A 57,671-nucleotide genomic window follows, 5' to 3' on the forward strand; every position below is an offset into this window, starting at 1 on the left:
CGCTGATGGTAGTGTGGCGTTAGCCATGTGAGAGTAAGTCATCGCCAGCTTTTAAATACGAAAGCCCCCTTAACATACGTTAAGGGGGCTTTTTTATGCCTAAATGAAAGGAAAATAGAATAGAAATAGAAAAATAAAACAAGAAATCAATCAATTCCACATTCAATAAGACATAAAAAAAGGGCATCTGCCCTTTTTTAACACTTAAATTTTAACAGCAAATTTAACCCACCAAATGTCCATATTGCACATAAAGAAAGATTAAAACAGCTAAAGCAACAAGTGGTGCTACGATTTTTGACCACGTTGGCACAACATCATGCACGACTTCGTTTACATCATGTCTGTCCGTGTCGTGGTGAGCAGTATGAACCATTTGATTGAATTCCTTCATTGTTTCGTCTAATGATACATCTTCTTCAATACTAGGTTTAGAGCCTATCAATTCTGTTAGTTGGTTTGTTGACCAAACCCAATCATCGGCTTGCCCAGAAAGATGGTCAATTTGTCCGATCATCAGCTCATTTAAGCCTGTTTTACCTAAATGACCCGTTTGCTCTAACTGTTTAAGCTCTGAAAGCTGTAATGCTAGAATTTCGCTGAGACTACTTTCAAGCTGTTGTTTAGACAATGTCGATTGGTTTTTAGGAGATGTTGTAAGATGCCTTGCAATCTCTTGAATATAAAGCGGGTTTTGATCCTGTATTTCAGTATAGAGCTTGTCACTATCCTTGCGCCACAATTGAATTAGCTTACCCAGTACCAATGCGTTCAATTCAAAAACTTGTTGTTGACGCGTTTGAACTGTACTGCCATTAAGTAAATTTGGGGATTGAAGCAAACTTTGTTCAGCAAAATAATGCACTAAATCAAACGCCATCTTACACTCCGTGATGATCTAATCTAAAAGTCTTAAATTTGGTTTCTTCTTGCTTGTTTCAGGTTCAGTTTTTTCTTGCTCTTCCGATTCTAGAGCATTTTCTGGCATCTGGATATTTGAATATTCACTAGGATCAAAGAAAAGTCCTTGTCCATTTTCACGTGCATATATGCCAACGATCGCGTAGATCGGTACATAGATGTCACGTGAAACGCCACCAAAACGTGCCGAAAAGGTGATGGCATCATTGGTCATCTGAAACTGATGCACGGCATGTGGTGCAATATTTAATACGATTTGTCCATCTTGAATGAATTGTTCTGGAACAGAGGTGTAAGGCTGTGTCGCATCGACCAAAAGATAGGGTGTCAGCTGGTTATCGCAGATCCATTCATAAATTGCACGAGCCATATATGGGCGAGTTGGACTTAACGGTATTTCAGTTTCAGACATTGTGTACTCATCTATAGGTTAATTAAATTACTATAACGACTTTTTTCCTGCGCAGTCATCGATTTAACAAAAGCAGGACGACTAAAAACACGATTACAATACAACGTAATCGGGCGACTGCTGGTTTTAGGCAGCTCTACCCCCATGAGAGATAAGCGTATAAACATTGGGGCAAGCATGCAATCAAGAATGCTAAATGTTTCAGACATAAAGTAGGGGAAATGTTGAAAGAGTGGCACTAGCGATAGCAGCGTATTGCGTAATTCTTTTTGTGCCTTCTGCTGTTGTTCAGGCTGCAATGTATCTGAATGGCGTAGCATGATGTCTGCGAGCTTAAACCAGTCATTTTCAAAACGCCAGATATATTGTCTTTGTTCTGCCCGTGCCGCTGGAGAATCGGCATAGAGCTTGTTTTGACGATATCGATCGTCGATGTATTCTGCAATAATCGAAGCTGAAAACAACTTTAAGTTATTTTCTAGCAGCATTGGCAGTTGGTTGTAGGGGTTTAGACTGGCCAGATCTTCATCTTCATAATCAACGAAAACCGGATGATATTTGATTTGTTTCTCGGCCAATAAGAAGCGGATCCAGTGTGACCTGAAATCATCTGCATGACTGTACAATGTGATTCCTTGGACAGATGGATTTTCAACTGGCATAGCTTAAGATACTAAAAATTCTAAAGGTTGTAGGATACTAAACTTGGGTCTAAAAAGATAATGGCACGCGTATTAGTTATTTATTTTATAGCATAAAGCCTTCATTATTTTAACCCAAACTGTAATGATGGATGCTGCAAATAATCATAAAAAAACCTCGGAAATCCGAGGTTTTTTGTCCAATTCGTAAACGAATTAACGTTTAGAGAATTGAGGACGTTTACGAGCTTTACGTAAACCAAGTTTCTTACGTTCAACTTCACGAGCATCACGAGTAACGAAACCAGCTTGACGTAGAACAGGTTTTAAAGTTTCGTCAGCAGCGATAAGCGCACGAGTAATACCGTGACGGATCGCGCCAGCTTGACCACCAATACCACCACCTTTAACAGTGATGTAAAGGTCAAACTTTTCAGTAACTTCTAAAAGTTCTAAAGGTTGACGAACAACCATACGAGCAGTTTCACGACCGAAATATTGCTCTAAAGTACGGTTGTTAATAACGAGTTTGCCTGTACCAGCTGACAAGAAAACACGTGCAGTTGCGGTCTTACGGCGACCTGTACCATAATTAGTAGCCATGTGCTGTATCCCTTAGATGTCCAAAACTTGTGGCTGTTGAGCAGCATGCGGATGCTCAGTACCAGCGTACACTTTCATTTTTTTGATCATTGCATAACCAAGAGGACCTTTTGGTAACATGCCTTTAACTGCTTTTTCAAGAACAGCTTCAGGCTTGTGAGCGATTAACTTTTCGAAGTTAGTCTCACGGATACCACCAGGGAAACCAGTATGGCGATAGTATTTCTTATCAAGTGATTTTTTACCAGTCACTTGAACTTGTTCAGCATTAATCACAACGATGTAATCGCCAGTGTCAACGTGAGGAGTATAAGAAGTTTTATGCTTACCGCGTAAACGACGAGCGATTTCAGTCGCAAGGCGACCTAAAGTTTTGCCAGAAGCATCAACAACATACCAGTCGTGTTGAACTTCAGCTGGCTTAGCGCTGAGAGTTTTCATTAAACCACTACCTATTATAGTTGGTTTGGACTATGGAATCTGTCCAAACAAAAGGAGTGCAAATTCTATATGAATTTGGGTGGAATCACAATCAAAAAGTTCGCCAAAACCGAGAATTTCAGACTGTTTGCATACAAAATTGATCAAATGGCAGTTTAAGAAAAGTGATGTTGATGTAATCTTTCGCTTTCATTTTTTTAATTACACAGCCATGCATTGATATTTAATACAAATCCACTCAAATGGCTGTGTTGTCTGAGGTATCCATAGGTATACTCAGAGCTTAGCGGAGGATAAATACCATGATGCCCTTATATGTAACCTCAGGAGAGCCGGCAGGCATTGGCCCAGATATTTGCTTGAGTTTGAGTCGCCATCGGTTTGAACGACCTGTTGTGGTCTTGGCAGATCGATCGCTATTACAATCTCGCGCAACACAGCTCGGATATGAGGTTGAGTTACTAGATTATACAGGTCAGCCTGATGCTGCGATGTCTGGACAGCTTTATGTGGAACATGTTCCGTTATTTAAACCTGTTCAAGCCGGACAGCTTGACTCTGCTAATGCAGCGTATGTGATTGAACAATTGACGCGCTCAGCCCACTACGCAATCGAGCAAAAGAGTGTCGGCGTTGCAACAGCTCCCGTACAAAAATCGGTCATTAACGATGCTGGAATTGCATTTAGTGGTCATACTGAGTTTTATCAAGAAATGGCAGGGGTTCCACGCGTGGTCATGATGCTGGCAACGCATAGTTTGCGTGTTGCGCTGGCGACTACACATCTGGCTTTACGAGATGTTCCCGATGCCATTACTCAAACGCGCTTGATTCAGGTGATTGATATCTTGCTGCACGATCTTCGTCGTAAATTTAAAATTGCCACACCACGAATTTTAGTCTGTGGTTTGAACCCTCATGCGGGCGAAGATGGCTATTTAGGCCGTGAAGAGATTGAAATTATCAATCCGGTTTTACAAGCCTACCGAGATCGAGGGATCGATTTAAGTTTGAGTCTGCCTGCCGATACTTTATTTACACCCGAACATTTAAAAGATGCAGATGCCGTGCTGGCGATGTATCACGATCAGGGATTGCCTGTGTTAAAATCACAAGGCTTTGGTGAAGCAGTGAACATTACACTCGGTTTGCCTTTTATTCGCACATCGGTTGATCATGGAACCGCGCTGTCTCTGGCCGGAACCGGATTGGCAAAAAGTACAAGTTTACATGTGGCGGTTGAGCTGGCTTTGGCGCTGGCACGTCAATAATCGAATTACGTTGGAAGTCTTTATGTATCAAATTAATGCCCTAAACCCCAAAGAAGAAGGGCATAAAGCTCGGAAACGTTTTGGTCAGAACTTCTTACATGACCAACGGGTTATTGCAAAAATCGTCCGTTCAGTCAATCCGCGCCCAGGTGATAATGTTGTCGAGATTGGGCCTGGTCTGGCAGCACTGACTTCACCTTTGATCGGTGAGTGTGACGCTTTGACAGTAGTCGAACTTGACCGCGACTTGGCGGCAGGCTTGCCTGAGCGTGTTCCACATCCAGAACGCTTAACAATCGTTGAAGCCGATGCACTCAAATATGATTTTAGTCAGTTAGCGACGCAAGAACGTCCACTTCGTGTGGTGGGTAACTTGCCGTATAACATCTCGACGCCTTTGTTGTTTCATCTGTTGGAATTCGGCGACAAAGTCAAAGATATGCATTTTATGCTACAAAAAGAAGTCGTTGATCGTATCACTGCTGAGCCTAATACCAAAGAATATGGTCGTTTATCGGTCATGATTCAGTATTTCTGTCAGCCTACGTTTTTATTTGAAGTGCCTGCTGGCGCATTTAACCCACCTCCAAAAGTCACCAGTGCGGTATTTCGTTTAGTGCCGTATAAAGAAAAACCGATTGTGGCCAAAGATGAAAAAGCATTGTCTCGTCTGGTTTCTCATGTGTTTACGCAGCGTCGTAAAACCTTGCGAAATAGCCTGAAGGGTATGCTTGCAGACGACGCTTTTGATAAGGCGGGTATCGATCCGATGGCACGCCCGGAAACTTTAACGCTGGCACAATTTGTGGCATTGTCTGATCAAATGGTGTCGTAAGTATGACCACGCGCTACAACTATGTGATTGGTGATGTTCAGGGATGCTTTGAAGCGCTCAAAGCATTGCTCAAAGAAATTCAATTTGACCCAGATTTAGATAAACTTTGGTTTGCAGGCGACTTGGTAGCGCGTGGGGAAAACTCAGTCGGTGTACTGCGTTTTGTTAAGAAACTGGCCGAGCGTGGATGTGCCGAAACGGTTTTGGGAAATCATGATTTAACCTTGATTGCCTGCGCTCGTGGACACAAAAAAGTAAAAGCCAGAGACAATACCCAGCAAGTGCTTGATGCGATTGATGGCGATGAGCTCATAGATTGGTTACGTCGCCAGCCACTGTGTCTGTTTCCCGATCGGCAGACAGTGATTACCCATGCTGGAATTCCGTGTATCTGGACGGCTGAACAGGCATTTGACCTTGCATGTGAACTGGAAACCTATATCGGACATGATGATCTGACTCAACTCGATGCCTTTTTATCTGAAATGTATGGTGAAGCGCCTACATTATGGTCAGATCAATTGACAGGTATGGACAGACTGCGTGCGATTACCAACTACTTAACCCGTATGCGTTTGACCGATGTGCATGGGCGTCTGGAATTTAGTTTTAAAGATGAACTGACAGAACCTATGCCAAAAGGCTTTTTGCCGTGGTTTGATTTTGACTGTCCAGCGGCACATACACACCAGATCTTTTTTGGTCATTGGGCGGCCTTGCAAGGCATGACCATTAACGAACGTATTCAAAACGTAGATGGTGGCTGTGTATGGGGGCGTCGACTCATCGCATACCGATTGGAAGATCAACGGGCTTTTAGCGTTCAAAACCCGCTTGCAGAAGATTGGTAATCAAGTATTGAACCGCAGTAATCACTGCGGTCATTAATATAGTTAAGATGAATGTATTTAAGACTGTAGCGAGAGGACCAAGGTTGGTAACCAAAGGGCAGTAAATACGCCATTGAGTGCCATGCCAAAAGCGGCATAGCGCCCAGCAACAGGGCCTCGCTGCCATGCTTGAGCGGTGCCAATGGCATGTGCTGCAAGACCAAGTGCCAGCCCAGAAGCACGTTCATCATGAATATGTTTTAAAATCCATGGCGAGAAAGCAGCTCCAATCACCCCCGATAAAATCACAATTAAGGTAACCAGTGTCAGTGGTGCATGTAGAAGCGTCGCAATGTTCAGTGCAATCGGTGTCGTTACGGCACGGGTCATAAAGGCCAAAATCGTCGGATGCGACATATGTAGTAAATAAGCCAGACTCACAGGCAGGGCTACAGCACTAAAGCTGGCAAAGCATAAAATACCGATCAGTGATTTGAGTGGCAGATCATCGTAGCGCATGGCCGCCAACGGGATGGCCAATGCAACGGTGACATAGCCAAGCAAATGACTAAATAGTCCGTTTACGCTGTTCATATATTGCTCATAGGGCAGTCCAACCAATGCCAATAATGCAACCACAATAAACATTCCAAATACCAAGACCGGAATTTGAGGTACGCGCTTATTTAAGGGCTTGGCACATACATAGGCAATCAAGGTAATGATAAAGCCGTAAAGAATGGTGAACATGTATTGACGATCTCCTTACAGCCAATGTTTAGCCATTTTGGCATAAACCCAGAGCGGTAATAATGTACTGACGACTAACACAGCTAAAAATAACGGAATTTCACTGCCCATGTGGACCAGCATCATGAGAGAGCCGGCACAGATGGGTAAAAAAGCGAATCCGCTTTCTTTCATAATTTTATTGTTGGTATCGACCAGCCGCGGAGGTACTTTTTTGAATTTACGCCAGATCAGTAAAACAGCAAGTAGCCCGATTAGTCCCACTAAATTGCCTAGCTCGGGATGACCGAAATGTCCCATTCCCCATACCGAGCCTTCTCGAAACAAGATAATTAAGCCGAGCGTGCCGAACCATGCCAGCCAGTCAATCTGTTTTACCCAATCCATGTCACTGTTCTTTTTTGTCTTAATAACCCAAGTTTTAACCGATCTAGCGTTTGATTTCAAACTCTTCGAGTGGTCGTTTGAAGCGCGTTGCCTGTTCACCCAGCACATCGTCTAGTGAAATATGCGCTTGGCGAATCAACTGTTCGAGTTTTTGCGGAGCAATCATGACCTGTAAATGTAAATGTCCTTCGTCATCGAAGGCTTCCGATCGAATCACATTCAGATTGTACAGTTGCGTTCGTAACTTGCCATGCGTGGGTTTGAGTGTAAGCTCAAACATCTGATGTTGACCCATCAGGCATTCTTTGACTGCATTGTGTAGTAAATCGATGCCTTGACCGGAATGCGCAGAGACATAAACCCGCTCTGGCTCATGCGGACGCGCATAAATCAGTTTAGGTTCCTCACCGCTGACATCAATTTTATTATAAACACGTAACACAGGAGACTGTGCACCTATTTCTTTGAGTACACCTTCAACGGCTTCAATTTGTTCGAGCATGTCAGGGCTGCTACTATCGATCACATGCAGCAATAGCGTTGCCTCTAAAGTTTCTTCAAGTGTGGCTTTGAAGGATTCAATCAGATCGTGCTGCAAATTCCGCACAAAGCCCACGGTATCTGCCAACACTACGGTACCGATTCCATCCCAATCTAACCGTCGGAGCGTCGGATCGAGCGTGGCAAATAATTGATCGGCTGCATATACGTCGCTACTGGCCAAATGATTAAACAGGGTAGATTTGCCCGCATTGGTGTAGCCCACCAAAGAGACCGTCGGAATGGCTGCTTTTTGACGCGCGGCACGGCCTTGCAACCGTGTTTGCTGTACTTTTTCCAGTTTGTCTTTGAGCTGGGTAATTCGAATACGGATCAGGCGACGGTCTGTTTCGAGCTGCGTTTCGCCGGGACCACGTAAGCCGATACCACCTTTTTGTTGTTCAAAACCAGCAGACCAGCCACGTACTAAACGGGTCGAGAGATGTTTAAGCTGAGCCAATTCAACTTGCAGCTTACCTTCATGCGTACGTGCACGCTGTGCAAAAATATCTAAAATCAGCCCAGTGCGATCGATCACTCGGCATTTCATGATTTTTTCTAAATTTCGTTCTTGCGCAGGCGTGAGCGCGTGATCAAAAATCACCAGATTGGCCTCTAGCTCGTGTACTCGCTCGGCAATCTCTTCGGCTTTTCCGGAGCCAATAAACAGCTTTGGATCGGGTTTGACGCGCTGCGCAAAAACATGATCTAGTTGTTCTGCACCTGCAGACGATGCGAGTAACGCAAACTCATCGGCATCGAGATCGTCGAGGATATTGACGCTCACACTGACCAAGATGACGCGTTCTTTTTGATGCAGCTCCACAGATTCCACAGGCGCTTTAACTCATGTAAATGGAAAAGGACTATTCTAGAATAATCCTTGAGATGTGGCGAATGAAATCGCATTTAGGCCTTTTAAACAGAGCATTTAAATCAGGCTATGAAATGCTTTTACCGCTAAAATAATCGCACCCGCATATAAAATGGTCCATCCAGCAATCATCTGTAAGATTGGGCCAGCATGAGTGTTGTGGTGATGCTGTTGCTGTTGAAGAGTATTCATATTGCTCTCCTTGTAATCTTAATTATCGATAAAAATATAATAGTTAATTGCTAAAAAGAATTGAAATTGAATTTATTTATGCTGACGTTCGGTTTTTATCATCAATACAAAATTTACCAGATCGGTATAGAATGTACCCAACCTGAATGCATCATGATCTTTATGACAGAACACACTGCTGACACACAATCATCATTAAACCCACTGACTCGCCTAGCGTTATATAGCAAAAAATTTGCGCTGGGTTTGGGCGTTGTTGGAGAAGGATTTTATCTGGTATACCGCCATGGTTTGTACAAGCATCCAAATGATCCTGCCAATACACGCTATGTGCAATATTTTTGTCGGCGCTTGTGTAAGGTCTTTAATCTCGATGTGCGCGTGCATGGTGAAATCCCGCGTGAGCCGGCCTTATGGGTCAGTAATCATATCTCGTGGCTAGATATTGCAGTCTTGGGCTCTGGTGCGCGCGTCTTTTTTCTGTCTAAAGCAGAAGTGGAAAAGTGGCCGATACTCGGTCAACTCGCCAAAGGCGGTGGCACTTTGTTTATCAAACGTGGTTCGGGAGATTCGATTCGAATTCGCGAGCAAATTAGCGCATTTTTGAAAAAAGATATTCCGGTGCTGTTTTTTCCCGAGGCAACCACCACCGATGGTAAAACCATTAAACGCGTGCATGGCCGTATATTAGGTGCTGCACTTGAAGCACAAAAGCCAGTACAGATTTGCCTGATTTGCTATGTTAATCAGCACGGCGAGCTCGATACGGTGGCACCATTTATTGGTGATATGTCTTTTGTTGAACATGTGAAACGTGTATTGGAAATGCCAAAAGTCGTAGCACATTTGATGGCACTGCCTGCCATTTCAGTAGAAGGGCATACACTTAAAAGCCTGACCGATGAAGTTCAGCACAAAATGCACGAAGGCCTTGAAGAATTACATCGGCTAACATTGAAGCAGACGCCACTGACTACATAAAGCCTTCGATCGGTAACCAAGAGACCAGCTTAACCCCTGCCTTTTGCCACCATTTCATACGCGGTTCCTTGGTATATACCTTGGTACCCGTCGGAGTTTGGCGATACCAATTGATTTTATGGTTGGCATCGAGCACCAATTTATATGCATATTTGGTCAGTTGCTGATCCATGGTTTGATGTACTGCTTGTGCCAGTGGCGGGCTATTGAGTACAACACCAATTTCAGTGTTTAAGTACGATGAGCGTGGATCAAAATTAAATGAGCCAATAAACACCTGTTTTTGATCGACTTCCATCAATTTGGCGTGCAGGCTTGAGCGGCTCAAACCTTTCATGCTGACTTTGGCCTTCTTCACCAATTCATCGGTGTATTTGTCCATGTCTTCTTTTTCAAGCGATGGCAAAAACTCGTATAATTGCACGCCGTTTTCTAATAGCTGCTGACGGTACTTGGCATAAAAAGCATGCACTACGGGCACATCATTGGCTTTAAATGAATTGGTCAGTACCCGAATTTTGATGCCTTCATTGGCCAGGTTGGTCAAACGCTTGGCGCCTTCTTTTTCAGGTACAAAGTACGCCGAAATCAAATCTAAATTTTCTTGCGGCTTTTCAATGTTCTTGATCAATTGAAAGTTGAGATGCTGTTCTTTCTTGGCCTTGGCCCGAATTTTATCTGGAGAGTCTTTCACAACAGTCGCTTTAACCCAGTCTAACTGGATATTGTTGTTGAGCCACTGGTCAAAAGCATGCGAACGAGTCGTGAGATCCAGATAGTTTTGTACACTGACCTTGCTAAAGTACTGATCGAGTTGCTGCTTTAAATCTGGATAGCGTAAACGGTGCTGATCTGAGTTGACAATATTTTGTACCGAGTAGGCGTATTTATCGTTCCAGTATTCGTCAAACGACGAGACAATATCATCCACGGCAGCGCCTACGAGCAATACGTCGACATCAGAAAACTGGTAGTTGTCGCTCACGTTATAATACTGATTGGTCATGTTGCGCCCGCCAATCAGTGCCACCTGATTATCGGCGATAAAGCTCTTGTTATGCATGCGTCGATTGATACGCTTTAAATCTAGCACCATATCCATGGCGCGGTATTGACGAAAGCGGTAGGGATTAAACAGTTTTACGTTGATATTTTGGTGCTGCGACAGCGCCAGTAATACGCCTTCCATTTTTTTAGCATTGTTATCATCAATGAGTAAGCGTACTTTGACGCCACGATCGGCAGCACGAATTAAGGCATGTAGCGCCAGTGCACCAATTTTATCGTTATCCCAAATATAGTATTGTAGATCGAGAGACTTTTCAGCCTTGTCAATGAGCCTTAAGCGCGCAGCCAATGCCTCTAAGGGCTCGTACAGTACATGATAGCCTGTCAGATCTGGATTCTGCTGCTTAAGCGGCGTAATAATTTTTGAGAGTGTGGTGTCTGACGTATCTACTTGATTGGCATACTGAGCCACTTCTGGGCCTGGTTTGGGCAGTGTGCTACATCCACTCACTCCAACCACACCAATGAAGGCGCAGGCAACCATAGCACGCGGTATTGCGTAACCGTGTGTCATGGATTTGAAACCTTGTACAGGAGTTTTAGATGATTTCGCCATAATACGTACAAACAAAAATCTGGGCTAGAGTATAATTATTCCATATCTAAAGATAAATAAATGAAATAAAGATGTCTGAGCACGATCTTATTTCCTTTGAGAGCAGGTATGTCGAATTCTAGTTCAATCATTTTTTACTTCTATATATGTTTTGTGCTGTTAGCAGTTTGGGCCATTGCACAGGCTTGGTTGAGTCAATCACGTACCGAGACCATTCATCCCTTTAAAGCATTCGTTCATTTATTGGTGTTTTATCTGTCTTATCTCTTATATCCCTTGGCACTGTTTAGTGCTTACGCGGGATGGACTGGATACTACAGTTCTCAGCAGGCAATTTTTATATGTGTCTTGAGCCTTGTGTTGATTTACGCCCGTTTTATCGAGCCGCATTTTATTCATGTACATCACCATCAATATCGTCTTAATCCCGAGCAACCTTTTCATACACCCGTTAAGGTGGCACTGATTGCCGATTTGCATATTGGACTATTTTCTGGGCATGAACGTCAGCTGCGTACACTGGTGAAAAAGCTCAATCAGTTACAGCCAGACTTGGTGGTGGTCGCTGGCGACTGGACTTACGAACCTGAAAACACATTGGTAGAGGAGCTGAAAATACTCAGTGAAATTCAGGCACCCGTTTATTCGGTACCGGGCAATCATGATGAACAGTATCCTGGTCCTCCGATTCAGCAATTACTGAAAAATGCGCTTGAAAGTAATAATGTGATAGATATTGAAGGAAAAATTATCGATTTTGACGAGTTTCGTTTGATTGGGATCGGTGATTTATGGGCCGGCAAAACCGATATGCGTGCCATGCCTGATTTGCCACAGGATAAACCGTGGTTAATTCTTTCGCATAATCCGGATACCGTCGATATGGTGCCAGCCTTGCCTACACGTCCTTTAATGCTTTCTGGGCATACCCACGGCGGTCAAATTGAATTGCCTTGGGTTACCAGCTACATTATGAAAAAAGTTTCGATTTTAGGCCACAAAAAGGGCCTATATACACACGAACATGCCGATGTTTTTGTGACAGTTGGCACCGGGATGGTGGGGATTCCGTTTCGTTTTCGGGTACCTCCAACCATCGATATGATTGAGTTAATTTAATGACTAAACACTCCTCAATTAAGTGATCCAGAACAGAATGGCGATAATAATCAGTCCAATGCAAAATAGCAAAACAAGCTTAGACATGTCTTTTTTCTTGGTCTGATCTTCAATGCCATGCATCTGATTGGGCATGACAGGTTGAGATGCGAATGTATTGGGATGACGACTGGTATTGTTGCTTTCTAACGAAGAAGATGAACCTTCCACCTCATTTCGACGTTTGATCAAATCAATAAAACATGCATCTAGACTCGGGTAGGTGCGCCTATAAAATTGCTGCATGATTTGATTCCAATGAGGGTGCTGTTCATCAATCCGCTGTTTTTGACCATTTGAATCAATAACATGCATGGTGCGTTTAGCATAGTCGACCTGTATTCTTTCATAGCTTAACGGTGAAGATGATGGTGGAAAATCTGACTCTAGCCACGTATCTGTATGATCTGGATCTTGTTCGATCAGATCCACTGCTTGTTTGGCATCTTGCAAGGAGTAACCACCGTGATCAACCAGATATTTGATGGCTTTGATCTTGTCGCCGTTTTCAATGAGTCCGATCAGTTCATCTAACTGGGTTTCATTGAGCCTAGAGTCCAAGGCGATACGGGATGTTGTTGTTGAGGGCGAAGAGAATAAAATTTCAGGCTGCTGCTCGATTTGATCTGCCAGCATTTTTGCTTGCTGCAAGGAGCAGTGTGTGTGATCCACTATGTATTTCACGGCAGCAACTTTCTGGCCGTGCTGGATCAACTTTGAAACATCTTGGCGTTGTTTTGGAGTAAGGGTTTGCATATTATTCTGATCATTATTGATGCGTTGATCTTATTGTTTAAAAGAATCATTTGGGAAAACAGTGGCTTTTTGTAGCGGTATAAAAAAACCAGCCTAAGCTGGTTTCTTAGAACGATAAACACTTAAATCTGATTATTGACATCTTGGTCTTTGGTTTCACGAATCAGTAAAAAGGCAAGCAGAGACAGCAAAGAAGCGGCAGACATATACCAACCAACTGCCTGTAAGCCATAACCTTCTGCAAGTTTTGTTGCAATGAGTGGCGCAAACGATGCACCAAAGATACCTGCAAGGTTAAAGGTGAGGGCAGAACCGGTATAACGAACGGATGTTGGGAATAATTCTGACAATACTGTACCAATCGGCCCGTAGGTCAGCCCCATAATTGAAAGACCTATGCACAAAAACAGGAACACAAAAAAAGTACTGCCCGATTCAAGCAACGGCGCAAACAATAGACCAAACACTGCTGCTGCCAAACAAATGCCAACCGATGTTTTTTTACGGCCAAATTTTTCGGCCATAACAGCAGAAATTGGAATAAACGCAGCAAAGCAAAGTGTTGCAATCAGTTGAAGCTCTAAAAATTCGCCTCGTGCATAGCCAAGTTTATTGGTGCCCCAATTCAAAGCAAATACGGTGGTTAAGTAAAACACCACAAAGGTACAAATGGCTGCAATAGTACCTAAAACCAGCTTAGAGAAATGTTTGGTAATCACTTCTTTAAATGGAATGTTGACTTCTTTTTGCTTGTCGAGCACTTTTTGGAATGCGGGTGTTTCGTGTAGTTTCAAACGAATATACAAACCCACAAGCACCAAGACTGCACTGGCAATAAAGGGAATACGCCAGCCCCACTGCATAAAAGCAGCGTCCGACATAAAGGCACCCAAGGCCAAAAATGAGCCGGTGGCCAGAATAAAGCCGATTGGTGCGCCAAGCTGCGGGAACATGCCATACCATGCCCGCTTGCCTTCTGGTGCATTTTCGGTTGCCAGTAAGACTGCGCCACTCCACTCACCACCTAAACCCAGCCCTTGGCCTAAACGACACAGTGCCAGCAATAACGGTGCCACAATCCCAATTTGGGTATAGGTTGGCAGCAGGCCGATACAGACCGTAGAAATCCCCATCGTTAAGAGTGCAGCCACGAGCGTTGCCTTACGTCCAATTCGGTCGCCCAAATGACCGAACAAAGCCGCACCGATTGGGCGGGCAATAAAGGCAATTGCAAAGGTGGCCAGCGACTGCACGATGGCTGCACTGCCACTACTTGCTGGAAAAAACAAATGCGGAAAAATGATCACCGCGGCGGTGGCGTAAATATAGAAATCAAAAAATTCGATGGTGGTGCCCACAAGACTGGCGAATAAAACGCGAGTTTTAGAATTTGTGGCAATTTCAGGATTTGCTGTAGTTGTGGTTGACGACATAAATAACCTTACACTTCTTAAAATAAATTCGTTTTTTTGGAAGCGTAATTTTTTAAAAAAGCGATAATTTCTTAAAAAAGTAGCGACAGTTTGCTGCTGATAACGCAAGAAATCAGGGTCACTGAAATTTCAGGCTTTATCGGCTAAATCACGTACCAGTAGATCGCAAAGAAGTGTGATCCTGCACCTAACAGTACAAAAAGATGCCAGATGGCATGGGTATATCTTACCTTTTTTAAGGCATAAAACAATGCTCCAATCGTATAAGCCGCGCCACCAAAAATCAGTAAATTCAAGGCATCTGAACCAAGAAACTCGCGCATATCATCGACGACCAGTACAGCCAGCCAGCCCATCACCAAATAGGCTGCCAGCGAGATCTTTTGAAAACGATGAATAAACACCAGCTTAAACAAAGTACCGATCAAGGCAATGATCCAAAGTGCAATTAGAAGATAGGTGGCTTTGGCTGTTGGAATCGCAATACTCAAAAAGGGAGTGTAAGTGCCCGCGATCAGGTAATAAATGGCTGTATGATCGAGTTTTTTGTACCAATGACGTTTTTCTTGGGTTTTAGCAAAGTGATACAGCGTGGAGCTACTAAACAGCAACACCAAGCTTAAGGCATAGACCAGCAGCCCGATCCATTGCGCTAAGGGTAAGCTGCTACCTTTGATCAGTAAAAAAATTGCTCCGATCACCGCGAGGCCTGCACCGAGTGCATGACTCCATGCATTGAGCTGTTCTTCAAGCGGATCGTAATCTTGCACAGGAGATTGAGCCATTCATTATTCTTTCTATTAAAAATACACTTGTATAGTAATTCAATTTTGTTTTTAAAGTAAGTCGATTTAAACTATGTTGCTTAACACACAAGGTTTTTGATTATGTCCGTTCAGGCTTCCGAAATATCATCGCAACAACAGTTCCTTGAACTCATTCAAGAATCGATTGAAAATCAAGAATTTGATCGTTTGATCTTGAGTCAGTATAAAGGTGATGAGCCTGAGCTGGAAAAAATTACGTGTCGTGTTGTGGAATTGCAACAACAAGTTAAACTCAATGTGCTTTACCATTACACCACCAAAGATGTGACCAAAAACTACCCGCTAGATGAAGCACTTGATTGTATCGAATCTTATTTGGCAGCGTGTAAGCAGGCGAATCTGTTTAGCTCGCGCTTAGATGCACAACTGAAAAAAAATAAAAAGAAAGCCATGCTCACCGTACAACAGCGTCAGCCAAACCGTACTCAACCTGCCACGACACTACAGCATAATCGAGAAAAACAGCGTTATATCGATGCCAGTGCACCGTTTTTACAGGGGCTCGGTATTAGTGACAGTCATGGCAAAATCATTCCGGCGATGGCCAGAAAATGGAAACAGATTAATAAATTTATTGAAATTTTTTCTCATGCCTATGAGCAAATTTCGCTGAAAGACAACACCATCAAAATTGTCGATTTTGGTTCAGGCAAGGGCTATCTAACGTTTGCTTTATATGATTATTTACAACAGCAAACCCAGACTCAGCCACAGATTACAGGCGTTGAGTTACGTTCGGCTTTGGTCGAGTTTTGTGAACAGCTTGCACTAAAATCAGGATTTGATCATCTTGATTTTTTTGAAGGTGATGTACGAACCTATCAACCTGAACGCTTAGATGTCATGATCGCGCTGCATGCCTGTGACATTGCCACAGATTTTGCCATTCATACCGGTATTCGGCTCAATGCCTCGATGATCATGTGCGCACCTTGCTGTCATAAGGAAATCCGACCGCAATTACAAAGCCCGAAAGTGCTTAAGCCGATGCTGCAATTTGGTATCCATGCGGGTCAGCAGGCCGAAATGCTCACCGATACCTTACGTGCCTTGTTGCTCAAGGCGCATGGCTATGACGTTAAGGTCTTTGAATTTGTTTCACTTGAGCATACCAGTAAAAACAAAATGATTTTGGCCACCAAGCGTGAACAGAATGAACAGCCAGATGCACACATCTTGGAACAGATTCAGGCATTAAAACAGATGTATGGTATAGAGAAACAAACCTTAGAATTGCTATTAAACGATCAGATCGCGATTGAAAATGTAGGATGTAAATGTTAAATGACTGAAAACGTTACATCAAACTTGCAACTTGATCTTCAAATCGGAGATTGGCGCAGCCTCAAACAGGATGCCAAATATGTTCGGACACTGGTATTTATTGAGGAGCAACACATTCCTGAACAAGAGGAATGGGATGATCAAGATCAGGTTTCGCAACATTTTGTGATGTATCACGATGGTCAGCCAATTGCCACAGCGCGCTTGCTTCCAAATCGTAGTATTGGGCGCGTGGCGGTTTTAAAAGCGTATCGCAGTATGAAGATTGGACAGCAGCTTATGCGGGCCATGATTGATTATGCAAGGCAGCACGATTTGCCTGATTTAAAACTTTCTGCGCAAGTCTATGCAACAGGTTTTTACACACGTTTGGGCTTCATTCAACGCGGTGAAACCTATGACGATTGCGGAATCGAACATATTGAGATGTTTTTATCTTTAACTACATAGACATTAAGTAGCGCTTGGGTGTGATGATTCTTTGGAGAAATCAGGAATTAAGCATCCATGATCTATTGTCCAATCGGTTAGTCGGTTAGTACTTTGGAAAGATCAGAACGAATTGATCTGATCTCAATCGAGTTAAGCCATCCCTTTATTAAAGCGATTGCCATGCTTCCATGGCGGCGTAGCCAGTTTCTTGACCCACCCGATAAGTATATTCGAGTTTTTTACGATCTTTACAGAGTCGACTGGCCAAGCCTTTTTTGTCGGGAACACACACCTCCAAAATACGCTGCTCATTTGGCTGACGTAAAAAGTTCACTGAGTCGTTATAGCGTAAACAGCGCGCTTGGAGACTTGAGGCAAAACCATGGTGGTGTTTGAGCATGTACTTGGCCAAGAACTGATCGCCCTTACTGCTGGTTTTGGCATAATGTTGCGGCCGTGTACGAATCACCATGAGTGCATTGACATCGTGTTGTTGCGCGGCCCATTGAACTGGTAGGGCATCGGCCACACCGCCATCAAAATACGGTTCACCCATAATGTCGACAGGCTGTCGGGTGAGCACAGGAATGGTACTTGAGGCACGAAGGGCGCTGAGCAGATTGTCCTTTCCTGCACGTAGATATTCGGCACGACCACTTCGTGCATGCGTCAGCACCATATAAAAGTCGGGATTTTGGGCAAAGAGTGCCTGCTGATCGAGTGGGCGTTCTGCTTCACCCACCTGCCACATCCATTCAAGATCGATTAAATCGCCGCCCTTTAAAAAGCGTTTATAGCTGATAAATTCTGGACGCAAAGAATGATCGATATAAAACTGAAGCGTGCGACCGTGTTGACCAGCCAAATAGTTGGCCAGATTGGTCGAGCCTGATGACACCCCGACATACAGATCAAAGGGATTAAACTGTTTTTCTAAAAAGGCATCGAGTACACCTGCGGTAAAGGCACCGCGCATACCGCCGCCTTCAACGATAAGTGCTTGACGTTGGGGAGTAGACACAATAAAAACTCAAAAATTAGGGTTGTTGCGAAGCGGGCGCATGGGTGTTTTGGGGTGCAACAGGCGCAACTGACGCATGGGAAGTATCGTGCTTTTGGCGTTGCTGACTAGGCATGTAATCGGGTTCGCTGCTCATGGCGAAATATAAAAAAGTGAAAAAAATGGTGGTAATTACTCCCACAATCATGACGAATTTCCAGCCTAATCCGGTAGATTCCGCATCATTAGAATGATTTGTTCGGTTCATACTTAGCCGTCCACATGCAGAGCATAATGAAAACAGCGTTATAGCATATTTTGCTGATGTGAACTGTGTTAAATCATCATACTTCAGCCATACAAGTACGCCTTGTCTATACAGACAAGGCGTACTGCGCATAACCGATCATTACTGAATGGGCTGATTGGTAGCCGCTTTTTCTTTCAACAGCGCAGGTGGTGTGAAGCGTGCTCCATAATGCGCCTCTAATTGTTGCGCACGCTCTAAAGCCTGTGCGGTTCCGTGCTGATTTAAAAACTGAATAGCACCGCCTGTCCATGCAGCAAAGCCAATACCAAAAATTGACCCCACATTGGCATCGATCACCGATTCAAGGACGCCTTCTTCGTAGCAACGTAAGGTGTCGAGTGCCTGAACAAACAAGAAACGATCAATCATGTCTTGTTCAGAAAGGGAATGCGGTTTTTGCCAGCGGGAAAGTCCCGGCCACAAAAACTTTTTATCATTTTCAGGATATTCATAAAATCCTGCACCGGCCGCCTTACCTTTGCGGTCAAGCTCATGAATCATGCAATGAATCAGACCATCGACTGGAGATTCAGGTAAGGTTTTTCCTTCTGCTTGCAAGGCACGACGGGTTTCTTGGGTAATGTGCTCTGTCAGCGTAAGTGATACTTCGTCTTGTATGGCCAGCGGGCCAACAGGCATACCAGCTTTGAGGGCTGCCATTTCAATCTGTGCTGGATGTACGCCCTCGGCCAGTAAACGCATTCCTTCATTGATAAATGTGCCAAAAACCCGACTGGTAAAAAAGCCACGACTGTCGTTGACCACAATTGGAATTTTACCAATCTGCTGGACAAAATCGTAGGCTTTGGCCAGCGTTTCAGCAGATGTGCGTTGGCCTTTGATAATTTCGACCAATTGCATTTTATCGACCGGGCTAAAAAAATGTAGGCCGATAAATTTTTCTGGATCTTGACTGGCTTGGGCCAAGCCACTAATTGGCAGTGTAGAGGTGTTCGATGCAAAGATACCCTCTTGAGCCAAATAAGGTTCTGCCTCTTGAGTCACTTGTGCCTTAAGTGTTTGGTTTTCAAAGACTGCTTCAATGATCAGATCACAGTCGTGTAAATCTGCCACAGTTGCGGTTGGCACAATTAAGGCAAGAATCTGATCGCGTTTTTCTGCGGTCAGGCGTCCTTGTTGAACGCGCTTATCTAAAAGCTTGTGCGAGTAAGCTTTGCCTTTTTCAGCATTTTCAAGAGAGATGTCTTTAAGGACAACAGCAATGCCTTTTGTGGCTGTAGCGTATGCAATGCCGGCTCCCATCATGCCTGCACCTAAGACGCCTACTTTTTTGGCCTGCCACTTGGCGATGTCTGCGGGCCGACTTGCACCAGATTTGATGGCATTTAACCCATGCCAGAAAGTACCAATCATGTTTTTGGATATTTGCCCGGTGGCCAGTTGAGTGAAGTAGCGTGACTCAATGCGAAGGGCGGTATCGACATCGACCTGAGCACCTTCAACTGCTGCTGCCATAATCGCTTCCGGTGCTGGATAGCATCCCTTGGTTTTGTCACGGAGCATGGCAGGGGCAATCGCTAAGATCTGAGCCACAGCAGGGGTTTTGGGGTCTCCGCCGGGAATCTTGTAGCCTTTTACATCAAACGGTTGCTGACTTTTCGTGTTGGCTTTGACCCACGTCATGGCTTTTTCTAACAGCGCTGATTCATTTTCAGCAGTATCGTGTACGAGGCCAAGAGATTTTGCTTGCTCGACACCAAATTGTTTGCCTTCCATCAAGTAAGGAAATGCAGTTTGTAAGCCCAACAGCCTCACCATGCGAACAATCCCTCCACCACCGGGAAGTAAACCCAAGGTCACTTCAGGCAAACCAAATTTGGTTTTTGGGTCGCTGAGCGCAATTCGGTAGTGACAGCCGAGTGCTATTTCCCAGCCGCCGCCGAGTGCGGTGCCATTTAACGCCGCTACAACGGGCACGCCTAGCGTTTCAATGGTGCGTAAATTCGCTTTCAGTGCTTCAATCATTTGAAAAAAGTCGCTGGCCTGTTCGGGCTGAACCTGAATCAGTTCGTCTAGATCACCGCCAGCAAAAAAGGTTTTCTTGGCCGAGCGAAAGATGATGCCTTTCAGATCCGTTTCGGCTTTGAGCTTTTGAGTGATTTCATCGAGTGAATCACGAAATTCTGCATTCATGGTGTTGGCAGATTGCCCTGTAGAATCGAGTGTGAGAATCACAATCTGATCTGCATTTTTTTCGTAGTGAATTGCGCTCATGAGATTCTCCTTACACTCGTTCAATGATCGTCGCGATACCCATCCCACCGCCAACACACAAGGTGGCCAGCCCGCGTTTTTTATCTTGACGCTCCAGTTCGTCTAGCAGTGTGCCCAAAATCATGGCACCCGTTGCACCCAGTGGGTGACCCATGGCAATTGCACCACCATTCACATTCACTTTATCTTCTGGCACCTGTAGTTCATTGATAAAACGCATTACCACAGCCGCAAAGGCTTCATTAACTTCAAATAGGTCGATATCGTCAATAGTTAAGCCGGCTTTTTGTAAGGCTTTGCGGGCTGCAGGCGCAGGCCCAGTCAGCATAATGGTTGGATCTGTACCGACCAGCGCGGTTGCCAGTACTTTAGCGCGTGGTTTTAACCCTTGTTCTTTGACTGCTTTTTCAGAGGCAATAAGTACAACGGCTGCACCGTCTACAATGCCGGATGAATTTCCCGCATGATGGACATGATGAATTTTTTGCGCTTCTGGATATTTTTGTAGGGCTACGGCATCGAAACCCATTTGCCCCATCATTTCAAAGCTGGCATTGAGTTTGGCTAAACCTTCTAGCGTGGTTTGACCTTTGATAAATTCATCTTTTTCTAAAATCATGACGCCTGAATGATCTTTTACAGGCACGACAGATTTATCGAAATAACCTTGCGCTTGCGCCGCAGCGGCCTTTTGTTGTGAACCGACTGCAAACGCATCGACATCTGCACGAGTATATCCATCGAGAGTTGCAATCAAGTCTGCGCCAATGCCTTGTGGCACAAAAGACGATTTTAAGTTGGTTTCTGGATCGAGCGCCCACGGGCCGCCATCTGATCCCATTGGAATCCGTGACATCGACTCTACACCGCCAGCCACCACAACATCCTCCCAGCCCGAGCGGACTTTTTGTGCTGCCAGATTCACAGCCTCCAAGCCTGAAGCGCAAAAGCGGTTAATTTGCACTCCAGCCACATCATCGCTCCAACCAGCGGCAATTGCAGCGGTCTTGGCAATATCGCTACCCTGATCACCCACTGGCGTCACACAGCCCAAAACAATATCATCCACTTTGGCTGTATCGAGCTGATGGCGTTGTTTAAGTTCATTGAGTAAGGTTGTGAGCAAGGTGATAGGTTTTACTTCATAAAGAGAGCCGTCTTTTTTTCCTTTTCCACGTGGCGTGCGGATGGCATCGATGATGTAGGCTTCGCTCATCAGTGTTCCTTCTTTTGATCGTCAATATTGTTATGTTTTGCAGTGTAATGGATTTTACCTGCAAGACAATGACGAGAAGGTCATCTGGTCAGTGATGGTTTTTGCCAACGCCATAAAAAAACGTCTGGATTAATCCAGACGTTTGAAGAGACAGAATGCTCAGTGACTTCTTAATGATAGCCGTGCAACTGACGATACAGACCCGGTGTAACTCCGGTCCATTTTTTAAATGCACGATGGAAGGTACTGGTTTCACTAAAGCCGACTTGTTGTGCGACATCTTCAAGCGTCAAATCTGGATTGAGCAGCAAATGAATTGCGGCGTCACGACGTAACGCATCTTTAACCCCTTGATAGCTCTTGCCTTCGGCTGCCAGACGACGACGTAAGGTTTGTGGCGACAGATATAGCATCGAGGCCACATCATTGAGTGTCAGCATTTCTTCGCCAATTTGGCTCTTGAGCACCTCACGAATCCGAGAGGTAAGCGAATTGGTATTCTTAAACTTGATCAGGAGCTGTGCAGGGGCGGCCTTTAAAAACTCTTCAAGGGTTTTTTCGTCTTGGCGAATAGGCAAATCCAGATAATCCGCAGCAAACGTAATTTCGGTGCGTGGAGCATCAAACTGCATGACCGGTGCAAAAAACAGTGCATCGTATTCGTCTGCATGTGCCGGACGCGGATAGCTAAAGTGGACGCGTTCTAACGGCAGGCGACGTTCGATCAGCCATGATGCCAGACCGTGCCAGATCATCAGCATACTCTCGGTAATAAAATGATCGGGATCGAGTGTTTTGGGAATAAGAGGCACTAGACGTGCTTCGTGTTTGTCGCGTTCAAGCGTCACCGACCATTCATCGCCAAAAAGTTTATAAAACTGAGACGATAGCTCAAGCGCTTGGCCGAGAGTTTTGGCATGAATAATCAGTTGGCACATAATGGCAAAGGTACCCAGACGACGCGGCTGCACATCAAAACCGACATGCTCATCTTGAGTGACCATCCACAGCATTTTGATAAAGCGTGTGTATTGTTCTGGGGAAATACGGGCTTTAGGCTGGCGTAATAATTCTGCCTCGATTCCAACGTGGGACAGTAAGGTTTCGACATCCATGCCTAGGCGTTTTACGCCTGTTAACGCCGCATTCACAAAGTGGATACTAATGGTATCGCGGTTTACGTTTAATCCTTCGGTCTCTTTGATGTTCACTTGCAGTTGGCCTAAATGACTTTAAAAAATATTGGATTGGCGATTTACAACACGGGTAAATCATTTTCTTTATGTTAAATTGCCGAAATGATCAAGGTAAATGGCTGAACATGACATTGTGTCCTTTGTTTTACATTTTTATGATGAAGTAAAATAGTCAAAAAGAGTGATAACAAGATCATGAATACCCCATTAGCTGGACTGCGCGTTCTGGATTTTTCAACGTTATTGCCCGGACCATTTGCCACCTTATATTTAGCAGATTTAGGTGCAGATGTCATACATATTGAGTCACCGACACGTCCAGATTTGGTCCGAATTATGCCACCGTATGCCAATGGGCAGGCCACAGCACACAGTTACCTAAATCGAAATAAACAATCGATTACGTTAGATTTAAAAGACCGTGCAAGTATCGAGAAAATTTACGCCAAAATTCAGGAGGTTGATATTGTCGTTGAACAATTTCGGCCCGGCGTCATGACGCGTTTGGGGTTAGATTATGCTACCTTAAGTGCGCTCAATCCGGCTTTAATTTACTGCTCAATTACCGGCTATGGGCAAACTGGAACATATCGGGATCGTGCCGGACATGACATTAACTATGTGGCGTTATCTGGTATTGCTGGATATGGGGGACGTAAGGCATCGGGACCACCCCCAATGGGCATACAAATTGCCGATGTGGCCGGCGGCTCATTGCACGCCGTGATTGGCATTTTAACTGCCGTGATTGAACGGTCAAAAAGTGGGCTAGGTCAGCATGTCGATATTTCAATGACCGACTGTGCTGCTGGGCTAAATGCCATGAGTGCCGCAGCGACATTGGCAGCAGAGGAGCCACCGCGTGCAGAAAGTGAGGTCCTCAATGGAGGCAGCTTTTATGACTATTATGAAACCGCTGATGGACGATACTTCTCGATTGGCGGGCTAGAGCCGCAATTTATACAGGCGCTGGCGGTGGCTTTGGACTTACCGATTCTGGCGCAAAAAGCTGCATCGTTTCTCGATGACGATCGTCTCGCGGTTAAAGCGGCATTAAAAGATAAAATAAAAAGTAAAACTTGGGAGCAATGGCGAGAGATTTTTGCTTCGCTGGATGTTTGTGCCGAGCCCGTTTTATATTTAGAAGAAGCCTTAAATTCAGAATTGGCCGTTGAGCGAAATTGGTCAGTTGAGGTGCCTTTGGCATCGGATTCAGAAAAGGTCGAGAGACAACTGGCCTGCCCAATTAAATTTTCACGTTCTGAGGCTCAGTATCGGTTTACCGGGCAGACTTTGGGGGCTGGTCGCTGGGATTGAAGCACCAAAAATGACCACTTGTTAGTTTTTTTTCATAAAAGTTGTAAAAAATGAAGCAAAAGTTACTTTTTTGATGGGCGATTGATTAAAATAATTCGTAACACAATCTCACACAACCACATAAAAGGTTACGTAACAATGAAATTAGGGACAACATTCGCTGTTTCTTGTCTCTCAGTGTTATCACTGAGTATCTGGACGCAACAAGCTGTAGCCGCTTCTGCGTTTGATCCATCAAGCCCATGGATGCTAGGGGACTGGAACGGCAAACGTACCGAATTACAACAAAAAGGCTATGACTTCAGCATGGGGTACACTGGGGAAGTGGCGACCGTACTGGATTCTAAAGATACTTCAAGCCACGGTACAGAATATTCAGGCCAACTGGCACTCGGCACCCACTTTGATTTACAAAAGCTTTTGGGTTGGCAAGATACCGAAGCACAAATTACCCTGACCTATCGTGATGGTCGAAACCTGACCAATACAGCGCCTGCGCTAGCAGGACAGGTGAGTTCGGTTCAGGAAGTTTGGGGACGCGGTCAAACTTGGCGTTTGACAGATTTGTGGATCAAAAAGAAATTTTTTGATCAAGCATTGGATGTGAAGGTCGGTCGTTTTGGTGAAGCTGAAGATTTCAACAGCTTTGCCTGTGATTTTCAAAACCTTGCACTGTGTGGTTCACAAATGGGCAACTGGGCCGGCGATCAGTGGTACAATTGGCCTGTTAGCCAATGGGCGGCACGTGTAAAATACCAAGTGACCCCTGAAGTCTATGCACAAGTGGGCGTATTCGAATATAATCCTGAAAACTTAAAGCGCAGTAAAGGCTTTAACTTAAGTACAGATGGCTCACACGGCGCCTTAATTCCGGCAGAGCTTGTCTGGACACCAAAACTCGGTGCAAACCAATTGAAAGGTGAGTATCGCGCGGGCTATTATTATAGTACTGCCGATGCCAATAAACTGGACGATCAAGGTAATGCACTTGCTGAAACCGGTCACAAACAAGGTGGCTGGATCACGGCAAGACAACAAGTGACTGCTCATCAGGGCAATACAGAACGCGGCTTGTCGATTTGGGCAAATGCCGCATTCTTTGATGACAAAACGAATGCAATCAGTGATGTGCAAAACATCGCGCTCAGCTACATTGGCGCTTTCGATTCGCGTCCAAAAGATGAAATTGCACTTGGTTTTGCCCGTATTCATAAAGAAATCGACGGTTTCGACAATGAATACAATGCAGAGCTTTACTACGGTATTCATGCTGCAAACTGGTTAACGATTCGACCAAACGTACAATATGTACGTCATGTCGGTGCAATCAAAGATGGAAATAATGCTTGGGTTGGCGGCATCAAATTCCAGACAGTATTTTAATTTGAAATTGTATTAACCAAATTTCTGTTGAGACGCAATATCGTTGTGACTCAGCAGAAATTCAGTCGTTATACGAAGTATATGCCCCTCATATACTTCCTATAACAGATTAAAAAAACAATTTATTCGAGGTGGTATTATGTCTCAACCATCTTCAAATTCAGGATTACGAACCTTGACCGTAGTGATAGCTGCGGTGATTGGCCTATTCCTGCTCGTTGGAGGTATCTGGCTCACTGTACTCGGTGGGTCAATTTATTACGTGATCGCGGGTCTTGCATTACTGGTTTTTGCATGGCTATTACGCAAGCGTTCAACAGCTTCATATTGGTTGTATGCCGCATTAATGCTCGGCACAACTATATGGGGTGTGTGGGAAGCTGGAACAGATTTCTGGGCTTTGGCACCACGTTTAGACATTCTGGGTGTATTGGGTCTATGGATTTTAATTCCAGCGATCAGCCGTGGCATGGACAATGCCAAATCGGGCAAAATTGCGCTATCGTCGACGCTTGCAATCGCAATCGTCGTGATGGTTTATGCCATTTTTAACGATCCGCAAGAAATCAATGGTGTGATCAAGACTGAACAACCTAAAACTGCACAAGCAGTTGAAGGTGTTGATCCTGCCGATTGGCCTGCGTATGGTCGTACCCAAGGCGGTGTGCGCTATTCACCTTTGACTCAGATCAATGATCAAAACGTGAAAGACTTGAAAGTGGCATGGACTTTCCGTACAGGCGATCTCAAAAAAGAGGGCGATTCTGGCGAAACCACCAACCAAGTCACGCCAATCAAAATTGGCAACAACATGTATATGTGTACCACACACCAGTGGTTGATTGCACTTGATCCAGCGACAGGTAAAGAAAAATGGCGTTTTGATCCGAAACTTAAAGCGGATAAAACCTTCCAGCACTTAACCTGCCGTGGCGTGATGTACTACGATGCCAACAATACCACCGAGTTTGCAACCAGCTTAAAGGCGAAGCAACCGACCGTATCGGCTGAGTGTCCACGTAAAGTGATTTTGCCTGTAAATGACGGCCGTTTGGTTGCAGTAAATGCAGACACTGGTAAAAAATGTACAGACTTTGGTGTAAATGGTGAAATTGATTTACAAAAATCAATGCCATATGCCTATCCGGGTGGTTATAACCCAACTTCACCAGGCATTGTATCGGGTACCACCATTGTGATGGCTGGTTCTGTGACGGACAACTTCTCGACCAAAGAACCATCAGGTGTATTACGTGGTTATGACGTAAATACAGGTAAGTTGGTTTGGGCGTTTGACACAGGTTCAAAAAATCCGAACGCGATTCCTGAGCATCCTGAAGAGTTTGTCAATAACTCACCGAATGCATGGGCACCGTTGGCATACGATCCAAAACTCGATATCGTTTATGTACCAACAGGTGTCGGCACACCAGATATCTGGGGTGGCGACCGTTCTGAGTTAAAAGAGCGTTATGCAAACTCGATGTTGGCCATTAATGCAACAACAGGTCAAATTGTCTGGAATTTCCAGACCACACATCACGATTTGTGGGATATGGACGTACCGTCACAGCCATCATTGATGGATGTTAAAGTAAAATCGGGCGAAACGATTCCTGCGATTTATGTGTTGACCAAAACTGGTAACGTGTTTGTACTTGACCGTCGTAATGGTAAGCCAATTGTACCCGTGACTGAAAAACCTGTACCACAAACGGTTCAGCGTGGTCCACAAACTAAAGGTGAACGTTATTCTGCAACTCAACCTTTCTCTGAGTTGAACCTTGCGCCAAAAGACAAATTGACCGACAAACAAATGTGGGGTGCCACGATGTTTGACCAGTTAATGTGTCGTGTATCATTTAAACGCTTGAATTATGATGGCATTTATACGCCACCATCTGAAAACGGTACTTTGGTATTCCCGGGTAACCTTGGTGTATTTGAATGGGGCGGTATGTCGGTCAACCAAGATCGTCAGGTTGCAGTCATGAATCCATTGGCACTTCCATTTGTGAGCCGTTTGATCCCGATGGATCCAAACCGTCCGCAAAAAGCCAAAGGTGCCGGCACGGAGCAGGGTATTCAGCCAATGTACGGTACGCCGTATGGTGTTGAAATCAGTGCTTTCCTTTCTCCATTCGGTTTGCCGTGTAAGCAACCAGGCTGGGGTTATGTGGCAGGTGTCGATTTGAATACCCATGAAGTGGTTTGGAAAAAGCGTATCGGAACCATCCGTGACAGCTTACCAAATTTATTCCAGTTACCACCTTTGAAAATTGGTGTACCTGGTTTGGGTGGAACGATTTCAACTGCTGGAAACGTGATGTTTGTTGCCGCAACACAAGACAACTACATCCGTGCATTTAATGTTAGCAATGGTGAAAAATTGTGGGAAGCGCGTTTACCAGCCGGTGGACAAGCAACGCCAATGACCTATGAAATCAACGGTAAGCAATATATCGTGATCATGGCTGGTGGTCATGGTTCATTCGGAACCAAGATGGGTGACTATCTTGTGGCCTATGCATTGCCTAACTAAAAGCTAAGATTTCAATCTGATTTGCAAAGAAAGGTGTATTCGCTTCGGCGAGTACACCTTTTTTATTTTCAATGTTGGGTGAATAAAGTAACTGATTATGGGTTAAAGCTCATTAGAGTAAAATAATGATAAGAGTTCATTAAACTAAAAAAAGGCAATAAGATTCATGGATGAGTCAAAGTTTTGATTTCTTTTTTCAAACAAAAGAGGACTATTTAATAGGTCATATTCCCAATACTCAAATTTCAGATTTAGATTTTTAATTCAAAGAAATTATACCAGCTAGCGTATCGATATAAGACAGGTCATTTAGCTTACAGCCCGAACAAAAAGATTTACAATAAAAAGATTCATCGCAAGAGTGTGTACTTAAAATGAGATGTAAAACCGCACAGCACTCTTATCAATAAAACCGTTATTAAATATCCAAAAAAAGCATTTTGTTGATGAATCAAAGCTCGTTATGCTAGACGCCTTTATAATGAATCTACTAGCCATACGCCATGTATTTATATACTGATTTCGATCAACAGTTGATTAATGAACGCGTTGCTCAGTTCCGTGATCAAACCGAACGCTACTTAGCTGGAAAGCTCACCGAAGATGAATACCGTCCATTGCGTTTGCAAAATGGTCTTTACGTACAGCGTTATGCACCGATGCTGCGTATCGCGGTGCCGTATGGCTTGATGAATTCAAAACAATTACGCAAAATTGCAGAAATTTCAAAAGAATATGACCGTGGATATGCACACGTTTCTACGCGTCAAAATATTCAGTTGAACTGGCCAGCACTTGAAAATGTACCCGATATATTGGCAGAGCTTGCTACAGTACAAATGCATGCCATTCAAACCAGTGGTAACTGTATTCGTAATACCACTACAGATCAGTATGCGGGTGTTGTTGCAGGTGAAATTGCCGATCCGCGCCCGACCTGTGAATTGATTCGTCAGTGGAGTACTTTCCATCCAGAATTTGCGTTTTTACCACGTAAATTCAAAATTGCGGTGTCTGCACTTGAAGAGAAAGATCGTGCTGCAACGTCGTTTCATGACATTGGTGTCTACATTGTTAAAAACGATGCAGGTGAGATGGGCTACAAGATTAAAGTGGGTGGTGGTTTAGGCCGTACCCCAATTATTGGAAGTGTCATTCGTGAGTTTTTGCCACGTGAAGACCTCATTGCCTATTTAGATGCTGTCCTTCGCGTATACAACTTACACGGCCGTCGTGATAACAAATATAAAGCACGTATCAAAATTTTGGTGAAAGCTTTAACACCTGCGGTATTTGCTGAGAAAGTAGAAGCCGAGTTTGCACAAATCCGCGAATCTTTAAAAATTCAGCCTGAAGTGTTAAATAAACTGGATCAGGTGTTCACACCATTTACTTATCAAGCGTTGAACGACGAAGATTTCAGTACAGTGTTTGCTGAGCATCCAAAATTCAAGCAGTGGTACAACATCAATACCAATGCCCATAAAGTCAAAGGCTATCGTATTGTAAACATTAGCTTGAAGCGTGCAGGGGTTGCGCCAGGCGATATGACCACAGAAGAAATGAATTTGATTGCGGATCTGGCAGACCAATATACCTTTGGTGAGCTACGTACCACACACGAACAAAATATTTCACTGGTCGATGTGCCTCAAAAAGATTTGTTTGCATTGTGGCAAACGCTTGAGCAGCACAATATGGCCCGTGCGCATATTGGCTTCCTGACCGATATTATTTGCTGTCCGGGGGGTGATTTCTGTTCATTGGCAAATGCGAAATCGATTCCAATTTCAGAAGCCATTACGCGTCGTTTTGAAGATCTCGATACCATCTATAACTTGGGTGAGCTTGATCTGAATATTTCAGGCTGTATGAATGCCTGCGGTCATCACCATGTCGGTAATATTGGTATTTTAGGCGTGGATAAAAAAGGCGCAGAATTTTACCAGATCACGCTCGGCGGTAACGCAGATCACGATGCTTCGATTGGCGACATCTTGGGGCCATCATTTGCAGCCGATGCCGTGCCTGATGTGGTAGAAGAAATTTTAAATACCTATCTGGATTTGCGTCAGGATCAAGAACGTTTTATCGATACCTATCGCCGTGTTGGCATTCAACCTTTTAAGGAGCGCGCATATGCTTAATCCAGCATTACAGGTGCTTGCTAAAGACGGCAGCATTGCAGATAACACCTATCAACCGATTGCCGAAGACGGTGTGATTCCGGCAGGGGATGTGGTGGTGACCACTGCACAACTGGATCAACTTACCGCGATCCAAGGCAAAAAAGCGCTATACATCACGGTGAATGACTCACCAGAAACGCATCAATTTCCGCTGGATCAGCTCGATGCGATTTTTATTGAGTTTGCAGGTTTCAATGATGGCCGTGGTTATTCATTTGCTGCATTGTTGCGCCGTCAGGGGTATCAAGGTGAACTACGTGCAGTCGGTGATATTTTCAAAGATGTACTGAACTACTTAAAACGTTCTGGCTTTGATACGTTTGTCATTAAAGAAGGCAAAGACATTCAGGAAGCTGCTGCGGGCTTAAATGACTTCCGTCAACCGTATCAGGCTTCTACAGCCGTTCCTCAGGCCGACTATCAAACTGGGGCTTAAACCAGTTGACATTAAAAAAGCGGGCTTAAGCCCGCTTTTTTAATTGCTGACAAATGTGGCCATTTAAATCAGATCATGGTGTATGTGAGTATCACGTTCTATATCAGCTAATTTAAACCAAATGATGAGATTGATCGATTAAAAGTAAGCTCGCAATGATGATCATCAATGCACCCGAAACTTGGCTGATACGCTGTGCCGCATGTGGCCGGGTTTTGAGCAGTGCATGAGAACCAAAACCTACCGCATAATAAATGATGCTACATGTTGCCAGATGAATCATCCCCAGCACTAAAATTTGGGTTGAAACAGTAAAACCAGAAGATAAATCGATAAATTGTGGCAGCAAAGCAAAAAACAATAAAAATACTTTCGGATTTAACCCGCTAATGCACAGACCTTTAACCAACCAGTGCCGTGTCTGACTCGTGGTAGTGAGTAACGCGGAAGAATGACGAAGCTCAGCGGGATTTTTGAGTAAGCCGATTCCGAGCCAGAGTAAATACAGTGCGCCTGCTGCTGTTAATACCTGAAGCAATAGAGGTGAACCATTCACAATCGCACCAATGCCTGTGGCGACAAGGAGTGTACTCAACGCATGCCCGAGCAGCAGTCCAAACACAGCAGGAATCACCACTCGTCCACGGATCCCCGCTGTGATGGCATAAGCCCAATCGGCGCCGGGAGTTAAAATAAACAACGCGGAAACACCCCAAAATGTCAGCAAGGTATTCATATTCATTGTCATCTTCCTAAATTGAATAAGTACGAGCGGCCGTAAATGAGCGTAACGGTATGTAGAAAAGCATAGCCAGAACAGATTAGAATGTGCTGTTAAAGACTTGCTCAAAAAATGACAAAAAGGAGAGTTTCTTCTATATGGATAAGATAGATAAGAAGATTCTTGCGGAACTTCAGCAAAATGGATGATTATCTTTGACCGAGCTGGCTGAAAAAATTGGTTTGAGCCTGTCGCCGTGCCATCGTCGTGTACGTGCACTCGAAGAATCGGGTGTGATTCGGGGGTATCGTGCCCAGCTTGAACCTGCACTGATTGGACTACAATTTGCGACCATTGTGTTTGTCACGCTACGCGATAGTGACAAAGCCTCGGTGAGTGCATTTGAAGAAGCGGTGATCGAGATTCCACAAATCGTGCAGGCGCAGCGTTTGTTTGGTGATCCCGATTATATGCTGCATGTGGTAACTAAGGATTTGCTGAGTTTTCAAAAACTCTACGATGAGCGCCTTTCGGCTATGCCGAATGTACAGCGTTTAATTTCGACCATGGTCATGAAAAATGTGGTTACCGATCGTTTATATCCTATTTAGTCAGGTTATATAGTCTTCATTTGAGTCGATCGATGAATTCGCATTGATAGCTACCAAAAAACGATGTGTAATCTGCTTTAAAAAGAGAAATATCAAAGCGGTTATTAAAAAATTTACGCAAAATTTACGCCCTGTGTTTTTTGATATATAGAGAATTTACGCGTTAAATTTCCATACTAATGTCAACGTATTTAAACGATGGCATTTGCAATGTGGGAATTTATAACCGTGTTTGTGCTTGCGCTGATTTTGGCCTATCCGCTCGGTCATTATCTTGCCGATGTGATGCAAGCCAAACCGATGAAAAGCGATCGTCTGTTTCGTTGGATCGAACAGCCCCTCTATCGAATACTCGGCGTTCGGCAAACTGGAATGAACTGGCGGCAATATCTGGGTGCGTTCGTAATAAGTAACGTGGTGTTGCTTGCAGTGAGTGTAGTGATCCTCATGACGCAGGCATGGCTTCCACTCAATCCAGACCATGTTCCCAATATGAAATGGGATTTGGCCTTACATACCACCATTTCTTTTTTAACCAATACTAACCAGCAGCATTATTCGGGTCAGGCACAGCTCTCTTATTTGTCACAAATGACCGTGATTGTGGGCATGCAGTTTTTATCGCCGATCATTGGTTTGGCCTTGCTGACGGCTATGCTGCGTGCACTTTTCTTACAATCGGGTAAAACCCAAAGCAAAGACAAACAACATTGGCAAGAGATCAATCTTGGCAATTACTGGCTGGATTTGATACGTCCATTACTGCGCTTCTTTTTGCCTTTAGCTTTTGTTTTTTCATTGCTGCTGACATGGCAAGGTGTGCCTGCGACATTATCGGGTGGGCCGGTTGCGCAAAATCTGGATCAAAGTGTCGAAGTCAAAACACAGCATATTCCATTAGGGCCAGTCGCGCCGATGGTCGCGATCAAACAGTTGGGTAGTAATGGCGGAGGCTGGTATGGCCCAAACAGCAGTGTGCCACTTGAAAATCCAACGCCGTTCTCCAACGTGATTGAAATGCTGGCGATCTTACTGATTCCATTGTCTGTGGTGTTTATGATCGGACGCTTTGTACAGCGCCGTAAACTGATGTGGATGATTTTTGGCACCATGCTGCTGATGTCGTTGGCATCTACCATGTTGTCGATGTGGACCGAAAAATTTTCACTCTTACCCAATGTGGCACAAATGGAAGGTAAAGAAGTCCGCTTTGGGGTGGAAGCATCTGCGCTATGGAGTAGTTTGACCACGCAAGTGAATAATGGCTCGGTCAATATGATGCACGATTCGTCTTCACCCCTAAATGGTTTGGTGCAGCTCTGTAACATGTTAATCAATGCCATTTGGGGCGGTATTGGCTGTGGCGTGTTGCAGTTCTTTATTTACCTGCTTCTTGCAGTGTTCATTGCAGGATTAATGACAGGACGTACCCCCGAGATTTTCGGCAGAAAAATTGAAGTCACCGAAATTAAATTACTCGCTTTTGTGATCTTGCTGCAACCCGTCGTCATTCTAGGGCTTACCGCACTCGCCATTGCTTTTCCGTCATTGACGGCCAATTCCAATCTGGCCTTTCACGGCATCAGCCAAGTGTTTTATGAATATGTTTCGGCTTTTGCCAATAACGGTTCTGGTTTTGAAGGTCTGGGCGACAACACGGTGTGGTGGAATTTAAGTGCAAGTGTCGCGCTATTGGCGGGCCGTTATAGCGTGCTCATTGTGCCTGTATTAATCGCGGTCAGCTTGGCCACCAAGCCTAAAGCCACAGAAGGTAAAGGCTCATTGCATATCGAGTCACCCACCTTTGCTCTCACACTGATTGGCATTGTACTGATCTTAACGGTATTGCAGTTTATGCCAGTACTGGTTTTAGGCCCAATCGCAGACTATCTGTCGGTCCATATTTAACGCTGGAGCACGCATTATGAACTCGTCTCATGCGAACAAAATGACGATCTTGAATAAAGAAATTATTCAACAAACTTTTTATAAACTGCTCCCGCAGCATGCATTTCGAAATCCGGTCATGGCGTGTGTGTGGGTCGGTACGGTACTTACCGTCGTGGCGACACTTATGGGCAGTACCAGTCTGGGCTTTGGTTTGCTTTTGACACTGATCTTGCTGGTCACAGTACTATTTGCCAACTACGCCGAAGCAGTTGCAGAAGCCAAAGGGCGCGGGCAGGCTGCATCATTGCGTCAAGCACGTGAAAATCTGATGGCGAATAAACTCACCGATCTTGATTCATCTCAGACACCTGAGCTGATATCGGCCAATTTACTTAAAAAAGAGGATTTGGTACTGATCAAAGCGGGCGAGATTATACCCGCCGATGGTGAGATTGTGCGCGGCTTTGCCACCATTAATGAGTCGGCGGTGACGGGTGAGTCTGCGCCTGTACTGCGTGAAGCCAATACCGACCGCTCTGGTGTGATTGCGGGCACGAAAGTGCTGACCGATCAGATTGTTGTGCGTGTGAGCAATGAAGCGGGCCATAGCTTTCTCGATAAAATGATCGCACTGGTCGAAGGAGCAAACCGTCAGAAAACGCCGAACGAAATTGCATTGGGAATCTTATTAAATATCATGACCATCACCTTTATTGTGGTGGTGGTGACCTTGCCTTTTATTGGCTCAATGGTAGGCATCAAGATCAGTGTAGTTTTACTGGTGGCTTTATTGGTCTGCCTTATTCCGACCACCATTGGCGGTTTGTTACCTGCAATCGGGATTGCTGGCATGAACCGTGCCCTAAAAGCCAATGTATTGGCTAAATCGGGTAAAGCGGTTGAAGTCGCTGGTGATATTGATGTGTTACTGCTAGATAAAACAGGCACGATTACTTATGGCGATCGCCAGGCCACGGCGTTTTATCCGCTCACTGGTATCGGGATGAGTGAGCTGCGTCAGGCAGCCATGATGACCTCTTTTGCCGATCCGACACCAGAAGGGAAGTCGGTGGTGAGTTTAGCCAGAGAAATGGGCGAAACTGTACAAGAACCCGAACAGGCAGCGTTTATTCAGTTTAGTGCAGCAACTCGTTTATCCGGTGTCGATCTGGCCGATGGTCATCAAATTCGTAAGGGCGCGCTTGATGCAATTTTAGGATTCACCGAGCAAGATATTCGCAACAATATCGAGCTAAAAACCCGCGTAGAGCAAGTGGCATCTAAGGGTGCTACGCCGCTGGTGGTTGCCGCCAATCATACGATTTTAGGTGTGATTGAATTATCGGATGTGATCAAGCAAGGTATTAAAGAGCGTTTTGCTTTACTGCGCGAAATGGGCATCAAAACCATTATGGTGACAGGTGATAACCCACTGACCGCAGCCGCGATTGCCGCAGAAGCGGGAGTCGACGACTATATTGCCGAAGCCAGACCAGAAGACAAGCTGGCCTGTATCCGAAATGAACAAGCCGAAGGAAAACTGGTGGCCATGGTTGGCGATGGTACCAACGATGCACCTGCACTGGCACAAGCCGATATTGGGCTGGCCATGAACTCGGGGACTCAGGCGGCCAAAGAAGCTGGCAACATGGTCGATCTGGATTCAGACCCAACCAAATTGCTGGATGTGGTTGAAATTGGTAAACAGCAACTGATTACCCGTGGCGCATTAACCACCTTTTCATTGGCCAACGATGTTTCTAAATACTTCGTGATTTTACCGGCCTTGTTTGCTGTTGCGGTACCGCAGCTTGAGGTTTTAAACATTTTGCACTTGGGTAGCCCAAAAAGTGCCGTGATTTCGGCATTGATTTTCAATGCCTTGATTATTCCAATGTTGATTCCGCTGGCACTCCGTGGCGTCAAGTTTAAACCTGCCAGTGCATTGCAACTGCTACGCCGTAATATGCTGATCTACGGCGTGGGAGGTGTCGTGTTCCCGTTTATTGCCATCAAACTGATTGATCTTGTGGTCGCGGTGTGGATTTAGGAGCCAACGATGAATACTTTATTGAATCATCCAGATTTAAATACAACTGCTGTGGAATCATCGACTTCGTTATGGCGAGCCAGTATCGGGCTGGTCGTGGTGGGTTTTGTGCTCTCGGGTGCCCTCTATTCGACAGCCAGTGTGTCGGTTGCACAGCTTATTTTTCCTGAACAGGCCAACGGTAGTCTGATTGAACGTGACGGCAAAATTATAGGATCGAGCTTGGTGGGGCAGCAGATTAAAAGTGCAGCCTATTTTCAATCACGCCCGAGTGCCAGTAATTACAGTGTCGATGGGATGTCGGGAAGTAATCTGGCAGTATCCAATCCGCAACTGCAAAAGCAGATTCGTGAGCGTAGCATTGCTTTTGCTCAAAGCAATCAGATTGGTGGTGCTCAGGTGCCAGATGATATGATCACCGCATCGGGCAGTGGAATAGATCCGGATATTTCTCCTGAAGCTGCCCAGCTACAGATTAAACGCGTTGCACAGCAACGTCGTTTGAGTGAGCAGGAGATTCATCAACTGGTGATGCAATATACCCAAACGCCGCAATTTGGACTATATGGAGAGCCGCGTGTGAATGTACTCAAGCTGAATCTGGCACTGGATCAACGCTCGACCCAACCCGCTCGATAGGACAGAATTGATGCAGATTGACCGCAATGAAAAAGCCGATGCTTGGTTGGCGCATACGCAACGTGAGCAATCTGGGCGTCTTACCATTTTTTTAGGTGCTGCACCCGGCGTGGGTAAAACCTATGCCATGCTCACGCGGGCGCATGAGCTGATGCAGCAGGGCAAACAGGTCGTTGTGGGGGTGGTAGAAACTCACGGTCGTGCCGATACAGCGCGGTTGATTGCGGGTTTAAATGTGATTCCACGTCGAGTGGTCGAGTATCAAGACCGTAAACTTGAGGAAATGGATTTAGACCAGATTCTTCACATCAAGCCTGAAATCGTGCTGGTCGATGAACTGGCCCATCGTAATGTGCCAGGCAGTCGGCATGAATATCGCTGGCAAGATGTCAATGAAATTCTGGATGCCGGAATCAATGTTTATAGCACCCTCAATATTCAGCACTTAGAAAGCCTAAACGATGTGGTGTATCAGATTACCGGCATTCGCGTGACCGAAACTGTGCCCGATGCGTTACTCAAGCGATTGAAAGATATTCGTTTGGTCGATTTGCCTGTGCCTGAACTGCTTGAACGGATGAAACATGGCAAAATCTATCTAGACGATATGGCACCGCATGCCTTGCAGGGCTTTTTTAAACCTGCACATTTAACTGCACTGCGTGATCTGGCGATTCAGACTGTGGCGGGGCAGGTCGAAATTGATTATCGGGAAAAATCTGTGGCGCAGGGGCGCATCGTCCCGATTCAGAACCATGTGATGCTGGCCATCGATGGTTCTGTCTTTGCTGAGGATCTGGTGCGCCGTGCCCACCGCATTGCCGAGCGCCGCAATGCAACGTGGAGTGTAATTTCAATTCAAAAAAGTAAAACCTCCTCGGCGCAAAGTCTGGCTGTGAGCAAAGCATTTAATCTGGCACGTAAACTGGGTGCCGACACCTATTTGCTTTACAGTCATCAGATTGCGCCAACCATTTTGCAGGCGGCCTATGATTATGGTGCCTCAAATATTTTGCTGGGGAAAAGCCCCAAAAAAACACTTCTTGAGCGTATTCGCTCCGAGCATATTGCCGATCAGCTCCTCGACAAGCAGCACCCTTTTGAAATTACCTTTGTACAACCACTCAAAGCAACATCGTATTCGGCACAGGCTGCTGTGCCCGATCAAACATGGCTGCAACAGTACACCCATTTTCAAGCGCGAGAACTGATCGAAAGCATTTTGATTGTATTGGCAGGATTTATTATCGCGGCCATCAGTGATCATTTTATTGGCTATACCGAGCTGGCGCTGATTTTTGTGGTGACGGTGCTGGTGGTGGCCATGCGTGCCCGAATGCTCATGACCTTGCTGAGTGTTTTCGTTTGTTTTTTACTGTACAACTACTTTTTTATTGAACCCCGCTTTACCTTTAGAATTAGCGCAGAGCGTGGTGTGATTACCATCGTGATTTTTATTTTATCGGCTTTACTGGTTGGGCGTCTGGCCAATCAGTTACGCGCACAGGTACTGAGTTTAAGGGTGGCCAATAGTGTATCGCTGCAACTGCAAGAGCTTGAGCGTAAACTCTCGACGTGCGTAGATATTGCACAGGTGCTTGGTGTATCTAAACAGCATCTGGAGAGTGCACTGAAAGCCACGGCATGGTTAAGAGTGGGGGAACTTGAGGCGGGTGATCGGAGTCAGTTAAATCACAAAGACCACATTGCAGCCGACTGGACACAAAAAAATGGTCAGCCCTGTGGGCGTTTTACCAATACCCTGACCCAATCTGAGTGGTGGTTTAATCCGCTCAATCTGGCGGGGGAGCATGGTGTGATTGCACTGCGCTTTCATCCCGATTTAGACGTGATCAGTTTTGAGCAGCAGCGTTTGGCCGAGCTGATGATTGAAGATATTGCACAAACGCTGGCGCGGGTTTTACTGTCATTTCAGCTCGAAAACTCACGGGTGGTAGCCGAAACCGAGAAACTGCGATCAGCGCTCTTGTCGTCGGTATCGCATGACTTACGTTCGCCTTTGGCCGCCATGATTGGCTCGGCAGATACGCTAAAATATTACAGTGCGCAATTGTCGGATACAGATCGGGACAGCCTGCTCGACACTATTCACATCGAGGGCGAACGGCTCGATCGATATATCCAAAATCTACTCGATATGACGCGTTTGGGCCATCAGGGGCTGACGTTAAGCCGTGCATGGATTAGTATCGATGAGTTGATAGGATCGGCGACCCAGCGTTTAAAACGCTATCAACCCAATATTCAGATAGACATAAACATCGCGCCGAATTTACCCGCTTTGTATGTACATCCGGCATTAATCGAACAGGCATTATTTAATGTGCTTGAAAATGCAGCCAAGTTTTCACCTGATGCTGTTCCCATTCAGGTGCAGATCAGTGCAGTCGATGAGCAGTTTCAGATTGATATCATCGATCTGGGCATCGGGATTCCCGAGCAGGAGCGTGAGCAAATTTTTGATATGTTTTATACCATGCAGCGTGGTGATCGGGGTAAAACCGGCACTGGGCTTGGGCTTGCAATCGTAAAAGCCATTATCGGGGCACATATGGGGAGCATTGAAGCAATGGCTGGACCGTATGGTCAAGGCACCCAAATTCGAATACGATTACCTCAACACCAAGAATAACGATGATTTATGTCGCACAGCTTTAATACACAGGCCTCGATTTTGATTATCGACGATGAGCCACAAATCCGTAAATTTCTCGATATTGCCTTACGCGCGCAGGGTTATGCGGTGCATGTGGCTGAAACCGGTATGAAAGGGCTGGAAATTTTGGCCTCTCAAGGGGCGGATCTGCTGATTTTAGATTTGGGTCTACCCGACATGGATGGTGCAGAGGTATTAAAAGAGATGCGGCAATGGTCGCAAATTCCGGTCATCGTACTCTCTGCACGTCCAGACGAGCAGCAAAAAATTAAGTTGCTCGATGCGGGTGCCAATGACTATGTGACCAAACCATTTAGTATTCAGGAGTTATGTGCCCGGATTCGGGTGATGTTTCGTCAGCAGCCGAGTCAAAGTGAGCATAATCTGGTTTTTAATGATGGACAGCTTTTTGTCGATGTCGCGGAGCATAGCGTGAAACTGGCTGGAGACGAGGTGGTACTCACCAAAAAAGAGTTTCAGCTACTGGCCTTACTCATTCGGTATCAGGGTAAAATTGTGACCCAAAAGCAGATTTTGTCGGAGCTTTGGGGCATTACGCATGAAGAGGACACGCATTATTTGCGTATTTTGGTCAAAAAACTTAGAACTAAGCTGGGCGACTCAGCGCTACAACCGCATTATATTTTTACTGTTGCGGGCATCGGTTTGCGCTTTCAAAGTGATGTTGGTAGCGCTTAACGAGATGAGACCAAGGCGTCTGACATCACAAATTCTTCACCTTCATTTCGCTAAAGTGATGCACTAAAATCGCTGTGTTGTCTTAGCAACCCCTAGTCAATATCAATGGTGAACGTGTGACCCAGACCCGTGAATATCAAGATGATGAGATTTCCCGTATTATTGAAATGGCGTGGGAAGACCGCACGCCGTTTGAAGCGATTGAGCGAGAGTTTGGCTTAAATGAGTCGGCTGTGATTCGTCTGATGCGCCAGCATATGAAATCGAGCAGCTTCAAGCTATGGCGTGAGCGAGTCACTGGGCGCAAAACCAAACATTTGCAACTGCGTTCACCCGATGTAATTCGTGGTTACTGCACGCGCCAGTATAAACATCATTAAGCCTTGAGTTTAGTGCGCTGTCGATGTCTTGGCGCGCTCACGCTTGGCTTCACGTTTGCAGCGCTCTGAGCAATAGCGCACTTCGTCCCAGCAGCGCTCCCATTTTTTACGCCACGTATAACTGCGCTGACAATATTCACAAACTTTTTCAGGAAGATGCTGTTTTTTCATGGCTTATAACTGATCCAGATGTGTAAGTAAGTGTTCTGCGTGCGCCAGTACTTTGTCCTGATCTTGCATTTTGTCTAGACTACGATAGACCATGTGCATGCGTGCATTAGAACGAAAAAATGTTTCATGGCGCTTTACAAAGTGCCAGTACAGACTGTTAAACGGACAACTGTCGTGGTCTGTTTTGGTTTTAACGTTATAGTGGCAGTGCTTGCAGTAATCAGACATCTTGTTGATATAGTTTCCCGAGGCGGCATAGGGCTTACTGGCCATCAAACCCCCATCTGCATGCATCACCATTCCCAGTGTATTGGGCAGTTCCACCCATTCATAGGCATCGGCATACACTGCCAGATACCATTCGCAAATTTCTTCAGGTTTTATTCCAGTTAAAAGTGCAAAGTTGCCTGTCACCATGAGACGTTGAATATGGTGCGCATAGGCATGCTCTAGCGTATTGCGGAAACACTCGGACATACAGGCCATTTTGGTTTTTCCAGTCCAGTAATAGGCAGGCAAGGCACGGGTATTATTGAGCGCATTTTCTTGAGCGTAATCGGGCATGTTCAGCCAGTAAATACCCCGAATGTATTCGCGCCAACCCAAGATTTGCCGGATAAAACCTTCTACAGCATTGAGCGGGGCTTTGCCTGCATGATAAGCCGCTTCCGCCGCTTCACAGACTTCTTCCGGCGAAAGCAACCCACAATTGAGATAGGGAGATAGCAGGCTATGAAACATAAAATCGCTTCCATAGACCATGGCATCTTGGTAATCGCCAAAATCATTGAGCATGTGCTCAATAAAATGTGCCAATGCTTTTTGAGCATCACTGCGGGTAGTGGCCCAGCGAAAGTTATCCAAGCTGCCCAAATGATCTTTGAATTCACGTTTGACCAGTGCAATCACATCGTCATCGATAGTATCACGCTTAAACTGCAAACGTTCAGGCAGTGGGGTTTTACCCGACCATGGCTTACGGTTGGAATGATCGTAGTTCCATTTTCCACCTTCGGGCGCATCGTGCTGCATCAGGTAACCCGTTTTTTTGCGCATCTCTCGGTAAAAGTACTCCATACGCAAGACTTTATAGCGAGCAGCCCAGTGCCGAAACTCGTTTAATCCACAAAAAAAGCGATCATCTTCTAAGCACTCAACGGGCACCTGTAGTTTTTTGGGCCATTCCTGCTCGATCTGTTGCTGTAAACGGTATTCGCCGCAGTGTGTGACCACAACCGCCTCTGCGTTTAAGCGCTTTTGCTGCTGCTCTACATAATCGAGTAGTGACCGAATAGGGCTTTTGGCATCGTAGACGTGATACTGGATTTTCCAGCCATCTTGCTTGAGTGCCTTGGCGAAGTGGCGCATGGCACTAAACAACAGTGCAATTTTTTGTACATGATGCTGAACATAAGTGGCTTCATCGACCACTTCTGCCATCAGGATCACGTCTTGCTCACGATCCAGAGCCTTTAAGGTGGCCAGTTGCTGGCTGAGCTGGTCTCCCAAAATCAAACCAAGTCGCATGCGCAGTCCATGAACTAAATGAGTTAGTTTTAGCCTAAAAGAATGGCGATCAATTTTTTGTGAATTTGTGCAATCTTAATTTAGTTCACCGGAAAATCCAGCGTAAAACACACGCCATTTTCGCTTTGATGTACGCTTGCTCGTCCATTATGAAGCTGCATGATCGACGCGACAATGGATAGACCCAAACCACCGGAACGGCCTTGTTGATGGCGTGAAGATTCGCACTGATAAAAGCGTTCAAATACATGCGGCAAATGCTGTGCCTCAATCTGAACGCCCTGCGTCAATACGGCAATCTCGACATATGTACGCGTGTCTAAAACATGCTGCTGTACTTTAACTTCTATTTTACCGTGCTCAACGCCATGTAAAATCGCATTTTCAATCAGATTTGAGACAGCGCGCTGAAACAGTTGATGATCTGCCACAACTGAGCTGGCTTCAAGTTGTGCACTGATCTCGATCTGTTTTTCGCTGGCCATTAAATCGTAAAAGCTCAGTAAATCTTCTAAGGCATCCTGTACATTCAGCAGTTCTGTGTGCAGTTGGATTTGCTGTTGATCGGCCCGAGCCAGAAATAACATGCTGTCAATCATACGTTTTAAACGTGCATATTCTTCCAGATGAGACACCAACAGATCTTCATAATCATGTGAAGTACGAGATTCTGAGAGTAAAATTTCGGTTTGCCCGACCAGATTGTTCAGTGGTGTGCGAAACTCATGCGCAATATTTTCAGAGAATCGATTTAACTGCTGATACCCAGCCTCGATACGTTGCAACATATGATTAATTGCATCGGTTAAAAGTTGTACTTCACTGCTTTGATGCGCCACCTGAATCCGATGTTGTAAAGACTGAATATCGATTTGCCGGGTTTGCTCGGTCAGCTCGCGAAGCCCTCTTAAGCCAAAGCGGCACAACAGCCAGCATAGAAAACTCACCATCGCGACGCCAAGCAGCAAGTACTTGATCAGATCATCGCGAAATGAATATAAAATACCTAAGCGTTCCGACCACTGCTTGCCTGCAATGAGCTGATACGAAACACCATTTAGACTAAAATTTTTCCATGCCAGACGCGTTGCATTACCCGTCTGATGAACATTTAAAAAAGCAATCTGTTGGCTCGCTTGCAACTTTGGAATTGGGATATTCAGCGGGTTGATATCGATGAGTTTTTGTTGGTCCTGAATCAGAATAAATAAGTTGTCCTGATTGCCGAGCATATTTTGATAAATTTTAGGTTTGGCTACAATTTGCTGTACGTTGTCGCTGTCTTGAATCAACACCTCCAAACGTTCAATACGTGAAGCTAAAGCTTGATCTTGCTCGCGCACCAAAATACGGTCTATACCCAAATAGGTCAGCACGCCCACCAGACACAAAATTAGTGCACATGCCGTGGTGACCAGTAAGGTAAGCCTAAATTCGAGTGAGCGAACGTTCATTTTAAGGAGTCTCTTCTGAAAGCTTATAACCCAAACCACGAATGGTATGAATCAGTTTGAGGTTGCTGGCATCGTCGACCTTACTGCGTAAGCGGCGGATGGCAACGTCAATAAAATTGGTATCGGTATCGAAATTGATATGCCAGACCTCGGAGGCAATTTGCCGGCGAGACACGATTTGGTTGGCGTGCTGCAACATAAAGCGCAGCAGTTCAAACTCTTTTTTGCTCAGATCAATCGGTTGATTTGCCCGATACGCTTTGTGCTGTAATAAATCCAGACTGAGGTCGGCTAATTTCAGCACATTCTCGGGCTGTATGTTTTGCCGACGCAGCAAACTGCGAACCCGCGCCAGTAACTCAACATAAGAAAAAGGTTTGGCCAGATAATCGTCTGCACCAAGTTCTAAGCCTTTCACGCGGTCGGGAATCTGGTCTTTAGCGGTCAAAAAAATCACCGGCACTTGCGAAAACTGACGCAAGATTGTCAAGACCGACCAGCCATCCAGATCGGGCAGCATCACATCCAGCATCACCAAATGAAAAGACGCTTGTCTCAATCGCTCCAAAGCTTCGAGTCCAGTATGTACACATTCGGCCTGATATCCCGATTCGACAAAGCCCTGAACCAGATAGCGCGCGATTTTGACTTCATCTTCTACGACAAGAATACGCATCATGCGACGTTCCATTTCTAAAATGACAAGACTGTAATCCAACTGTCATGTTGCAGCTGAAGGGAATCTCTAGAATAACCACAGTATAGAGAGGGCGAATCAATGAAAAAAGTGATTGCAGGGCTGACATTGGCCTTAAGTATGAGTTCTTACAGTTTTGCAGAAAATGTGCAACTGGCAAAACAATACAATCTGGATTTAAACACCGCAGAAAAACTGGCCAGCAATGCCGAACAAGCCTGCCAGCAAATAAACAAACATCTGGCTGTGGTCGTGCTAGACCGTGGTGGGCAGCCGCTGATAATCAAGCGCCATGAAACCGTGGGGCCACATAATGCGCTGGCTGCACAGAAAAAAGCTTTTACGGCACTGTCGACCAAAACCCCGACCACGGTATTTAGTCAAAATGCCCGACAAAATATTGAATCACAAAATCTCACGTCATTTTCAGAATTATTGCTGCTTGGAGGTGGTTTTCCGGTGCTTTATCAAAATGAAGTGGTCGGTGCCATTGGTATAGCCGGCTCTGGTGGTTCAAAGAATGATGACTTGTGTGCCGAACAGGCCATCAAAATGACTTTTAAGTAAAATCGAGGAGTAATTTGAAATGATCAAACAATGTGTATTTGCCGCCGGTATGACCTTAAGTGCATGGGCAATAGCAGCAGACAATCCTTTAAGCGTGCATGTACTGAACTTACAAACCGGTTTGCCATCATCCGATGTTGCGGTGGTGCTTGAGCAAAACCAAAAAGGTCAGTGGGTTAAGCTCAATGAAAAAGTGACCAATGAAAACGGACGTATTCCGGCTTTGTATCCAGATAATAAAAAACTGGAGCAGGGAGTATACCGTGTGACCTTTAAAACTGGAGATTGGTTTAAGAAACATAACGAAAGCAGCTTCTTTCCAGAAGTACCCGTCATTTTTAATGTAGATGGTGCGGTGAAGCATTACCATATTCCACTACTACTTAGCCCGTATGGTTACTCGACGTACCGTGGTAACTAAGTACTGAAAGATTAAATCAAATCTCGGGCAGCACACCATAAACTTGGTGTCTTGCTCGAGTTTTTAGCTATTCAATTGATTACATTTGATCTTGTAATATGAAGCTTACACATCTCTGTGGAGGTACTGAACTACCTGTAGTAGAGTTTGATCAATTTTAAGATCATCAGTGAATAAATCAGACCATGTTAGAGACTTCTCGATTGATTCTTAGACCATGGCAAGAATCCGATATTGTGCCGTTTATACAGATGGGCCTTGATCCCGATGTCATGCATTATTTTCCGTCTACCTTAAGTCCCGATCAGAGCCGTGACTTTATCAAAAGCATCAGATTGAAGTTTGATGAGCATCCATCATGGGGACTATGGGCAGTGGAGCTTAAACAGACTCAATCTTTTATTGGATATATTGGTTTAAATGCTCAGCCATCACAATTTGATTTTTCACCCTGTATAGAAATCAGTTGGAGACTTGCAAAAGCCGCTTGGAGACAGGGATATGCCTTTGAAGGAGCAAAAGCCGTATTAGATTATGCGTTTGAGCAGTTAAAGCTTGAGCGAGTGGTTGCCTTTACAGCGGCTGTCAATATGCCTTCAGAAGCATTAATGAAAAAGTTAAACATGACAAAAGTTAAAGCATTTGATCATCCTAAATTAGCAGCAGAGCATTTGCTTGCACGGCATGTGCTTTATGAGATTCGCGCTGAGGATTTTTCTAATTTAATTTAAGTGTATACGCCCTGCGGGACTCGAACCCACGTCGGTCGCTTAGGAGGCAACTGCTCTATCCAGTTAAGCTAAGGGCGCATCGAAATGTGAGTATAAACAAAAAAAGTTATTACCGAGGTAATAACTTTTTTAATTTCATTCATTTTGCAGCTTAAGTGTTATCTTTTTTGGTCAGCAAATGAAACAGACCAAACATCAACACAATCCAGACCGGAATCATAATCACCGATTCTTTAAAGCCCTGTTGCCACATGATAAACAGCACCAGCGCAATAAAAATCAGCACCAAATAGTTACTCACCGGCGCCCATAGGGCTGGGAACGTTACATTCAGTTTGAGCTTTTTGACCGCAGCTTTAAACTTCAAATGCGTCAAGCTGATCATGGCCCAGTTAAGTACCAAAGCACCTACCACCACATACATCAAATGACCCAGTGCATCTTCTGGTACAAAGTAATTTAAAAGTACGCAGCCAAAAATCAACAATGCAGAGAACAATACCGCAGGAATAGGAACACCCTGTTTATTCACTTTAGTAAAGATTTTTGGCGCATTACCTTGTTGTGCCAGACCAAACAGCATGCGGCTGTTGGCAAACATACCGCTGTTATAAACCGATAGTGCAGCAGTTAAAATAATAAAGTTCAGCAAATGTGCAGCCCAACCAATACCCAACTGACTAAAAATCATCACAAATGGGCTTTTGTCCAGACCACCCAAATCCAGTTGATTCCAAGGCACCAAAGACAACAAGATGGTGAGTGAGCCCACATAAAACACTAAAATACGAAAAACCACCTGATTAATCGCTTTAGGAATGGTTTTTTGAGGGTTTTCAGCTTCAGCTGCTGCCATCCCGATCAGTTCGATACCGCCAAAGGCAAACATCAAAAAGGCCAGCATATAAAACAGGCCTTCAAAACCGTTTGGAAAGAAACCACCATGTGTCCATAAGTTGCTAAACGATGCGGTCGAGCTTGAATCGGCGGTAAAGAGCAGATACAGACCAAACACAATCATGGAAATGACGGCGGTGACCTTGATAATCGCCAACCAAAACTCGGATTCTCCGTAAAATTTTACATTGGTCAGGTTTACGAGTGTAATGACCACAAAGAAAAACAATACCGAAACCCATGCAGGAATATGAGGCCACCAGTAATTGATATACTTCGCAACCGCTGTCAATTCAGTCATAGCGACTAAAATATACAGCACCCAGTAGTTCCAGCCAGCCAAAAAGCCCGGAAATTTACCCCAATATTTGTACGCAAAGTGACTGAACGAACCTGCTACAGGCTCATGGACAATCATTTCCCCTAATTGACGCATGATTAAAAAAGCGATGAGTCCACCGATTGCATACCCAAGAATGATCGATGGCCCAGCGGATTGAATGACTTGTGCAGATCCTAAAAATAAACCAGTCCCAATTGCGCCGCCCATGGCAATTAATTGGATATGACGGTTTTTTAAGCCCCGCTGAAGTTTTGAAGAATCGTTGTTCAAAGGACTTCACCCGACCAGAAATAAGCGTTTTATTCTAAAGGATAGATAGAATTTAGCCTAGTCGAGTGCAGCACAAAGCCGTGCTAAATCATTGAACTTCTTGGTTCACAAATTTTATACAGTTTGCTGGCGATTAAAACTTGGTAAAGATTCTCATCCCATAAGAATATCGTGATGTAAATGAATAAATAAGTGAGAAATCAGTCCTATCATGGTAAATTAGGCAGCATGTCATGAGCGGTCTGTTCAGACCTTTTTTCGCTCCCATTCAAGATTCGAGGCAATTGTGACATCGATTTCCCCTGTGAATAGCAACATCTTATCTACAGCTCAAGAACGAATTCAGCAAGATTTGCAGATGGCACTCGATGCCTTTGCACTGCCAGAGCCACTCAAGTCGGCGGTGCATCATGCCGTTATGCTGGGTGGCAAGCGGGTGCGTCCAGCATTGTGCTATGCCGTGGCTGCATTGGCAGAGAATCCCAATTATGCGGCAGCACGCCGTGCTGCGGTGGCGGTTGAACTGATTCATTGTTATTCACTCGCACATGATGATTTGCCTTGCATGGATAACGATTTGCTGCGCCGCGGACAACCGACGTGTCATGTGGCATTTGGCGAAGATACTGCATTACTGGCGGGTGATATCTTGCAATCAATGGCATTTGAGGTGCTGGGCAGTCGTTTGTTTGATCAGCAAAATAGCGTCGATGCCTCGATTGTACTCAAACAAATGCAAATTCTGGCCACCTCTAGCTCTAAGATGGTTTGTGGACAGGTGCTCGATTTACAGGCCGAAGGCAAGAGTATCGATCAGGCGGCACTTGAAAATATTCACCGCAATAAAACGGGCGCACTGATTCAGGCTGCCATTCTGATGGCGGCCGTGACCTTATTTAAAGGAACAGATCCCGCATTGGTGCAATTACGTCAGTTTGGTCAAAGTTTGGGGCTGGCGTTTCAGGTACAAGACGATATTCTCGATATTATCTCCAGTACTGAAACCTTAGGTAAAACCGCAGGTAAAGACCAGCAAGTACAAAAGTCGACTTATCCTGCGCTTATGGGCCTTGAAGCGGCACAGGCTTATGCCAAAAGCTTGCACGATCAGGCACTGGCTGCACTGACGCATTTTTCTGGTGCAGCAACGGACCTTGAACAAATCACCCAGTTTTTATTGCGCAGAAAAAATTAAGCTCACTTGAATAAAAAAAAAGCGATTTGCTTAAAGTGCACATCGCTTTTTTTATGTTAATTCAAAGAGATCTAGTTGGGCTGACGTCCCATTACACCACGAATGGTGCTAAGTACATCGGCAGGAATCACCACGGTTTTGGCATTGTTGGATTTTGCCATTTCTTGCATAGACTTGATGTACTGTTCACCAAGCAAATACGCAACTGGAATTTCCTGTTCGCCTACCGCAGAGGTGATCATTTCAATGGCTTTTTGTGAGGCCTCAGCCAAAACCACTTGCGCTTCGGCATCTCGACGCGATGCTTCAAGACGACCATCGGCTTCTAAAATCGCTGCCTGCTTTTCGCCGTCGGCACGGGTCACGGTCGCACGGCGCTGACGCTCGGCAGCAGCCTGCGCTTCCATCGCGGCTTGCATGGTGGTCGATGGCTGGATATCCTGAATCTCGACCGTTTTTAAGGTAATGCCCCAGTCTGAAATATCATCGGAAATGGCGGCTTTCAATTTGGCCTTGATATGATCACGAGATGACAGGGCATCGTCTAGATCCATCTCGCCCACGATTGAGCGTAACGACGTTTGCACCAGATTTTGAATAGCCCAAGTGTAGTTTTCAATTCCATAAACCGCTTTTTCCGGTGTGGTCAAATTGATATACGCGACCGCATTCATAAGTAGCACGGCATTGTCACGTGTAATCACTTCTTGCGAAGGAATATCTAGCACAATATCTTTAGTCGTGACTTTGTATGCGATTTCATCGACATACGGAATCACGAAGTTTAATCCTGGATTTAAAGTGGAGTGATATTTTCCTAAGCGCTGTACAATCCATTTATAGCCTTGCGGCACAATGCGTACACCCTTAAAAATCGTCACGCCAACAAAGACAAGAAAGGCTAAGCCAATAATTAAACCCACTGACATAAGTGTGTCCTCATTTATTGTTTATTGGGGTTATGGGGTTGAACAACCAGATTATTGCCCATGATGTCGACCACGCACACGCGATCGCCCACGCTCACCGGAGCCAAACTGCGACAGTTCCATTCATCGGTTCCCATCACAGGCAAGGAAAAACGTACCAGTACCTGTTCATGCGACATACCCACACGAATCACCATGCCCACCTGACCAATCGTGGCTTCGCGGGATAAGCCTGCCTTGGTTTTATCGATGGACAATGGCTTGATAAATTTGAACCATAAAAAGGTACACAGTATCGATAAAATTACCCAAGTGATCAGCTGTGTGGGAATGCCCATCATTGGAAACAACCAGAGTAAAACACTCACCATGATGGCGGCAACACCGAACCAAAGAGCGGCAAAAGCGGTAAAAACAAGTTCCGAAAGCATTAACACAATGCCCAGAACAAACCAGTGCCAAGGTTCTAATACAAATTCCATAGCAATGCTCAAAATGTTGTTATAAAAAAGGTGCAATCGAAATACACGATTGCACCTTCACTGTAGCAGAACTTGGCAGGGCTGAGTAAAAAATGACTTTAGAATTTGGCCCGAGGTGGTGGCTGAAGGGCAGCAGGTGATTTTTTAAATTGATCAATCGCGCTTTGAATAGCACGAATTTTAAGTTGTGCTGCTTTTTCACCTTCCAAAATAGCATCATTACTGGCTTTTAAATCCAGTGCGCCAAGATGACCGACTTTAGGCTGAATCACCACAGTGGCCTGCTTTAACTCTTCATTAATGCTTTGCTGACCCATGATGTTGATGGTTTGATCGAGCAACCCCAACATGCTGCTGGCCTGAGTACCTGCCGGACGCGCAGAAATATCGACCGCAATCACAATATCGGCGCCCATATCACGTGCTGTTTTGACCGGAATTGGGCTTACCAAACCGCCGTCGACATACTGTACCTTGCCAATGGTTGTTGGAACAAAAACATTGGGAATACTACATGAGGCACGAACCGCCTGACCGGCATTGCCTTTAATAAAATCGGCTTTTTTGCCGTTGTCTAAACGTGTTGCAACTGCGGCAAAGCGAATTGGAAATTGCTCAATTGGCTTGTTACCTACCTGAGTATTGACGTAATTTTGCAGTTTCTGACCCAGCACAAAGCCCTGACGATTCAGGGTTAAGTCACGGATATCAGATTCTTGTAACTTGAGCGCAATCGATTGCATCTGGTAGCCAGTTTTTCCGCTGGCATAAATACTCCCCACAAAACTGCCCGCACTGGTGCCCGTGACAATTTTCGGTTTGATACCATGCGATTCGAGTACTTTGATCACACCAATATGGGCAAAGCCTTTGGCTCCACCACCGCCCAGTGCAAGCGCAATGACGGGTTCACGAGGCTGAAGCGAGCTGGTTTGAGGAGGTGTTTTAGCAATTTTGTCACATCCAAAGAGCGTAAAGCTCAGTGCTGTAACCAAAGCGAAATGTGCAACTTTCATGAACAATTAAACGTGTTGGATGACCATCAGATTGCGCACATCAGACCAGATTCACTGCTTTATTTCTAGTCATTTTTTACAAGATTTTGTAAAGGACGCGACAGGCGATCTGGTCGCTTCGCTGATACCTTGCCCTCAAAACGTTGCATGATGGCGGTTAGGTCTTGCTGATAATCACCTGTTGGGGAAAAAGCACCTAAGCAATAAATGGTTTTATGATCAAAATCGAAAGAGAAAATCACAATAGGGATATGCGCTTTTAACGCAATATGATAAAACCCGCTTTTAAAGGTGCTGGCCTGTTTGCGCGTACCCTCGGGCGCCATGCCAATCCAGATGCGTTCATGCTGCTCGATGGCCTGAACCACCTGCTCGGTTAAACCTGTGCGTTTGCTGCGTTGTACCGGAATAAGCCCTAACCAGTTCAGTACGGGCGTACTGACCGGAGTGAAAAGTGAATCTTTGCCGAGTACCGTGATTTTAATGCCCAGACCACCGATGGCCAAAAAGCCGTACCATGCATCTAGGTTAGATGTATGCGGTGCAATAATCGCGACGGCTTTAGGAACATTAGGAAACTCGCCCTCAATTCGCCAGCCTTGAGCCAGAAATAACTGCCTGCACATGCGGCGGCTTAAGGCAGTGCCACGTTGCGGCACACGATCGGGAAGATCAGGAAAAAATTGGGTCATATCCATCTGTGGTCATGTTGGTCATCCTATTGTCATCTTAAGCCTTTGAAAGGTACGCTACATTGGCAAAATAGTTAGATGCATTTTAAAACAGACTGATTTTTGCAATTTTTTTGATTCGAGCCCGATACGCTATGCATGCAAGCCGTCTTTATCTGTTGTTATTTAGCCTGTATTGGGCACAAGGGTTGCCCATAGGCTTTATGACCCATGCCTTACCCGTCATTTTACGGGCACAAGGCGTGTCTTTGGCACAGATTGGCGGCTTTGGCCTGCTGATGCTGCCGTGGTCGATCAAAATTTTATGGGCACCTTGGGTCGATCGGTTTGGCAGTTCACGCATTGGGCATTATCGTAGCTGGATCATTCCCATGCAGGTATGCAGCATTTGCGGGCTTGTTGTGCTGGCGTATTTTCCCATTGATGCATTGAACCAGCCACAATTTTTGTTGATGTTTTTTGTGCTGATGCTCTGGATTAATTTTTCAGGGGCCACTCAGGATATTGCCACCGATGCATTGGCCGTGAATTTACTCAAAACTGATCAACAGCACTGGGGCAATACCTTTCAGGTGATTGGTTCACGTTTAGGATTTATTGTGGGTGGCGGCGTACTTCTGTGGGCTGTCGATGCTTTGGGTTGGCAAAATACCTTTTTGTGTTTGGCGGCTTTAGTGGCGCTTAACACCTTGCCTATTGTGCTGCAATCCGCGCGACAGGATCGTCAGGGCGTGCAGGGCAGTGCGGCAAAATTATTTTCAATACGTCATTATTTACAGCACTTTTTACAGTCTAAGACAACACGAGCATGGCTTACCGTTTTACTTAGCTTTAAGGTGGCAGATGGCTTGGCCGGCCCTTTACTCAAGCCGTTGATGGTCGATATAGGCTTGAGTTTTACCCAAATTGGGCTTTACATTACCGTGCTAGGTGCTGTGGCTGCATTACTGGGTGCATTCATTGCCGGATATCTACTTCAAAGTTTTAGCCGTGCAGGTGTACTGCTGTTCTTTTCAATAGTTAAAATTTTAACTCTTATTGGCTTTGCAGGATTGGGCTGGGCATACGAAAGCGGGATGTCAGTATCTTTTACGCTCATTTATGCGCTCAATGCACTTGAAGATCTATGCTCGGCGATGCTACTGGTGGTAATGCTCACACTGGTCATGCACTATAGCCGAAGTGCGCTTGCAGGCACGGATTTTACCTTTCAGGTCGCTTTGATGGCCACGGTCAGCGGTGGTTTTTACCTGATCAGCGGTGTTATTGCCGACCAGATTGGCTATGTCTGGATGCTGAGTTTGGTCGTGGTCATGGCTATTTTATCTGTATTCCCCATTTACTTTTGGTCTAAAACATTAGGGCAGTCTCAAGCATCGCTCTAGATCATGATTGGGCTAAACTGCTGCGTCATTTTTCGGTGCTGTATGTAAAATTCTACTACTGAGGATACCGAGTAAGCTCAAAAATATTGCTTTAATTGTTATTATGTATAAATATGCCTGTATCGGTTTGATATTGTTGCGATAAAATGAAGCAAATACGCAATTGATCAAATGGTATAAAAACGACAAAGCTTTTATTTAAGTGTGTTTTAAGCTTATATTTTTACAGTAGAAAAGTAAGTGTTGCCAAAACAATAGTCGACACGCGATTTCATTTGATATGCAAAACAGTTATGTTGAGCCAAAATGATAATTATTCTGTTGCATCGAGTCAGCGTAAAAACAGATTATTGCTCGTTTTCCTGATGCATCAGATTCATGTTATTCCACAGTTGTGCGAGTCTAACCCATGACCAAAATTTTGATTATTGAAGATGATTTCATGATCGCTGAATCCACGATTACCTTATTGAAATATCATCAATTCGAGGTAGAGTGGGTGAATAATGGATTAGATGGCCTAGCGCATCTGTCAAAGCAGAAGTTTGATCTGGTGTTGCTCGATCTGGGCCTCCCCATGATGGACGGCATGCAAGTGCTCAAGCAGATCCGCCATAAAACCGCGGTGCCAGTGCTGATTATTTCAGCACGTGACCAGCTCGAAAACCGTGTGGAAGGCTTGAATCAGGGGGCAGATGACTACCTGATCAAACCGTACGAGTTTGATGAGTTGCTGGCACGAATCAATGCATTGCTGCGTAGAACCAACAGTAAAGACAACGCCGCTTTGCAGCAAGATCAGGTGTTGGTGAATGGCGATGTGGTGCTTAATGTTGAAAAACATGTGGCCACGTTTCAGGGTAAAGAAATTGAACTCTCAAACCGTGAGTGGGCGATTTTGATTCCGCTGATGTCACATCCGAATAAGATTTTTTCCAAAGCCAATTTAGAAGATAAGCTCTACGACTTTGATAGTGAAGTCACCAGTAATACCATTGAAGTGTATATTCACCATTTACGCTCTAAGCTGGGTAAAAACTTCATCCGTACCATCCGTGGATTAGGCTATCGAATGGGACAATCATAAGGAAACGCTGAGGATGGCCAAGCATTATTCATTAAGACGTCGATTAATCTGGGTCACCTCTGTTTTTAGTCTTTTACTGGGCTGTATTCTGGTTTTTACAGCCTATAAAGTTGCCTTGCACGAAACCAATCAGATTCTTGATGAGCAAATGCGCTATCTGGCCGATCGCACGGCACGTCAGCCGCTCTACAATCTCGACAGCCATTTTCAGGCCAATCACGAATATCACGAAGAAGATTTACTGGTCGATATCTGGGCCTACGACGATCAGCGCCATTTACAAGACGAAAATCAATTGTTGATGCCTCCGGTAAAAAAAGCCGGGTTTTATTCGCAAGAGACACGTCAGGGCACCTTGCGCGCCTATGTCTTGCCTTTAGAAAATTACCAGATTCAGGTCAGTCAGCTCGAAAAAGTACGCAAAGTGGTGGCACTTGAGCTTGCGGCCAGCATGTTTTTACCTTATGGCTTTATTTTACCGTTTGCCTTGCTTGGCCTGATGGGCATTATTCGGCGTAACCTCAAGCCTTTTGATGATTTTAAACGTGAGCTGACGCAGCGCGATTCGAATGATCTGTCGCCCATTCACGATGAAACGTATCCTGAAGAACTGTTACCGACCATTGAAGAGATGAACCGCCTGTTTGAGCGAATTTCAGAATCTCAGCAAGAACAAAAACAGTTCGTGGCCGATGCTGCGCACGAGCTGCGCACGCCAATCACGGCACTGAATTTACAAACCAAAATTTTGTTGAGTCAGTTTCCTGACCACGCCGCACTGCAAAATCTCGGCAAAGGCTTGGCGCGAATCCAGCATTTGGTCACGCAGTTACTGGCGCTGGCCAAACAAGATGTTTCCTTGAGTGCTATTGAACGACACAGCAGCTTTGAGCTTAATGATGTGACGCTCAACTGTGTCGAGCAACTCATGAATCTGGCGGTAGAAAAAGATATCGATTTAGGTTTTGTACGTAATGAATCGGTAAAAATGGTTAGTGTTGAACCGACCGTGCATTCCATTGTTTTCAACCTGATTGATAACGCCATCAAATATACGCCAGCCGCAGGCGTGATCAATATTTCTGTCTATGAAGATGGTGAATACGCCTGTGCACAGATTGAAGACAGTGGCCCCGGAATTGACCCCGAGCATTACGACAAGGTGCTAAAGCGCTTTTATCGTGTGCATCATCACCTTGAAGTGGGGAGTGGGCTGGGGTTGTCAATTGTTGATAAGGCCACCAGTCGGTTAGGTGGAGAACTTCAACTGCTCAGAAGCGAAGAGTTAGGCGGCTTAAGTGTGCTGGTGCGTATTCCCAAACAACCGCCGCATCATTAAGAATGCTGCTGGCGAGTACCCAAATGACGTACCGCCCACAAGTAGATTAGGCAGTTAATTGACCACACCCACCATCCTGTCCATAAATTATGACTTAAAAAGTGTGCGCCGCGCATCATCTGTGCCCAGCCCATTGCAAAGCCTAAAATTAGCCCGGCAAACAAATAAAACAGTGCACGTCGATGATGTGTTGCGCGGTACACAAAGTAGCCAGTCATCAAGGCGAATCCGGTGCTGGCATGTCCACCCGGAAAACAGTGTCCATGTGTGGCGCTAAAATCCCAGACAAAACCCTGTGCTGCTGGATGGGTCATGTTCCAAGGGCAAGCATGAGACGACTGTGACTTAAGAATGCCAACGATACTGGTACACAGCATACTCACCCAAAACATATAGCCATATTGCCAGCGCTGCGCGGCCAGACGCGTAATTTTAAATGATGCCAGCCACAACACAAAAAATGCTGCATAAACCCCGATGATGATGTTTTTCACAATCACATGATTCAGTTTGGCCAAATACCAGTTATCGCGATGATGAAATTGCCCTGTTGCATCGACCCACGGTGCAATCAAATGCAGATCAATCGCACCGCCTACCGGAAAGAGCATCATCAGTACAACTGCACTGCATGCGATCAGTACAAGCTGTATGCGCATAAAAACAGAAAATTGCATAAGGAATTGAATAAATATAGAAATCTCTGGGCATGATTTAAACGTGCCAAACTTAGCGATCACTTAAGCGACTACATCAAATCGCAGCTAAAAAAAAGCGACTCAGAGAGTCGCAAAAGCACAAACGGGTGCGGGATTAAAACATTCCATCTTCAGAATTTGCAGAGATTTTATGAATAGACAAGTCTGCACCACGGAATTCATCTTCTTGGCTTAAACGAATGCCCATCACGGCCTTGAGTAGGCCATACACCACAAATCCACCCAGCACAGCAATTACAATTGCAAGACCCGTACCAATCAGTTGAGACATCATCGAGACACCGCCCAAGCCTCCAAACGCCTTTTGTCCAAATATCCCTACTGCAAGGCCTCCAAGGGCACCACAGACGCCATGTAAAGGCCACACACCAAGTACATCATCAACCTTGAGCTTGTTTTGTGTATAGGTAAACAGCTTCACAAAGATTACACCTGCCACAACACCGATCACTAATGCACTAACAGGATGCACAATATCTGACCCTGCACAGATGGCGACCAAGCCTGCCAGCGGGCCGTTGTGTAAAAAGCCGGGGTCATTTTTACCCATAAAGTTGGCGCTTAAGGTGCCGCCTACCATCGCCATTAGTGAATTGATGGCCACCAAGCCTGAAATCGCATCGACACGCTGGGCACTCATCACATTAAAACCAAACCAGCCCACAATTAAGATCCAAGACCCTAACGCTAAGAAGGGAATGGACGAGGGCGGATGAGCACTGACACGTCCGTCTTTTTTATAACGACCATTTCGTGCGCCCAGTAAAATCACAGCGATCAGCGCAATCCAGCCGCCCATGGCATGTACCACCACTGAGCCGGCAAAATCGTGAAAGCTGGCGCCAAATTGGCTTTCGAGCCATTTTTGCAGACCAAAGTTACCGTTCCATGCCATACCTTCAAAAAGTGGATATACCAACGCCACCAGTACAAACGTGGCAATGGCTTGTGGACGCATTTTGGCACGCTCGGCAATACCACCCGAAATAATGGCCGGAATGGCAGCAGCAAAGGTCAGTAAAAAGAAACAGCGCATCAGGTTATAACCATGATCCGCGGCGAGCAC

The 57,671-nt window shown here is 45.1% G+C and carries 56 protein-coding genes and 1 tRNA gene (1 of these 57 running past the window's edge); 26 read left to right on the forward strand and 31 right to left on the reverse strand.

From position 1 onward, the window contains the following. Positions 1-223: 223 nt before the first annotated feature. The 5 genes from QLG00_RS09405 to rplM form a co-directional block, all read right to left on the reverse strand. Positions 224-880 carry a hypothetical protein gene (locus tag QLG00_RS09405; RefSeq protein WP_212515052.1) on the reverse strand — a complete coding sequence of 219 codons (657 nt, stop codon included), beginning with the start codon at positions 878-880 and terminating at the stop codon, positions 224-226. Positions 881-898: 18 nt separating this feature from the next. Beyond that, a complete protein-coding gene (locus QLG00_RS09410) occupies positions 899-1,333 on the reverse strand; it encodes a ClpXP protease specificity-enhancing factor (protein WP_282470863.1) in 435 nt (144 codons plus the stop codon). A gap of 11 nt (positions 1,334-1,344) precedes the next feature. Continuing rightward, complete coding sequence (locus QLG00_RS09415) at positions 1,345-1,995, reverse strand: glutathione S-transferase C-terminal domain-containing protein (RefSeq protein ID WP_004941276.1); 651 nt, start codon at positions 1,993-1,995, stop codon at positions 1,345-1,347. Positions 1,996-2,190: 195 nt separating this feature from the next. Continuing rightward, complete coding sequence (gene rpsI / locus QLG00_RS09420) at positions 2,191-2,577, reverse strand: 30S ribosomal protein S9 (RefSeq protein ID WP_002048725.1); 387 nt, start codon at positions 2,575-2,577, stop codon at positions 2,191-2,193. 12 nt (positions 2,578-2,589) lie between these two features. Beyond that, positions 2,590-3,018: a 50S ribosomal protein L13 gene (gene rplM, locus QLG00_RS09425; protein ID WP_002117832.1), complete on the reverse strand. Its 429-nt coding sequence runs from the start codon at positions 3,016-3,018 to the stop codon at positions 2,590-2,592. A 302-nt stretch (positions 3,019-3,320) separates the two neighbouring features. Between rplM and pdxA the strand changes: the two genes are divergently transcribed. From pdxA to QLG00_RS09440, 3 genes are read left to right on the forward strand one after another with little or no spacing between them, the layout of a single operon-like run. Continuing rightward, the gene (gene pdxA, locus QLG00_RS09430; protein WP_151746523.1) at positions 3,321-4,289 is read left to right on the forward strand and encodes a 4-hydroxythreonine-4-phosphate dehydrogenase PdxA; all 969 of its coding nucleotides are present in this window, start codon (positions 3,321-3,323) and stop codon (positions 4,287-4,289) included. Positions 4,290-4,311: 22 nt separating this feature from the next. Then, positions 4,312-5,124, forward strand: a complete 813-nt coding sequence (gene rsmA / locus QLG00_RS09435; RefSeq protein ID WP_125268730.1) for a 16S rRNA (adenine(1518)-N(6)/adenine(1519)-N(6))-dimethyltransferase RsmA — start codon at positions 4,312-4,314, stop codon at positions 5,122-5,124. Positions 5,125-5,126: 2 nt separating this feature from the next. Further along, complete coding sequence (locus QLG00_RS09440) at positions 5,127-5,975, forward strand: symmetrical bis(5'-nucleosyl)-tetraphosphatase (RefSeq protein WP_282470864.1); 849 nt, start codon at positions 5,127-5,129, stop codon at positions 5,973-5,975. A 57-nt stretch (positions 5,976-6,032) separates the two neighbouring features. On the opposite strand, the gene QLG00_RS09445 is transcribed toward QLG00_RS09440, so the two are convergent. The 4 genes from QLG00_RS09445 to QLG00_RS09460 form a co-directional block, all read right to left on the reverse strand. Further along, entirely contained in the window at positions 6,033-6,704 is a 672-nt protein-coding gene (locus tag QLG00_RS09445) for an LrgB family protein (RefSeq protein WP_004941264.1), read from the reverse strand. Between the two features lie 15 nt (positions 6,705-6,719). Continuing rightward, complete coding sequence (locus QLG00_RS09450) at positions 6,720-7,091, reverse strand: hypothetical protein (RefSeq protein WP_004941262.1); 372 nt, start codon at positions 7,089-7,091, stop codon at positions 6,720-6,722. A gap of 43 nt (positions 7,092-7,134) precedes the next feature. Then, a complete protein-coding gene (gene hflX, locus QLG00_RS09455; RefSeq protein WP_119026103.1) occupies positions 7,135-8,466 on the reverse strand; it encodes a ribosome rescue GTPase HflX in 1,332 nt (443 codons plus the stop codon). Positions 8,467-8,562: 96 nt separating this feature from the next. Continuing rightward, positions 8,563-8,697 (reverse strand): hypothetical protein, encoded by a 135-nt coding sequence (locus QLG00_RS09460; protein ID WP_004941256.1) that lies wholly within the window; start codon positions 8,695-8,697, stop codon positions 8,563-8,565. Between the two features lie 162 nt (positions 8,698-8,859). Here QLG00_RS09460 and QLG00_RS09465 point away from each other — a divergent pair, with 162 nt between their 5' ends. After that, positions 8,860-9,678 (forward strand): lysophospholipid acyltransferase family protein, encoded by an 819-nt coding sequence (locus QLG00_RS09465; RefSeq protein WP_025094414.1) that lies wholly within the window; start codon positions 8,860-8,862, stop codon positions 9,676-9,678. Here QLG00_RS09465 and QLG00_RS09470 read toward each other — a convergent pair. Further along, positions 9,671-11,260, reverse strand: a complete 1,590-nt coding sequence (locus QLG00_RS09470; RefSeq protein ID WP_282470865.1) for a phospholipase D family protein — start codon at positions 11,258-11,260, stop codon at positions 9,671-9,673. The genes QLG00_RS09465 and QLG00_RS09470 overlap by 8 nt on opposite strands. 150 nt (positions 11,261-11,410) lie before the next feature. Here QLG00_RS09470 and QLG00_RS09475 point away from each other — a divergent pair, with 150 nt between their 5' ends. Then, positions 11,411-12,421, forward strand: a complete 1,011-nt coding sequence (locus tag QLG00_RS09475; protein ID WP_025094412.1) for a metallophosphoesterase — start codon at positions 11,411-11,413, stop codon at positions 12,419-12,421. Between the two features lie 18 nt (positions 12,422-12,439). Here QLG00_RS09475 and QLG00_RS09480 read toward each other — a convergent pair whose 3' ends face one another. From QLG00_RS09480 to QLG00_RS09490, 3 genes are all read right to left on the reverse strand, one after another. Then, positions 12,440-13,216: a hypothetical protein gene (locus QLG00_RS09480; RefSeq protein ID WP_151796476.1), complete on the reverse strand. Its 777-nt coding sequence runs from the start codon at positions 13,214-13,216 to the stop codon at positions 12,440-12,442. 122 nt (positions 13,217-13,338) lie between these two features. Continuing rightward, complete coding sequence (locus tag QLG00_RS09485) at positions 13,339-14,649, reverse strand: MFS transporter (RefSeq protein WP_055414740.1); 1,311 nt, start codon at positions 14,647-14,649, stop codon at positions 13,339-13,341. 143 nt (positions 14,650-14,792) lie between these two features. Continuing rightward, entirely contained in the window at positions 14,793-15,434 is a 642-nt protein-coding gene (locus QLG00_RS09490) for a hemolysin III family protein (protein WP_111812991.1), read from the reverse strand. Between the two features lie 102 nt (positions 15,435-15,536). On the opposite strand from QLG00_RS09490, the gene QLG00_RS09495 reads away from it, so the two are divergent. Together QLG00_RS09495 and QLG00_RS09500 are read left to right on the forward strand one after the other, a co-directional pair. Then, positions 15,537-16,760, forward strand: coding sequence for an SAM-dependent methyltransferase (locus tag QLG00_RS09495; protein WP_048765838.1), 1,224 nt, complete (start codon positions 15,537-15,539; stop codon positions 16,758-16,760). Then, on the forward strand, positions 16,761-17,210 hold the full coding sequence (locus QLG00_RS09500) for a GNAT family N-acetyltransferase (protein ID WP_282470866.1): 450 nt from the start codon (positions 16,761-16,763) through the stop codon (positions 17,208-17,210). 148 nt (positions 17,211-17,358) lie between these two features. On the opposite strand, the gene QLG00_RS09505 is transcribed toward QLG00_RS09500, so the two are convergent. The 5 genes from QLG00_RS09505 to QLG00_RS09525 all read right to left on the reverse strand — a co-directional run bounded on the left by QLG00_RS09505 (position 17,359) and on the right by QLG00_RS09525 (position 23,164). Further along, entirely contained in the window at positions 17,359-18,213 is an 855-nt protein-coding gene (locus tag QLG00_RS09505) for a patatin family protein (RefSeq protein ID WP_282470867.1), read from the reverse strand. 16 nt (positions 18,214-18,229) lie between these two features. Continuing rightward, the gene (locus tag QLG00_RS09510) at positions 18,230-18,460 is read right to left on the reverse strand and encodes a hypothetical protein (protein WP_004941230.1); all 231 of its coding nucleotides are present in this window, start codon (positions 18,458-18,460) and stop codon (positions 18,230-18,232) included. Positions 18,461-18,601: 141 nt separating this feature from the next. Beyond that, positions 18,602-20,737, reverse strand: coding sequence for a 3-hydroxyacyl-CoA dehydrogenase NAD-binding domain-containing protein (locus QLG00_RS09515; RefSeq protein ID WP_282470868.1), 2,136 nt, complete (start codon positions 20,735-20,737; stop codon positions 18,602-18,604). A 10-nt stretch (positions 20,738-20,747) separates the two neighbouring features. Next, positions 20,748-21,953, reverse strand: coding sequence for an acetyl-CoA C-acetyltransferase (locus tag QLG00_RS09520; protein ID WP_282470869.1), 1,206 nt, complete (start codon positions 21,951-21,953; stop codon positions 20,748-20,750). 170 nt (positions 21,954-22,123) lie between these two features. Further along, entirely contained in the window at positions 22,124-23,164 is a 1,041-nt protein-coding gene (locus tag QLG00_RS09525) for an AraC family transcriptional regulator (protein WP_004941225.1), read from the reverse strand. A gap of 180 nt (positions 23,165-23,344) precedes the next feature. Here QLG00_RS09525 and QLG00_RS09530 point away from each other — a divergent pair, with 180 nt between their 5' ends. The 5 genes from QLG00_RS09530 to QLG00_RS09550 all read left to right on the forward strand — a co-directional run bounded on the left by QLG00_RS09530 (position 23,345) and on the right by QLG00_RS09550 (position 31,016). Beyond that, a complete protein-coding gene (locus QLG00_RS09530) occupies positions 23,345-24,466 on the forward strand; it encodes a CaiB/BaiF CoA-transferase family protein (protein WP_048765846.1) in 1,122 nt (373 codons plus the stop codon). 138 nt (positions 24,467-24,604) lie between these two features. Continuing rightward, positions 24,605-25,849: a carbohydrate porin gene (locus tag QLG00_RS09535; RefSeq protein ID WP_055414748.1), complete on the forward strand. Its 1,245-nt coding sequence runs from the start codon at positions 24,605-24,607 to the stop codon at positions 25,847-25,849. 139 nt (positions 25,850-25,988) lie between these two features. Next, entirely contained in the window at positions 25,989-28,391 is a 2,403-nt protein-coding gene (locus tag QLG00_RS09540; RefSeq protein ID WP_104124827.1) for a glucose/quinate/shikimate family membrane-bound PQQ-dependent dehydrogenase, read from the forward strand. Between the two features lie 503 nt (positions 28,392-28,894). After that, positions 28,895-30,538, forward strand: coding sequence for a nitrite/sulfite reductase (locus QLG00_RS09545; protein WP_004943422.1), 1,644 nt, complete (start codon positions 28,895-28,897; stop codon positions 30,536-30,538). After that, a complete protein-coding gene (locus QLG00_RS09550) occupies positions 30,531-31,016 on the forward strand; it encodes a DUF934 domain-containing protein (protein ID WP_004941198.1) in 486 nt (161 codons plus the stop codon). The genes QLG00_RS09545 and QLG00_RS09550 overlap by 8 nt, the downstream gene beginning before the upstream one ends. Positions 31,017-31,128: 112 nt before the next feature. Here QLG00_RS09550 and QLG00_RS09555 read toward each other — a convergent pair whose 3' ends face one another. Further along, positions 31,129-31,758, reverse strand: a complete 630-nt coding sequence (locus QLG00_RS09555) for a LysE family translocator (RefSeq protein WP_282470870.1) — start codon at positions 31,756-31,758, stop codon at positions 31,129-31,131. Between the two features lie 194 nt (positions 31,759-31,952). On the opposite strand from QLG00_RS09555, the gene QLG00_RS09560 reads away from it, so the two are divergent. From QLG00_RS09560 to QLG00_RS09590, 7 genes are all read left to right on the forward strand, one after another. Beyond that, positions 31,953-32,348: an Lrp/AsnC family transcriptional regulator gene (locus tag QLG00_RS09560; protein WP_282470871.1), complete on the forward strand. Its 396-nt coding sequence runs from the start codon at positions 31,953-31,955 to the stop codon at positions 32,346-32,348. A 210-nt stretch (positions 32,349-32,558) separates the two neighbouring features. Further along, on the forward strand, positions 32,559-34,256 hold the full coding sequence (gene kdpA / locus QLG00_RS09565) for a potassium-transporting ATPase subunit KdpA (protein WP_282470872.1): 1,698 nt from the start codon (positions 32,559-32,561) through the stop codon (positions 34,254-34,256). Between the two features lie 16 nt (positions 34,257-34,272). Then, entirely contained in the window at positions 34,273-36,288 is a 2,016-nt protein-coding gene (kdpB, locus tag QLG00_RS09570) for a potassium-transporting ATPase subunit KdpB (protein ID WP_004929602.1), read from the forward strand. 9 nt (positions 36,289-36,297) lie between these two features. Beyond that, the gene (gene kdpC, locus QLG00_RS09575) at positions 36,298-36,927 is read left to right on the forward strand and encodes a potassium-transporting ATPase subunit KdpC (protein WP_151869009.1); all 630 of its coding nucleotides are present in this window, start codon (positions 36,298-36,300) and stop codon (positions 36,925-36,927) included. A gap of 10 nt (positions 36,928-36,937) precedes the next feature. Beyond that, entirely contained in the window at positions 36,938-39,580 is a 2,643-nt protein-coding gene (locus QLG00_RS09580) for a sensor histidine kinase KdpD (RefSeq protein WP_282470873.1), read from the forward strand. Between the two features lie 9 nt (positions 39,581-39,589). Beyond that, complete coding sequence (locus tag QLG00_RS09585; protein ID WP_282470874.1) at positions 39,590-40,303, forward strand: response regulator transcription factor; 714 nt, start codon at positions 39,590-39,592, stop codon at positions 40,301-40,303. A 116-nt stretch (positions 40,304-40,419) separates the two neighbouring features. Beyond that, positions 40,420-40,683 (forward strand): TIGR03643 family protein, encoded by a 264-nt coding sequence (locus QLG00_RS09590; RefSeq protein ID WP_004941177.1) that lies wholly within the window; start codon positions 40,420-40,422, stop codon positions 40,681-40,683. Positions 40,684-40,692: 9 nt separating this feature from the next. Here the strand turns inward: QLG00_RS09590 and QLG00_RS09595 are convergent, their stop codons facing one another. The 4 genes from QLG00_RS09595 to QLG00_RS09610 all read right to left on the reverse strand — a co-directional run bounded on the left by QLG00_RS09595 (position 40,693) and on the right by QLG00_RS09610 (position 44,511). Next, positions 40,693-40,854, reverse strand: a complete 162-nt coding sequence (locus QLG00_RS09595) for a DUF2256 domain-containing protein (protein WP_011182656.1) — start codon at positions 40,852-40,854, stop codon at positions 40,693-40,695. 3 nt (positions 40,855-40,857) lie between these two features. Continuing rightward, entirely contained in the window at positions 40,858-42,381 is a 1,524-nt protein-coding gene (locus tag QLG00_RS09600; RefSeq protein ID WP_282470875.1) for a cryptochrome/photolyase family protein, read from the reverse strand. An 80-nt stretch (positions 42,382-42,461) separates the two neighbouring features. Then, entirely contained in the window at positions 42,462-43,835 is a 1,374-nt protein-coding gene (locus tag QLG00_RS09605) for a heavy metal sensor histidine kinase (protein ID WP_282470876.1), read from the reverse strand. Between the two features lies 1 nt (position 43,836). Further along, positions 43,837-44,511, reverse strand: a complete 675-nt coding sequence (locus QLG00_RS09610) for a heavy metal response regulator transcription factor (protein WP_282470894.1) — start codon at positions 44,509-44,511, stop codon at positions 43,837-43,839. 102 nt (positions 44,512-44,613) lie between these two features. Here QLG00_RS09610 and QLG00_RS09615 point away from each other — a divergent pair, with 102 nt between their 5' ends. The 3 genes from QLG00_RS09615 (at position 44,614) to QLG00_RS09625 (ending at position 46,251) form a co-directional block, all read left to right on the forward strand. Continuing rightward, complete coding sequence (locus tag QLG00_RS09615; protein ID WP_111812800.1) at positions 44,614-45,099, forward strand: heme-binding protein; 486 nt, start codon at positions 44,614-44,616, stop codon at positions 45,097-45,099. 19 nt (positions 45,100-45,118) lie between these two features. Then, positions 45,119-45,520 carry a hydroxyisourate hydrolase gene (gene uraH / locus QLG00_RS09620; RefSeq protein WP_120430587.1) on the forward strand — a complete coding sequence of 134 codons (402 nt, stop codon included), beginning with the start codon at positions 45,119-45,121 and terminating at the stop codon, positions 45,518-45,520. A gap of 185 nt (positions 45,521-45,705) precedes the next feature. Continuing rightward, positions 45,706-46,251, forward strand: coding sequence for a GNAT family N-acetyltransferase (locus QLG00_RS09625; protein ID WP_282470877.1), 546 nt, complete (start codon positions 45,706-45,708; stop codon positions 46,249-46,251). Between the two features lie 5 nt (positions 46,252-46,256). On the opposite strand, the gene QLG00_RS09630 is transcribed toward QLG00_RS09625, so the two are convergent. Continuing rightward, a tRNA-Arg gene (locus tag QLG00_RS09630) sits at positions 46,257-46,329 on the reverse strand. Between the two features lie 73 nt (positions 46,330-46,402). Next, positions 46,403-47,761 carry an amino acid permease gene (locus QLG00_RS09635; protein WP_034440327.1) on the reverse strand — a complete coding sequence of 453 codons (1,359 nt, stop codon included), beginning with the start codon at positions 47,759-47,761 and terminating at the stop codon, positions 46,403-46,405. A 286-nt stretch (positions 47,762-48,047) separates the two neighbouring features. Between QLG00_RS09635 and QLG00_RS09640 the strand changes: the two genes are divergently transcribed. Beyond that, complete coding sequence (locus QLG00_RS09640) at positions 48,048-48,956, forward strand: farnesyl diphosphate synthase (protein ID WP_282470878.1); 909 nt, start codon at positions 48,048-48,050, stop codon at positions 48,954-48,956. 71 nt (positions 48,957-49,027) lie between these two features. Here the strand turns inward: QLG00_RS09640 and QLG00_RS09645 are convergent, their stop codons facing one another. From QLG00_RS09645 to QLG00_RS09660, 4 genes are all read right to left on the reverse strand, one after another. Beyond that, complete coding sequence (locus QLG00_RS09645; RefSeq protein ID WP_004941142.1) at positions 49,028-49,885, reverse strand: SPFH domain-containing protein; 858 nt, start codon at positions 49,883-49,885, stop codon at positions 49,028-49,030. Between the two features lie 14 nt (positions 49,886-49,899). Further along, positions 49,900-50,367, reverse strand: coding sequence for an NfeD family protein (locus QLG00_RS09650; RefSeq protein ID WP_004941138.1), 468 nt, complete (start codon positions 50,365-50,367; stop codon positions 49,900-49,902). Positions 50,368-50,465: 98 nt separating this feature from the next. Continuing rightward, entirely contained in the window at positions 50,466-51,383 is a 918-nt protein-coding gene (locus QLG00_RS09655; protein WP_119026081.1) for a patatin-like phospholipase family protein, read from the reverse strand. Between the two features lie 65 nt (positions 51,384-51,448). Next, positions 51,449-52,075, reverse strand: coding sequence for a 1-acyl-sn-glycerol-3-phosphate acyltransferase (locus tag QLG00_RS09660; protein WP_025094387.1), 627 nt, complete (start codon positions 52,073-52,075; stop codon positions 51,449-51,451). A 134-nt stretch (positions 52,076-52,209) separates the two neighbouring features. Between QLG00_RS09660 and QLG00_RS09665 the strand changes: the two genes are divergently transcribed. From QLG00_RS09665 to QLG00_RS09675, 3 genes are all read left to right on the forward strand, one after another. Continuing rightward, positions 52,210-53,460 (forward strand): MFS transporter, encoded by a 1,251-nt coding sequence (locus QLG00_RS09665; protein ID WP_282470879.1) that lies wholly within the window; start codon positions 52,210-52,212, stop codon positions 53,458-53,460. A 409-nt stretch (positions 53,461-53,869) separates the two neighbouring features. Next, positions 53,870-54,547 (forward strand): DNA-binding response regulator PmrA, encoded by a 678-nt coding sequence (locus QLG00_RS09670; protein ID WP_004941126.1) that lies wholly within the window; start codon positions 53,870-53,872, stop codon positions 54,545-54,547. Positions 54,548-54,560: 13 nt separating this feature from the next. Further along, entirely contained in the window at positions 54,561-55,886 is a 1,326-nt protein-coding gene (locus QLG00_RS09675; protein WP_004941123.1) for an ATP-binding protein, read from the forward strand. Here QLG00_RS09675 and QLG00_RS09680 read toward each other — a convergent pair. After that, positions 55,883-56,563 (reverse strand): phosphatase PAP2 family protein, encoded by a 681-nt coding sequence (locus QLG00_RS09680; RefSeq protein ID WP_282470880.1) that lies wholly within the window; start codon positions 56,561-56,563, stop codon positions 55,883-55,885. The genes QLG00_RS09675 and QLG00_RS09680 overlap by 4 nt on opposite strands. 136 nt (positions 56,564-56,699) lie before the next feature. Further along, positions 56,700-57,671, reverse strand: partial view of an ammonium transporter gene (locus QLG00_RS09685; protein WP_282470881.1) — the 3' portion only. 216 nt of this gene lie beyond the right edge of the window; only the last 972 of its 1,188 coding nucleotides appear in the window; its start codon lies off the right edge, out of view — the gene reads right to left on this strand; it ends in the stop codon at positions 56,700-56,702.

It is taken from the genome of Acinetobacter sp. V89_7 (genome assembly GCF_029967895.1).
Taxonomy (GTDB): domain Bacteria; phylum Pseudomonadota; class Gammaproteobacteria; order Pseudomonadales; family Moraxellaceae; genus Acinetobacter; species Acinetobacter soli.

Bases quoted from the DNA above. Each gene is read 5' to 3' on its own strand.
- QLG00_RS09450 (WP_004941262.1), bottom strand. From the start codon at position 7,091: ATGGATTGGGTAAAACAGATTGACTGGCTGGCATGGTTCGGCACGCTC.
- QLG00_RS09550 (WP_004941198.1), top strand. From the start codon at position 30,531: ATGCTTAATCCAGCATTACAGGTGCTTGCTAAAGACGGCAGCATTGCA.
- kdpB (WP_004929602.1), top strand. From the start codon at position 34,273: ATGAACTCGTCTCATGCGAACAAAATGACGATCTTGAATAAAGAAATT.
- QLG00_RS09660 (WP_025094387.1), bottom strand. From the start codon at position 52,075: ATGACCCAATTTTTTCCTGATCTTCCCGATCGTGTGCCGCAACGTGGC.
- QLG00_RS09500 (WP_282470866.1), top strand. From the start codon at position 16,761: ATGACTGAAAACGTTACATCAAACTTGCAACTTGATCTTCAAATCGGA.
- QLG00_RS09540 (WP_104124827.1), top strand. From the start codon at position 25,989: ATGTCTCAACCATCTTCAAATTCAGGATTACGAACCTTGACCGTAGTG.
- QLG00_RS09410 (WP_282470863.1), bottom strand. From the start codon at position 1,333: ATGTCTGAAACTGAAATACCGTTAAGTCCAACTCGCCCATATATGGCT.
- QLG00_RS09465 (WP_025094414.1), top strand. From the start codon at position 8,860: ATGACAGAACACACTGCTGACACACAATCATCATTAAACCCACTGACT.
- QLG00_RS09670 (WP_004941126.1), top strand. From the start codon at position 53,870: ATGACCAAAATTTTGATTATTGAAGATGATTTCATGATCGCTGAATCC.
- QLG00_RS09405 (WP_212515052.1), bottom strand. From the start codon at position 880: ATGGCGTTTGATTTAGTGCATTATTTTGCTGAACAAAGTTTGCTTCAA.
- QLG00_RS09625 (WP_282470877.1), top strand. From the start codon at position 45,706: ATGTTAGAGACTTCTCGATTGATTCTTAGACCATGGCAAGAATCCGAT.
- kdpC (WP_151869009.1), top strand. From the start codon at position 36,298: ATGAATACTTTATTGAATCATCCAGATTTAAATACAACTGCTGTGGAA.
- QLG00_RS09445 (WP_004941264.1), bottom strand. From the start codon at position 6,704: ATGTTCACCATTCTTTACGGCTTTATCATTACCTTGATTGCCTATGTA.
- QLG00_RS09615 (WP_111812800.1), top strand. From the start codon at position 44,614: ATGAAAAAAGTGATTGCAGGGCTGACATTGGCCTTAAGTATGAGTTCT.
- QLG00_RS09495 (WP_048765838.1), top strand. From the start codon at position 15,537: ATGTCCGTTCAGGCTTCCGAAATATCATCGCAACAACAGTTCCTTGAA.
- rsmA (WP_125268730.1), top strand. From the start codon at position 4,312: ATGTATCAAATTAATGCCCTAAACCCCAAAGAAGAAGGGCATAAAGCT.
- QLG00_RS09600 (WP_282470875.1), bottom strand. From the start codon at position 42,381: ATGCGACTTGGTTTGATTTTGGGAGACCAGCTCAGCCAGCAACTGGCC.
- uraH (WP_120430587.1), top strand. From the start codon at position 45,119: ATGATCAAACAATGTGTATTTGCCGCCGGTATGACCTTAAGTGCATGG.
- QLG00_RS09675 (WP_004941123.1), top strand. From the start codon at position 54,561: ATGGCCAAGCATTATTCATTAAGACGTCGATTAATCTGGGTCACCTCT.
- QLG00_RS09470 (WP_282470865.1), bottom strand. From the start codon at position 11,260: ATGACACACGGTTACGCAATACCGCGTGCTATGGTTGCCTGCGCCTTC.
- QLG00_RS09595 (WP_011182656.1), bottom strand. From the start codon at position 40,854: ATGAAAAAACAGCATCTTCCTGAAAAAGTTTGTGAATATTGTCAGCGC.
- QLG00_RS09655 (WP_119026081.1), bottom strand. From the start codon at position 51,383: ATGAAAGTTGCACATTTCGCTTTGGTTACAGCACTGAGCTTTACGCTC.
- rplM (WP_002117832.1), bottom strand. From the start codon at position 3,018: ATGAAAACTCTCAGCGCTAAGCCAGCTGAAGTTCAACACGACTGGTAT.
- QLG00_RS09530 (WP_048765846.1), top strand. From the start codon at position 23,345: ATGAATACCCCATTAGCTGGACTGCGCGTTCTGGATTTTTCAACGTTA.
- QLG00_RS09580 (WP_282470873.1), top strand. From the start codon at position 36,938: ATGCAGATTGACCGCAATGAAAAAGCCGATGCTTGGTTGGCGCATACG.
- QLG00_RS09510 (WP_004941230.1), bottom strand. From the start codon at position 18,460: ATGAACCGAACAAATCATTCTAATGATGCGGAATCTACCGGATTAGGC.
- QLG00_RS09605 (WP_282470876.1), bottom strand. From the start codon at position 43,835: ATGAACGTTCGCTCACTCGAATTTAGGCTTACCTTACTGGTCACCACG.
- QLG00_RS09440 (WP_282470864.1), top strand. From the start codon at position 5,127: ATGACCACGCGCTACAACTATGTGATTGGTGATGTTCAGGGATGCTTT.
- QLG00_RS09665 (WP_282470879.1), top strand. From the start codon at position 52,210: ATGCATGCAAGCCGTCTTTATCTGTTGTTATTTAGCCTGTATTGGGCA.
- QLG00_RS09545 (WP_004943422.1), top strand. From the start codon at position 28,895: ATGTATTTATATACTGATTTCGATCAACAGTTGATTAATGAACGCGTT.
- kdpA (WP_282470872.1), top strand. From the start codon at position 32,559: ATGTGGGAATTTATAACCGTGTTTGTGCTTGCGCTGATTTTGGCCTAT.
- QLG00_RS09610 (WP_282470894.1), bottom strand. From the start codon at position 44,511: ATGCGTATTCTTGTCGTAGAAGATGAAGTCAAAATCGCGCGCTATCTG.
- QLG00_RS09475 (WP_025094412.1), top strand. From the start codon at position 11,411: ATGTCGAATTCTAGTTCAATCATTTTTTACTTCTATATATGTTTTGTG.
- QLG00_RS09480 (WP_151796476.1), bottom strand. From the start codon at position 13,216: ATGCAAACCCTTACTCCAAAACAACGCCAAGATGTTTCAAAGTTGATC.
- rpsI (WP_002048725.1), bottom strand. From the start codon at position 2,577: ATGGCTACTAATTATGGTACAGGTCGCCGTAAGACCGCAACTGCACGT.
- QLG00_RS09460 (WP_004941256.1), bottom strand. From the start codon at position 8,697: ATGAATACTCTTCAACAGCAACAGCATCACCACAACACTCATGCTGGC.
- QLG00_RS09535 (WP_055414748.1), top strand. From the start codon at position 24,605: ATGAAATTAGGGACAACATTCGCTGTTTCTTGTCTCTCAGTGTTATCA.
- QLG00_RS09515 (WP_282470868.1), bottom strand. From the start codon at position 20,737: ATGAGCGCAATTCACTACGAAAAAAATGCAGATCAGATTGTGATTCTC.
- QLG00_RS09650 (WP_004941138.1), bottom strand. From the start codon at position 50,367: ATGGAATTTGTATTAGAACCTTGGCACTGGTTTGTTCTGGGCATTGTG.
- QLG00_RS09415 (WP_004941276.1), bottom strand. From the start codon at position 1,995: ATGCCAGTTGAAAATCCATCTGTCCAAGGAATCACATTGTACAGTCAT.
- QLG00_RS09555 (WP_282470870.1), bottom strand. From the start codon at position 31,758: ATGAATATGAATACCTTGCTGACATTTTGGGGTGTTTCCGCGTTGTTT.
- QLG00_RS09485 (WP_055414740.1), bottom strand. From the start codon at position 14,649: ATGTCGTCAACCACAACTACAGCAAATCCTGAAATTGCCACAAATTCT.
- QLG00_RS09645 (WP_004941142.1), bottom strand. From the start codon at position 49,885: ATGTCAGTGGGTTTAATTATTGGCTTAGCCTTTCTTGTCTTTGTTGGC.
- QLG00_RS09585 (WP_282470874.1), top strand. From the start codon at position 39,590: ATGTCGCACAGCTTTAATACACAGGCCTCGATTTTGATTATCGACGAT.
- QLG00_RS09520 (WP_282470869.1), bottom strand. From the start codon at position 21,953: ATGAGCGAAGCCTACATCATCGATGCCATCCGCACGCCACGTGGAAAA.
- QLG00_RS09680 (WP_282470880.1), bottom strand. From the start codon at position 56,563: ATGCAATTTTCTGTTTTTATGCGCATACAGCTTGTACTGATCGCATGC.
- pdxA (WP_151746523.1), top strand. From the start codon at position 3,321: ATGATGCCCTTATATGTAACCTCAGGAGAGCCGGCAGGCATTGGCCCA.
- QLG00_RS09490 (WP_111812991.1), bottom strand. From the start codon at position 15,434: ATGGCTCAATCTCCTGTGCAAGATTACGATCCGCTTGAAGAACAGCTC.